General features: G+C 39.9%; 10 protein-coding genes (1 of these 10 running past the window's edge). All 10 read right to left on the reverse strand.

Annotated features, from left to right (window positions below):
• Nucleotides 1–10,298, reverse strand: a 10,298-nt coding sequence (locus tag C900_RS07460) for a hybrid non-ribosomal peptide synthetase/type I polyketide synthase (RefSeq protein WP_040496073.1), incomplete at its 3' end; no start/stop codon positions are given.
• Nucleotides 10,299–10,337: 39 nt separating this feature from the next.
• Nucleotides 10,338–15,359, reverse strand: coding sequence for a non-ribosomal peptide synthetase (locus tag C900_RS07465; RefSeq protein WP_009579113.1), 5,022 nt, complete (start codon nucleotides 15,357–15,359; stop codon nucleotides 10,338–10,340).
• Nucleotides 15,360–15,395: 36 nt separating this feature from the next.
• Nucleotides 15,396–17,279, reverse strand: a complete 1,884-nt coding sequence (gene asnB, locus C900_RS07470) for an asparagine synthase (glutamine-hydrolyzing) (RefSeq protein WP_040496074.1) — start codon at nucleotides 17,277–17,279, stop codon at nucleotides 15,396–15,398.
• Between the two features lie 91 nt (nucleotides 17,280–17,370).
• Nucleotides 17,371–18,273, reverse strand: a complete 903-nt coding sequence (locus tag C900_RS07475) for a TauD/TfdA family dioxygenase (RefSeq protein WP_157493935.1) — start codon at nucleotides 18,271–18,273, stop codon at nucleotides 17,371–17,373.
• Between the two features lie 122 nt (nucleotides 18,274–18,395).
• Complete coding sequence (locus tag C900_RS28200; protein WP_009579116.1) at nucleotides 18,396–27,740, reverse strand: non-ribosomal peptide synthetase; 9,345 nt, start codon at nucleotides 27,738–27,740, stop codon at nucleotides 18,396–18,398.
• A gap of 85 nt (nucleotides 27,741–27,825) precedes the next feature.
• Nucleotides 27,826–35,556 (reverse strand): hybrid non-ribosomal peptide synthetase/type I polyketide synthase, encoded by a 7,731-nt coding sequence (locus C900_RS07485; RefSeq protein WP_009579117.1) that lies wholly within the window; start codon nucleotides 35,554–35,556, stop codon nucleotides 27,826–27,828.
• 10 nt (nucleotides 35,557–35,566) lie between these two features.
• Complete coding sequence (locus C900_RS07490; protein ID WP_051052800.1) at nucleotides 35,567–43,240, reverse strand: hybrid non-ribosomal peptide synthetase/type I polyketide synthase; 7,674 nt, start codon at nucleotides 43,238–43,240, stop codon at nucleotides 35,567–35,569.
• 16 nt (nucleotides 43,241–43,256) lie between these two features.
• Nucleotides 43,257–51,050, reverse strand: a complete 7,794-nt coding sequence (locus tag C900_RS07495) for a hybrid non-ribosomal peptide synthetase/type I polyketide synthase (protein WP_040496076.1) — start codon at nucleotides 51,048–51,050, stop codon at nucleotides 43,257–43,259.
• Between the two features lie 41 nt (nucleotides 51,051–51,091).
• The gene (locus C900_RS28205; RefSeq protein WP_009579120.1) at nucleotides 51,092–56,653 is read right to left on the reverse strand and encodes a type I polyketide synthase; all 5,562 of its coding nucleotides are present in this window, start codon (nucleotides 56,651–56,653) and stop codon (nucleotides 51,092–51,094) included.
• 78 nt (nucleotides 56,654–56,731) lie between these two features.
• A protein-coding gene (locus C900_RS07505; protein ID WP_009579121.1) for a type I polyketide synthase crosses the window boundary here: on the reverse strand, nucleotides 56,732–57,671 show its end. Its footprint extends 2,003 nt past the window's final position; the window shows 940 of its 2,943 coding nt (coding positions 2,004–2,943); the start codon falls outside the window, past its right edge; it ends in the stop codon at nucleotides 56,732–56,734.

A 57,671-nucleotide genomic window follows, 5' to 3' on the forward strand; every position in this document is an offset into this window, starting at 1 on the left:
AGAAGTTGCTCACGCTCTTCAAAGGATAAAATATCAATCTCTGATACGCGTTGATTGTAATTTTCAATTTGTTCAATTACGGTAGCCAAGTGGTCTTTCATTCCCTCTATTGTCTCAGCACTAAACCTATTGGCATTGTAGTCGAAATTTATATTAATATTATCACCTGGCATTACAATAAGAGACAAATCATAACTTGTTTGCTCAAACACTTCTAAGTCGACAACTCTACCTGTTCCCTTCTCCAGATCCATTCCTTCTATTTCATCAGTAACCGGGTAGTTTTCAAAAACCAAAATGTGATCCACTAGAGCTGCTCCCCATCCACTGACCGCCTGTATGGTAGATAACGGCAAATAATGATACATCTCACCCTCTGTTGCATTCCTTTGTACTTTTTCCAATAAATCCTTGATCGTATCATCCTCATAACTGATTCTTACAGGTATGGTATTGATAAACAGTCCTACCATATTCTCAATGCCATCCAGTTCTGCAGGTCGGCCTGATACAACCGAGCCAAACACAACATCATTGGTGTTGTTATACTTGGCTAATAAAATTCCCCAGGCACACTGTATGATAGAGTTTATAGTAACACCGTGAGTAGCTGAAATCTGTTTTAAAGAATTTGTCTCTATTTCATCCAGAATCAATGACAATGTATCTAGCCTGAAATTTTTAGATTTTGGCTTATTATAAGGAGGAGATACCAGATTGCTGTATCCGGCCAAATAATTTTTCCAGTAATTGACTGAAGCTTCTTTATCCCTTTTTTCTAACCAGTTAATGTATCTTGAATAAGGCTGCACGGCCGGTAGGGAAATTTTTCCTCTATCAAGAAAATTCTGATAAAGCAAGTTGAATTCATTTACTATTATACTCACACACCATCCGTCCATAAGTATATGATGAAAACTCCAGATAAACTCATAATCCTCATCTCCGGTCTGATACACCTTCACCCGCATCAATACATCCTTACTCAACCTGAATTTCGCAGACCTGTCGAGTTCACGATATTTTTGTACTACAGTCTTTCTATCACTTTCTAATACTTCTTCTCGTATATCCTGAAAGGAAAAATCTCCTTTTCTGTTACTCAGCACTACCTGAATAGGACGGTCATATTCCTTGTGAAGAAATATTGTTCGAAGAATATCATAACGGCTCATAATTTCATTCAGGCTATGCTCAATGAAAGTGATGTTTATCTCTCCACAGAGGCGATAACTTAATTGATTAAAATAGTGTTCTGCCTGCTCGTCTAACAAAGCATGAAACAACAACCCTTCCTGCATTGGCGACAAGGGATAAACATCTGTAATTTTAAACTGATCCTGCAAATTGTCTAACTGAGCCATACTAAGATCATTAAAGGTAAGGTCTGATGGTGTAAGCACCTTTCTGTCGTAGTTTGAACAAAAGTCGATCAAGGACTCAAGCGTGCCTTCGTAGGTTGTCATGAACCCATGTATCGTGGCTTCCTTATATTGGTTATTACTATAAGATAGTTGCAGGTGCAACTGCCCTCCTGTTATCATACCTACTATATCCCAAACGTACACCCGTTCCTCTCTAACTGATACAGTATTTCCTGTCGCCTCTTCAGTCACCTTATAAATACGGTCTTCAGTATCACTATCAAACTGCCCCAGGTAGTTGAAGCTGATGATAGAACCTTCCGATGAAACTATGTCTGAACCCATGTATTGACCGATTAAGTAATCAATTCCATTATTTGGAATTTTCCTTAAACTCTCCTTAACCGTTTTAATTAGCGACAACAGTCCGTCCTCAGCGTGCTCTAATAGTACCGGATAGATACTGGTGAACCAACCAACTGTTCTACTCACATCTACTCCTTCTAAAATTTCTTCACGCCCATGCCCTTCCAGGTCAACACGTAATGCTCCTTGTCCGTAATGTTTCTGTACGCTCAACAAAAAAGCCGCAAGCAGGATATCATTGATTTGTGTGTTAAACGGTCTATTAACTTGACTCAATAACTTATTAGTTAATGCTTTGTCAAGTATAAAACCTTTAATAGCAATATCACTTGTAGTATTGGTTCCTTCAGGATAATCTTTTGTTATAGCTATCTGCGGTTTATCTAAAATTGTATTCCAATAGAAAACTGACTCACTATACCGGTCACTCTTCATGTAGTCTTGAAGTTTAGTTGCCCATAACAAAAAGGAATCAGTCTTTTGAGGAAGAGTGAGTTTCTCTCCACTCCTTATTTGTTTATACAATGTTTCAATGTCATCGAAAAGAATTCTCCAGGAAATACCATCAACGACTAAATGATGTATCACGATCAGCAACCGGCTACCACTAACCAGATCAAACAGACCCAGCTTCATCAGCGGACCTTGTTCCAGGTTGATACTCGATTGCAACTCGTTGCATACCGTCATGAACTGTTCTTCAGTAAATTCTTCATTTGTCAAATCCCATTGCATAATTGACAATGGATAATTTAGGCCATGATTATACTGACCGACTGTACCTTCCGAGATCTTATAGGTTATCCTAAGCGCATCATGGTGAGATTGTATTTTAGTGAAGATTTCTCTCACATCTGCTTCGGTGACCTTTTCAGGAAAGCTTAGTAACACTGCCTGATTGAAGTGATGCCTTGCCTTTAAGGGTCTCTCGAAGAACCAATGCTGAATCCCTGTCAATGGCACAGAGCCGGTAACTGTCTCTTGCTTCTTACCTTCACCTACCTGAGCTTTTAGCACCAAGGATAGAGACTGTATGTTTCGACATGTAATGATGTCTTTGACAGTGAGTCTGTATCCTTCACCCTTCATTCTTGAGCATATTTGTATTGATCTGATGGAATCCCCTCCTATTGTAAAAAAATCATCTGTAATGCTCAGCTTCTCCTTACCTAATACTTTAGCCCAAACATCACAAAGTATTTGTTCCTCTTTAGTTCTTGGCTCCACATAATCTTCCTTGGTTGCTGCTTCCGGTTCGGGTAATGCTTTGTGATCCACTTTGCCATTTGATGTCAATGGCATATTTTCCAGCCTTAGGTATTGATTAGGCACCATGTATTCCGGTAGTTGCAGTGCCAGATGCTCTTTGAGATCTTCTGAGTCCACTGGTTCTTTGGCTACATAGTAGCCAACAAGGAAACTGTCTTCTCCACCTTCTTTAGTAACCACCACTGCGTCCTGCACTTTCTCATGCATTGACAGTTGGCTCGCTATCTCTCCAAGTTCTATTCTGTAGCCTCGTATTTTTACCTGATCGTCCACTCTCCCCAAAAATTCTATGCTCCCATCAGAATGCCATCGAGCAAGATCACCCGTCTTATACATCAGTTCACCATTACTATACGGATTTTCGATCAAACTCATTCTTGTGAGTTCCTCTGAAAATATATAGCCTTTTGTAACTTGTGAACCTGCAATATATATTTCACCTGCCACTCCTTGTGGGCAAACCTGCAACTCGCTATCCAATATATAGATCCTGGTGTTTGGTGCTGGCTTACCTATTAACACACTGCTTCTTTTATTATCTTCCTTGCGATTAAACTTATGTAAAATACAGCCAATAGTAGCCTCAGTAGGTCCATATTCGTTATATATTTCCAGTGACTTACTTCCTCTATCCTGTATGGTCACCGCCAAATCAGTACTTAACTGCTCACCTCCCACTACAAAACGTTTGACATGAGTCAGATCCAAATCCATTTCCTTTATCATTCTTAAATGGGCTGGTGTAAGCTTTACTACATCAACACTCCTGTTGGAAATTACGCGCCTTATAAGTGCACTCTGTTCCTCTGCTTTGTATACATGCAAATGGTTACCACTCACCAATGGTAAGAACATGGAGGTTATAGTAAGATCAAATGAGATGGAACTAAACAGGGCCATTTGGCATTTCTCATTTCTAATATATGTATCCCTGGCCCAACTGAGGTAGTTAAACAAAGAACCATGAGTGATCATAACACCTTTCGGATGTCCGGTGGAACCTGAAGTATATAATACATAGGCCAGATCATCAGGTGTGACCTTCGGCAAATCTATTTTCTGCTCAATGGAATTCCATGTTAAAGCCTCTAGATCCAGGATATTTTCAGGAGGAAGATGCTCTGAAATATCTGTAACAGCTTTTAGTAGTTCTGATGTAGTAATAAGTGCCTTTAACCCACTGCTTTTTACCATATAATTAATACGAGCCGAGGGGTAACTCTTATCTATTGGCACAAAAGCAGCTCCTGCTTTAAATACGCCTAAAACGGAAACCAATAGCAACTCAGAAGGTTCCAGTAACACCCCCACAAGGTGATCAGAATTTATACCCATGGTCTTTAGTTGTACAGCCACTTGGGTGCATTTTTCATCCAGTTCCTGATAACTTAATGCTTTCGGAAAAAAGGAGACGGCTGTCTTATTTGTATTTATAGAAACCTGCTCAGTGAAGAGATCAATGATTGTTTTGTCTGAAGAATAGTCAAATGTAGTAGTATTAAATTCATAAAGCAGCTCATGATGCTGTTCCCTTGATAAGATCTTAATTTGAGAAATTTGCTGATCAGGATCTTCTATTATAACCTTCACAATACGCTGAAAATAAGATACAAATTTATCAATTGTACGCTCAGTAAATAAATCTGTGGCATACTCAAAATCGAGGTACAGCATCCCATTTAGCTCTCCCACGGTTAGTTCAATATCAAACTTGGAAACATCACGAGTGTAATCGTATGGCTGAAGCTTCAGTCCGGGAATAACCAGTTCTTCCTGTTCGAAATTTTGAAACGTAAGTGCTACATCAAAAAGTGGATTGCGGCTGGTGTCTCTTGGCAGGCTCAATTCTTCTATAAGTGCTTCATAAGGAAAGGATTGATTCTCCAAACAAGCCAACGTCTTCTTTTTTACTTCAGATAGAAACATTCTAAAAGTTTTGTTGCCTTTAGGAAAGTTTCGAATGGCTAAAGTATTTACAAACATGCCCATAATGTTTTCAAGATCAGCATGATCTCTCCCTGCAACGCCAGTGCCAACAGTCACATCGCTTTGATTGCTAAGTTTAGCAAGAAATACATTTAGGATCGAAAGCATTGTCATAAATAAAGTGGCTCCCTCTGCTTCACCAAGTGCCTTTATTTTCCTGGTATCTTCCTCCCCGATCAAAAAAGATTTGTTGCTGCCTTTATAAGATTTCGTGACAGGACGGGGATAGTCTGTAGGGAGTTCCAGAGCCGTTGCATATTCGGCAAATTCTTGTTTCCAAAAATCTCTTTGTCTGCCAAAATACTCCTGCTGTAGTAAGACCCATTCGGAAAAGTCTTTATAGTGCAGTTGAAGCGGTGGCAACTGTACATTACTATAGTAATCCATAAAATCACGAATGAGTACCCCTTGCGAAACACCATCCGTCACAATGTGATGCATATCCACCATTAGCAAATGATTTTCATCGGATAACCTAATCAGACCTGTGCGTAGCAATGGAGTTTGGCTAAGATCAAATGGTCTAATGAATTCTTGAATGATAGCCTCTGCTTTTTCTTCCAATGCCTCAAAGTACGCGATCTCAAAATGAACATTTTTTTCAACTGTTTGTACAGGCTGCCCGTCTATCATATGAAAAGATGTGCGTAAAATTTCGTGACGATCTATGAGCTTTTGGAAAGCACCGATCAACTTATCTTTATCTAGTTTTCCTTCCAGCCTAAGTACCTGATGTACATTATAAGCCCGTGAAGTATTATCCAATTCATAGAGAAAATAGAGTCGCTTCTGTGAAGGAGACAAGATATAGTGGTCTTTTTCCAAAGCAGGTTCAATCGGATCTTTTGATACTGATTCAAGCTCGTGTGATTGTGAAATGAACGCTGCCAGACTTCTTATAGTTGGTTGGTCAAAGAAATCGGAAAGAGATAGACTTATATTCATCTCTCTACTTATACGGGCATTTAATGTCAGCGCCTTAAGTGAATCCCCACCTATTTCGAAGAAATCATCATCTAATCCAAAGTCTGTCTTTCCAAAGAAATTCATCCATGTTTTTAACAGCTTTCTCTCTGTATCTGAAAGTTCCTGATCTTCTAACTCATCAACCTGTACATCTCCTAACGTCCGCCCCCCTTCACTCTGTGTTATCTTGCTGACCCAACCATCTAATCTCGTTTGAAGATCTTTAGTGGATACCACCAACTGAGGCAGGGCCTTTAACGAAATGAGACGTTCAACTACTGCGGGAAGCTCGTGCTCGTTGATCATTTCGCTCCACTCCTCTTCAAAATTTATACCATCAAAGTTTATAGAAATCCAATTCTTTAGTAATCCATGTCCTCTTAATATGCTGGTAAAAAAATCCATGAAGACACTAGCAGAAGCATACCCACCAAATCCAAGTCCTCCAAGAATAGCAGCCAGTGATGATGTTAGGAGGCAAAAGTCCAATTCCTTGTCTTTCAATACTTCATGCAATACAAACAATCCATCTACCTTAGAGTGAAATTGCGTTTCAAAATCAGCTTTTTCCAACTTGTCAAGTGAGTTTATCGAAGGGCCACTAGTAACACCGGCTGCATGAAAAACACCATTTAATTTACCAAACTTCACTCCCACTTCTCCTATAACCTCGGAAAAGCGATCTGCACAGGAAAGATCGCATTCAAAATACACCACTTCACCCCCTTCACTTTCAATTGAGCTAATCTTTCTTATTTTTTCTTTAATCCGTTCTGAAATTGTATTGCTTTTTAACAAATCTGGCCAATCAGGTCTCCGCGGCAGACGCTCTCTTCCCAGTAATACTAACTTTGCCTGATGGTTTCTTGCCAAGTATTTAGACATGGTATAACCAAATCCGCCTAATCCGCCTGTAATAAGGTAAATACCCTGTTTCCTGAATACCTGATTAGAAATTTTGTTTTCCACAGATAGCATGTCATAGTGCCGGGTCCATCGGCACCCACTTCTATAGGAAACTATTTTCCCCGGCACAGGATAATTGACCTCCGTAAATATTTCCTGCTTAAACGAAGCATTCGTTAGCTCTGATATAGAAATGTCTATCTGCCCGGTAGTGATTGTCGGATACTCCTGCCCTATTACTTTTAGCAACCCAATGATCGCAGAGTTAGGAATTGATGAGATTTCTCCCGGACAAGTAATGTTATACATCCCTGCCGTCAGTACTACAATCTCCTTCAGATCACTTCTGAATTGCTGTGCTAACTGAAAGGTGTGCATAAGACCAAAAAAATTCAAATCCCTGGGTCTCAATTTCTCAAGCGGGCTTGCTGTTTCCTCAGTAACACTCAAGCAATATACAATCCTATTTGGCAAAAGGTTAATAGTTGCTAAATGATCAAACAACTGAGCAAATGATTCCTTGTTTTCAGGGTCAACTTCATAAAAATCACCGGCCGTCTGACGATATTTTTTACCGGCCCTTATACTTATCACTTTCTCTCCACGCTGTCGGTAATTTTCAATAATTGATTCCCCAGCTCCGAATTTATCTTCAAAAACTATTGTACACCATCCAGCTTCCAAACCATTCTCCCAGGGAATGACTGATGAGAGCTTCCATGTAGGTGTATAGTACCAATTATCGATAGGATTGCGTACCAAAGATTTATCAGTGATCATCCCTTCAATCATACGTTCAGGATCTACGTCTGCAGCATAAACAGACCGATCAAAAGTATAGGTTGGAAGCGACTTGACATGACGCGTTTCATGTTGGTAAAAGCTTTCCCAATCCAGTATAACGCCATGTGACCACAGTTTACCCAGTCCAGTCAAAATACCCTGCAAACTGTTGTTTCTCTTCGATTGACCATTGATATTAATTACTACATGTCCTTCTTTTCTTAGGTTACTGGCCCCTACAAAAGATCCTAGAGCCCTTCCGGGACCAATCTCTACAAACAATACTTCTTCTTGCCTCATGATCTCACTTATACCATCTGAGAATCTTACGGTTTGGCGAAGGTGATCGACCCAATACTTTGGATTGCAAATTTGTTTATCTGATGCCTTTTTTCCGGTAAGATTGGATATAAAGGGTATTTCCTGGGGCTTTAGCTCTACCTGCTTTACTACCTGCTCAAAATTATCAAGAATATCATCCATCATGTGCGAGTGAAAGGCATGGGAGGTCTGAAGTTCCTTGCTAACGAAGCCCTCCCGTTCTATAGTTTCCTTAAATCTTTCCACGGCTGTAAAAGGACCGGAAATCACGCAGGACGAATGACTATTGACCGCAGCCAGCGACACCTGAGGGTGTTTTTCCAGGTAGAGGGCCAGTTTGTCTTCGTGAATCATAACACTTAACATGTTACCCTTTGACATCTGTTGCATTAGTTCCCCTCTCTTCACTACTAATTTCAGGGCATCTTCCAAGGAAAATACTCCTCCCAGACATGCTGCTACATATTCACCTATACTGTGCCCAATCATAATATCCGGTCTGACTCCCCAACTCATTAACAGACGGGCCAGTGAGTATTCGACTATAAACAGTATGGGTTGAGTATATTCAGTGTCATGAATCCGATTTTCTGACGCAGAAAAAAGCACTGATTGAAATTTTTTGGATGAAAACATCTGAACAATACTGAAACACTTGTCGACCTCCTCTCTAAAGGTAGGTTCACAGGCATATAGCTCTGCGTACATATTGTTGCTTTGAGCTCCTTGTCCAGGAAACATAAAGGCAATTGTATTTTTACCTTTTGATCCAACTTTGAAAGCTTTTTTCTCATCAAAAACTGAAAGTAATCTTATGGCTTCATCCCTGTTATCACAAACGAAAATCGCTTTTTTGTCAAATGTGGACCTGCATGCATTTAAGCTATAAGCCACATCAGCCAGCTTTTCTTCAGGATGTTCTTCCAGGTGTTTTTGCAACTTTTTTATATTACCTCTTAAGGAGGTAATTGTTTTAGCTGATAGGGTTAATAGCTGGTAAGGTCTGCCTTCTGAGGAAGGCTTTCTGTCTGGAGCCTCCTCTAGAATAACATGGACATTAGTACCTCCTATGCCCAAAGAACTTACACCAGCCCTTAAAGGATAAGATGATGATCTCCATGATCTCAACTGAGAATTGATAAAGAAAGGAGAGTTTTCAAGTTCAATATTGGGGTTTGGTTTTTCATAATGCAGTGTAGCCGGTAATTGACGGTTTTTTAAAGCCATTACAACCTTAATTAGCCCTACCACACCGGATGCAGCATCCAAATGTCCAACATTTGATTTTACCGAACCCAAAGCGCAGTATTGGTTATTTTTGCTACCGGAAAGTCGGAAAGCGTGACTTAGGGCCTCAATCTCTATAGGATCGCCAAGTTTAGTACCGGTACCATGTGCTTCAACATAACTAATGGAGTCTGGTTCTATTTTGGCATTTCGAATGGCTTTAGAAATAACTTCTACCTGGCCGCTAACACTTGGAGCCGTATAACCCACTTTTTTATTTCCGTCATTGTTAATAGCAGATCCTTTGATAACAGCGTAAATATTATCCTGATCTTTCAGAGCATCTCTGAGACGCTTCAACACTACTACTCCGGCTCCCTCACCAAATATAGTACCCGAGGCTTTATGATCGAAAGGACAACACTTACCATCAGCAGATTGTATATGACCGTCCTCATGTAAATAGCCCTTCTTAGAAAAATTATTAACCGTAACACCACCGGCCAAAGCTATCTTGCACTCACCAAGTAATATACTATTGCATGCTTGATGGATGGCAGCCAAAGAAGAAGAGCAGGCTGTCTGCAGAAACATAACCGGCCCTCCAAGATTCAGCTTGTAGGATATTAGCGAACTAAGAAATGTAATCCCGCTTAACTGTTGCGCAGACAGATCGTCTATGGCCTGATCCTCAGCACCCTTTAGTAGGGCATATAGTTTCCAGGGGAGTCTGGGTGACCCACTGGCAAAAAGGCCTATCTTCTCGTTTTTACTGTTATTTGAATAACCACTGTCCTCCAGGGCTTCCCAACAGCATTCGTGAAATAATCTAATCTGTGGGTCCATCACCTCTGCTTCAGCAGGCCTGTAGTCGAAGAAAGAAGAGTCGAAATACTTCTTATTCTTCAGGTAAGATCCAAACTTTACGTAGTGTGGGTTTTTGATCATCCTTTCACTCTCCCCTGCTTCGAGTAATTCTGCATCACTAAATTCTGCAATAGAGTTTTTACCATCTATCAAGTTATTCCAAAACTGCTGAACATTGTCCGCCTCTGGGAATCTGCCTGATAAGCCGATAACAGCTATTTCCAACCCTGTGTAGTTATCCATGTCTTTTAATTTATTGCTTTACCTCAAGTTTTTCTCTGGTTATCGCATTTTTAGTAACTCCAGGGTTTCATCCCTTATATCGGCTTCCTCTTTTGTACGGGTCTCCATGGCCTTTGTATTCTGCAAAGTGCCATCAAGCAGTTGTGCCAGAGATGATATAGTAGGGTTGTTAAAAATACCAACAATGGAAAATTTGATATGAAAATTCTTCTTCAGCTTATTAGCCATGTATATCACTTTGAGTGAATCTCCACCGAGATCGAAAAAATTGCGGTTGATGCCTATTTGTTCCTTGTCCACTTTCAATACTTCACTCCAAATCTCTACCAGAGCTTTTTCTGTTCCATTGGATGGTGCTATATATTCTCCCAAATTAATCTCAGGGTCAGGCAGTGCATTCCGATCCACTTTTCCATTGGATGTAAGCGGCATTTTCTTCAGATGAACATAGAAAGTGGGAAGCATGTACTTAGGCAGACTTTTTGACAAATGACTCTTGATATCCGTAATTGAAAGCTCTTCCTCTGAGACATAATAACCTATCAAATATTGGTCTTCTTCTCTTTCACTAGCCAGTACTACTGCATCTTTGATCGCTTCATGCGTGGTAAGCTGACTCTCAATCTCACCTAGTTCTATCCTGAAACCACGGATCTTTACCTGGTGGTCTATCCTGCCCAGGTATTCAATGCTGTTATCAGGCAGCCAGCGTGCCAAATCTCCGGTTCTATAAAGTCGCCCGCCTGTCTTATAAGGATTGGTTATAAATTTTTCTGAGGTCAACTCCGGCTTGTTCAAGTAGCCTCTGGCTACTCCAGCTCCTGCTACATACAGTTCTCCTTTAACACCATATGGCTGAACACGGAGGAAATCATCTAACACAAGAACAGCCAATGTAGGCAACGGTCTGCCTATAGATTTACTATTATTGATTATGTCACTATCTGTAAGTTCCTTATGAGTCACATGTACTGTCGTTTCAGTAATGCCGTACATATTTACAAGAGTTACTTCCGGGTGTCTTTCCCGCCACGCTCTTAGTTGAATTGGCTGTAATGCCTGTCCACCGAAAATGACGTATCGCAACGCCAAGGAGTTTTTTGGATGATGCTGCTCCTCTTCCAAAAGCTGATAAAAGGCCAATGGTGTTTGGTTTAACACGGTTACTCCCTCTGTTTGTAGCACATGAAGAAAAGCAGATGGATTTTTGGTTATATCTTCAGGAATAACTACTGCTTTACCCCCGTAAAGCAGGGCACCATAAAGTTCCCAAACTGCAAAATCAAAACTGTAAGAGTGAAATAAGGTCCAAACGTCTTTCGCAGTAAAATCAAAAGGAGTTTGTTCGTTGAATAGTAAACGAACAACATTTTCATGTTCTATCAGCGCCCCTTTAGGTTTGCCAGTGCTTCCCGATGTGTAAATGATATAGGCCAAGTTGTTAGACATGATCTTCCGACCTGGATTACTACTCTGTCTACTATAGCTTTCCGTGTCGTTTAGGGAAACTACACTTGTATTTGTTACCCGCTCCATTATCTCTTTTAAAGCCAGGGATTCCATATTGCTTAGGACTAACTTAGCACCACTATCCTGGAGCATATACTTAATTCTTTCATGCGGATAGCCAGGATCAATAGGTAAATAACAGCCCCCCGCCTTCAGTATTGCTAACATGGCTACCACCATCTCCGTACCCCGTTCTACGAGCAAAGCCACCGGTTCCTCCTGCTGAACACCTTGTGTTATCAGGTAATGGGCTAACTGATTTACCCGAGTATTCAAACCCCGATAACTCAATGATTGACCTCTAAAGACTAATGCCTCATTTTCAGGTGTTTTCTCCACCTGTTCTTCAAACAGACTTACAATCGTCTCTCCTTTTGGATAATCAATCTCGGTCTCATCGAAACTCATTAACAACTGTTGGCGCTCATCGGCAGATATAATATCAATCTCAAATAGCTTCTTATTGACATCTGAAACTACTTCCACCACTATTTTGTTGAAATAAGCAATAAACGAATCGATAGTATTGCCTTTAAATAAGTCAGTGCAATATTCAAAATCAAAATGCAATTGATCATCGTATTCAGAAGCTGTAAGAGTGAGGTCAAACTTGGACATGTTTTGTCCATTATCATAAGGTGTGATTTTAAGTCCCGGTATTATTAGCTCCTCCTGCTCATAATTAGCAAAATTAAACATAACATCGAATAAGGGGTTTCGACTCGTTTGCCGGGGGCCATGGATCTCGCCAACCAGTTTTTCGTAAGGATATGCCTGGTTTGCAAAGCACTTCAATGTCTTTGCTTTCACCTTTGAAAGAAAGTCGAGGAAGCTCAGATCTCCCTTTGGATGGTTACGCATCGCAAGGGTATTTACAAACATACCTATTACACCTTCCAAATCCCGATGATACCTTCCTGCTATAGAAGTCCCAATGGTAATATCCTCCTGCCCGCTTAATTTATTTAAAAGTATGTAATAGAAAGATAATACCACCATAAATATGCTAGTATCAGTTTGATCTGCCAATTTTTTTATGGCTTTGCTTTCACTCTTACCCAATGAAAAATATTTACTATTTCCATTATAGCTTTTAATTGCCGGCCTGGGAAAGTCTATAGGCAGATCCAGCGCGATTGCCTCCTCCTCAAATTCCTTTCTCCAGAACTTCCTTTGCCCCTCTAATAACTCTCTCTGCTCAATATCCTGCTGCCAATTTGCGTAGTCTTTGTATTGTAAACGTAATGGCGAGAGCTCTTCCCCTTGATATAAGGACATAAAATCTCTGATCAAAACTCCATGAGATATACCATCCGTAATAATGTGATGCATATCTATCATTAATAGATGCTCCTGATCCGCAAATTTGATCAAACCTACTCTGAATAAGGGTGCTTCACTCAAATCGAAAGGACGAACAAACTCATGAATTACTCTATCGGCATTATGCTCTTTGGCTACAGTGTAGTGAGCAATTGAAAATGAAAGCTCTTCATTAATTTTTTGAACGGCTTCCTCATCAATTATTTCTATGGACATTCGCAAGCTTTCATGCCGGGATATTAATTTCTCTAATGCCAGTTCCAATTTTTGGATATGAAGTTCTCCCTCAAGCTTTACCACCTGGGTAATGTTATAGGCCACAGAAGTATTGTCGAATTCACTCAAAAAGAATAATCGCCTTTGTGAGGAAGAAAGAGGATAATGAGAATTGGGATCTGCTTTTTTTATATCACTTAAAATGAACGGATTTTCATCAGTCGGGGCTTCAGGTTGTATATTAACACTATCTGACGCTCGAAGCTTCTTCTCTATCAGTCTTGCCTGCTTTTGAATGGTCAAATTCATAAAAAGCTCTGCTAACGCCACACGTATGCCGAATTCTGTAAACATACGGGGTATTAATCGCATCATGCTTAAGGAGTTTCCACCTGCGTGATGAAATTTTTTGTCTGTAGAAATAATATCTGCATTCAATATTTCTTTCCAAATGCCATGTATCTTTTTTTCAAACTCATCGGCAGGCTGTATTATATGTTCAGTCTTTTTGCTTTGAAGCAATTTCATATAGTCAATTTTCCCATTGCTCAATAGGGGAAATTTATCAACTATAGTGATGCTGGATGGAATCATATAAACCGGCAGGTGATCTTTTAAGTGCTGTTCTATCTTCTCGCCAACGTCAGCATGAGCCGCACCATTTTTTACAACAACGAATGATATAAGTAAGTCAGCTTTTTCATCATATCCGACCACTGCATTTTTTACCCATTTAGATTTTACAAGAGTACGTTCTATTTCGTCCAATTCTATCCGTATACCCCGGACTTTTACCATTCGGTCCTCCCTTCCCAAGAGATCTATACTACCATCAGGCAAGACACGAGCCCTGTCTCCGGTTTTGAAAGCTATTTTCTCGTTGGATGTTCCCTGGTTTAGCTTTATGAATTTTTCTGCAGTAAGCTGAGGTTTATTGAGATAACCTTTGGATAAATAGTTGGAGATCACGTACAGATCACCTGTGATAAGATGGCGGCAGGGCTCATTTTTTTTATCCAGTACGACCATTTCTGTGTCTGCAATAGGCTTACCAATAGAAATCTTAGCTTTCGATACATCGTAAGGTTGAATTGGATAATAAGAACTGATCATAGTTGCTTCAGTAGCACCATATAGATTGACCAATTGTACCCTGTCCTCAAAAGCTTCATACCACCGTCTCAATTCAGAAGGCACGATCTTTTCACCTGACATGAGCACATACTTCAAATCCATAAAATTCCTTTCCGACAAACCTTCTTCATTGAAAATCCGAAATACACTTGGTACACAATGGATAAAGTCAATCCGCTCTGAATCTATCCACTCCCGCAGCTTGTTTGAGGTAAAGAAATCATCCATTTTTGGGGGAACACAGATAGTTCCACCACTCATTAATGGCACAAAAACGTCTCTGAGAAACGCATCAAAATAAGGTGATATAAATTGACTAAAGCGATATCCACACGGAATCTTGAATGTATCTATTTCCCACTGTATGAAGTGCCATAAACTGCTATTTTTTCCTATTATACCCTTGGGCTCCCCTGTCGACCCTGATGTAAAGTAGATATAGAGATCGTCATCCTCGTGATAATCTATACCCTGTCTAACCTCACCTTGGTTTTCTTCTTTTAAAATATTCGCGAGCGAAGTGGTGAAAACAGCGTTGGGTATATTTACGGTTAGCCTTACTTCTGACGTTAGAATCGCATCCAACTTGGCATCACTTACAATATGAGAAAAGCGCTGCCGCGGTAGAGAAATATCCAATGGCACAAATACACATCTTGCCCTGACCACGCCAACCATGCACACTATCAAATCAATTATGTCCTTAGTGCAGATGCCAATTTTAGATTGAGCGGGTAATCCATACTTCAATAAATATGCAGTAATTTTATCTGCCCGCTCAAGAAGTTCTAAATAAGAAATCGATAGGTCATTTTCTTCAATGGCAACACGGTCTTTAAAATTACCTAATGTTTTCCCTAAATTTTGTTGTGTAAACATTTGTTGGTTGGTTCAGTATTAAGATACTTAACTTTATTACGATAATGCCGGGACCTTCTTTTCAAAAAACTGTTCTAAAAATATTCCAAAGGTTATAACGATGATCAGGAGATCAGTTTCGAACGGAACATTTAGGAAAAATCCATCCTGGCTATATTGCTTTTTAAGTCGTTCTATAAGATTTGGGTCAAAAAAACCCTGCCTTTTAATGGTTTCGTAAGAAAGAATATCGTTAATATATTCAATATTACGTTGTAATAAATATGGGCTTCCAGGAGCCACGAATCCGAACTTCTCCCTTTCCAGTATCTCTCTTGGCACACTCTTCTCAGCGAGTTTCCGAAGAATGTACTTCTCCGTGAAATTGTTCAGCTTAAACTTTGAAGGAATTGTGGTAGAAAATTCTACCAGATCTTTATCCAAAAAAGGATACCGTACCTCTACAGAGTTAGCCATGGCCATACGATCCCCGTGATCCGATATCAGATGATCTACCAACCGAAGTTTGTAATCCATGTAGGATCTTTTATGTAAAGTATCCCTTTGCAGGAGCTTTTCCTTCTTTATTATAGGATATTCCATACAATTAATATCTTCAAAAAAAGCCCTTAGCTGGTTAGAATACAGACTTTTTTTCAACGCTGTCAAATCCTGAAGGTTACTTTCATAAAAAAAATCACCATCACCCCACACGTGACGTCTAAGATTGTATTCTTCCTGCGATAGATTATTACTATCAGATAATCCCTCCTCCCTCATTTTGTCAAAACGATACCCAACATATCCGGCAAAAAACTCATCCGCTCCCTCACCTGATAGAATCACTTTTAACTGATTATCTCTCACTGCCTGAGAGAGGTGAAGCGAAGCGGTATTGTAGGTTTCCTTTATTGGGCACTCACAGTGATAAACGGCATCATGTAATCGTTCACTAATGTCACTATAGTAAAAAGTCTTCTGGTAGAGGCTGGCATGAGACTTTTCTGCTGCTAAATTTTGATATTTAGCTTCAGAAATTTGGGAATCCGGGAAGTCAATAGAGAACGCTCTTCTGATACCTTTACCTAAAAATTGGTCCACTTTCATAGCTATCATCGAGCTATCCAGTCCTCCGCTAAGGTAAAAACCTGTGGGGACGTCCGCTCTAAGACGCAGCTTAACTGCATTCTCAAAATGGTATCCAAGCTCCTCCACATATTCAGCTTCACTCTTAATCTTCACATCATGGTTATGCTGTTCGTAAGGAAGATCCCAATATTCCATGTCTGTAATTTTCGCCTGGTCATCTACAAGTAAAAAATGACCATTTTCCAAGCTATGAATATTTCGAAACATAGTCCTGGGGCTTATCAGTCCCGGAAAAGAAATTATTTGGTCAAGTCCTACTAAATCCACCTCGGCAGCAACCAAAGGATGCTCTAATATAGCCTTAATCTCCGACCCAAAAATAAAAGTATTTTTTACGAAAGTGTAAAAGAACGGTATTATACCCATTTGATCTCTGGCGCAAAACAGAACATTTCTCTTTTTGTCATAAAGAGCAAAAGCAAATTGTCCATTAAGATCATTTAAGAAATCTGTACCTTTTTCTTCGTACAAATGAATGATTACTTCTACGTCAGAATCTGTGGTAAATAGATGACCTCTTGACTTCAGGTTCTGTTTCAGTTCAATGTAATTAAAGATTTCCCCGTTGCAAATAAGCACAATGTCCTTACTCTCATTGTAGATAGGTTGCATGCCATTCTCTAAACCAATGATACTCAACCGTGTGAACCCAAAAGCAACATTATCAAACATCAATGTATTTTGAGCATCCGGCCCCCGATGAATAAGTTTACTATTCATTTTTTTCAGAACTAGATGATCTTCAAAGGACATTCTATTGCCGTATTTCACGAATCCACATATACCGCACATAATTTGATGGGTTTAAATTGAAATAGAGACGCTTTCTCTGGACCTTATTTTAGAATCTAAAGTTCATTTTGATCTTTAGACCTTTGTTCATTTATATTTGAAATTCGCAAGGTTGCGCCATAGCTGTAAGAATGGTTCTTTCCCCTTCGAATGGGTTTCTGCCATGAGAAAACATCATGTTATCCAAAAGTAAGAAATCATCTTGTTCCCATTTAAAAACAATTGAATTCTTTTCATAAAAATTTCGGAACTCTTGCACCACAGCATCTTCAATGTTGCTGCCATCACCATAGTACGTTACGAATGGTAGGTCTTCCTCATTAAAATAATCTAACACCTCTGGATCATAGTGGGCTTTAAAGCCAAAATACAAGTGGTTAAACCACATCTCTTCACCAGTAATTGGGTGATTCTGGACAGCCGGCAGAACCCAACGCACTCGCAAATGTTCATCACTAAGCCAATCATATTCAAATCCATTTTTTTCCAGATACTGATCAACGGCCTCGCGGTCATCCGTTTGATAGATGGTTCTCCAATCAAGGCCGACTCCTGGAATGCTATTTCGCAAATACTGAATTTTCTTTTCCCGAAACTTCTGAACGGTTTCTTCTTTTAGGTTTGTCAGTATCTTTCTCTCATCTGCAATAGGTGTTTCTCCATTAACTGCCGGAGGTATTAGGCAGTAAAAGGCAATGATCCTATTGAAAGCAAGTGAATAAGAATTTTCCGTATGCATATGGATGACTTGATCTTTAGGATGGCTAGTAGATGTATATACATTATTGTAAACTTGCTCTCGAGGAGATGTGCGGTTCTTATATTCCATAGGCTCCCCAAACAAACCCGAAAAAGCTTCATTAAATCCTTCAGCCCCTCCAATATCAAACCCTCGTAAAAGTACTGCACCTTGAGTTAGCAGGAGTTGATTTATTTGATCTTTGTGGTCTTTTATCCACTCACTACCTATTTTCCCGCTTCTGGGTTTTACCAAAAATGGTTGCTTTTTTGAAGGCATAAAGATCTCTACCTCTGTGCCCAAATTTACCATACTTTCATGATTGATGAATGTTTCCATTAGATATACTTTTAAAAGTCAATACTTTGTTTAATTGATTAAAGGCCTATTAAATCCTTTCCAGCCGGTTCAATATCTATCTTCTCAATTTCAATACTTCTATTTTCTAAAACAGCGCTCACAATGCTCTTGTATGAATCTTTAAAAATACCTACAGTATCTTCATTATATAATGCTGTATTGTAAATAAATGACACATGAAACTGGTTATTTTGTTCTTCAAAAACCTCAACCTGGAACTCATACTCACCAGTGGTTCTCTCTAGCAAGTTCACACTTTTAAATTGCAGGCTCTCAAGCTCACTATCACTATCTAAGGCATTGGAGAAAGCAAAGTGTACGTCTACAAGTTGGTTCGTATCAGTACTGAGCATCGAAACCATCTGATCGTACGGATAATCCTGATGTTCCAAAGCTTCCAATACGCATTCTTTAACTGCTTTTAAAAACTCTATGAAATCTTGATTGCTATCTATTTGCATTCTCAATGGTAGGATGTTAATAAAAGTCCCAACGATTTCTTGTAAATCTTTTGATGACCTCCCTTGTGCATCAGAACCCACGATAATATCTTCATCGCCCGTCACCTTGTGGAGCATGATATAATATACAGCCAGAAAGAACATAAAATCCGATACCCCAGCCTTTTCGATAAAAATCTTCACTTTGTTATACTGATCATTCTCAAGTTGAAATACGGTAGTGTTCCATATAGATTCCTGCACATTTTCCCGTTCCTGTAGGATGGGTAAATTCAGCCTATTTAAATTACCTGAGAGTTTTCTAGTCCAAAAATCCTTATGTACCTGCCGACCATCCGTTTGTTCTCTTACCCACACGGCAAAATCTTTGTATTCATACTCCAATTCATCCAAAACATTTTCATAATACAAGTCTTTTAAGTCCTTTATCAATATATTGATGGATGTACCATCGCAAATGATATGATGAATATCGAGAAACAGAAAGGTTTTATCCAACCCACAAACTATTGCTCCACGAATAAGCGGACACATGGATAAATCAAATGGTTTGATAAATTTGCGAAATGCGATCGCCAATTCCTTTGGACTACTACATGTAATGGATTCCAATGCAAAATCTGCTGTAGGAATTATTTTTTGCACAACACCTTCATCTGATAATTCAAAATAGGTTCTAAGTGCTGAGTGTCTGTTAATTAAAGCAATAAAAGCTTTTTCAAGTCGCGCTATATCGATATTCTCACCGAGCTCAAGAGCTTCATTAATATTGCGCGCCAGGCTATCCTGATTCAGCATATAAGTGTAATACATTCTTTCTTGAGCGGGAGAAGTCGGGTAGAATTCTCTGATCCCTATTTTTTGTAAAGGTGTTCCATGCTCTGGCTCTGCTTCCTCTATCAACCTGGCTATCGCAACAACCGTATTCTTTTCAAAGATTTTCTTAAGTTCCAATCTTACCGAAAAAGTCTTCTGTATCTTATTGATCAGTTGAAGTACCCGAATCGATTGACCACCGAGGTCAAAGAAGCTGGCATTTGTACTTATAGCTTCCTCAGACACCTTAAGTATTTCCGACCAAATGGTCACAAGCTTTTTCTCAATCTCAGTACCTGCTCCCACATAATCTTCACCGGCGCTAACTTCAGGGTCCGGAAGTTTCATTTTATTGATTTTCCCGTTGGGTAATAGAGGCAGGTTTTCCAGATATACAAAATGAGCAGGCACCATGTAGTCGGGCAGGTGAGACGATAAATGATCCTTCAACTCATTAGTATCTAATTCTTTTGCAGCAAGATAATACCCCACCAGGTAAGGGTCCTCGCCCAAAGATTTTGCTATTACAATGGCTTCGTTTACATCCTCATGGCTTAATAACTGACTTTCTACCTCCCCAAGTTCTACACGGTTTCCTCGAATTTTTACCTGATTATCTATTCTTCCCATAAACTCTATGTTACCATCTGGCAGCCACCTGGCTAAGTCACCGGTACAGTACAATCTCTCTCCTTCACCATAAGGGTTGGCGATAAATTTTTGACTGGTAAGTTCCCGGCTGTTAAAATATCCAAAAGCCAATGCTTTCCCTGCTACACATAGTTCACCAGCAACACCCACGGGTTGCAATTTTCTATTTCGGTCCAAGATCAGGATTTTGGTATTGGCTATGGGTTTACCGATAGGGATTTTTCTTGCCTCATGTTGAATTTCTCCTATAACCTGTTCTTGCTTGTCATCGGGTGTGCCTAATAAGTTGTCCTCTCCGTAAATTTCTTTGACTATTGCAAGTTGATCTTTTAATACGCATTCCAAATCCTGGTGAGTGGTTAACGGATTTGAGAGTACAGCTCTAAATACAACCAATTCGCTATTGTTTTTCGCGACTTTTGTTTTAGAGATAAATGTTTTTCCCCTTAGAAATTGTGCCTCCTGTACTCTGGCATTGATCGCATTGATTACATCATTTTCACCTTCAGAAAAATTAATTTTGTGACGATATTTCTTAGGTAAATATCGATAGTTGACGATATTAATGTGATTTGAAATAAACTCAAAGCAGTCTGTCACTTTGATCAGTTCCGAAAGTTTCTGTGCCAAATCAATACCCCGCTCCAACAATAGTCCGTACCCTTTTTTACCCAAAATTTTTAAAGAAGCGTGTAAACAAAGCGACAAGCCAGGCTTTGAACCTTCCAGTGTAACACGGCCAAAGTCATATGAATCAGCTCTGGCTTGATAGTTCGCCTCAGTGGAATTGTGATTGAGTTGATGGGGATCTTTAAATAAACAGATACTTATACCCTGCGGCAGGAAAAGTTGCTTATGACCACAGAATGTGATAGAATCAGCGTGTTCAATGCCATCTATCAGACGATAGTACTTTTCCGAAAATTTTAGCAATCCTCCCCAAGCCGCATCCACATGAAAATGAATGTTATTTTTCCGGGCTATCTCTGCCATTGCTTTTAAAGGGTCAATAGTTCCGGTCTCCGTGGCACCGGCTATACCTACCAAGCCCACAATCAGCAGGTTCTGTTCTTTACATATGTCTATTTTTTTCTGAAGATCATCCAGCCTCAATCTACCGCCAGTGTCGCTTTCCACATACAAAATATTCTTTCTACCGAAACCAAGAAATGATGCGGTTTTGCTAAAGGAATAATGCATCAATCTAGACCCCAATATCACCATATCTTCATATCCCTTTGATTTGAGTAGGTGATAGATACTTTTATCAGTAGCGTTATCATTTTGATCATAAAGGAGCTTATTTCTAGCACTCAATATAGCAGACATATTAGCAATGCTGCCCCCACTGGTAATAATGCCAAGGTTGGCGTTTAGCTGCTGGACATACTCGAGATAAAAATCGTCGGGAAAGTCGTAAAAAATACGATGAAGAATTGCAATGGCCTCTCGCTCCAAAAAGGTAAAGGATTTTGATGTTTCGATCTTCACCAGATTTTGATTAAGCTGAGAAACCAACTTACTAATGTCATGTACATAGTCTGGTAATACTGATGTCATATGCCCTATAAACCTTGGGGATGCGGTATTTACAGAGTAGGGCAGTACATTTGTTTTGAAAGATGCAAAGTATTCCTCTATACTAGTAGGATATTCTGAAACTCTGGTATTTCTGAAATTTCTGGCTACCTCTTCTAACTTTACATCCGGCAGCGTAATATTATTATCTTCTGACTTATACCCGATACGATGATTTGTAAATAAATTATTAGTCAAATAGCTATACTTTTTAAAATATTTCAAGACATCCTCCACATGATACCTTTCCACATTGTAATATGTGGCATCCGCGCTTACCTCTGTTGAACCATAAATATTTACAAGTGTAGCACCGCTAAACTCTCGGTAAAAGCGTTTGGCCAACTCAAAAGGCAGATACTCTCCGCTACAAAAAACATACTTCAATGAATGACTGGTAAGCTCTTCCTCGCTTTTTAAGTCAAGTAAGGCCTTAAGGTAGGTCGGCACCAGTGTAATCCTGGTGATTTGTTCCTTAACTATTAAAGAATACGTTTTCTCTACGTCCAGGATCTCGGTATCATCAAAGATCCTTAAGGTAATACCTGACAATAAGGGAGAAAACACTTCCACCACATGGTCTACAAAACTAATACTAGTCTTAAAACAAAAGACTTCATTATCAGAAGCTGGATATTGGTTCCAGCCCCAGTATAGTCTGTTTAGTAGCCCCTCGTGAGATCCTCTTACACCCTTTGGCACCCCTGTAGACCCTGATGTGTACATCATGTAGATATTCTTAATCAGACAACCCTTGGGGTTAGTTGTATCCAAATGCTCAATTTTCTCTTTTAATATATTATAGTCGTATACAGTACAATTTGCATTAAGCGATTTTTTGGACAGAATATTTTCCTTTGACAAAAGTACTTTTGCCTCACTGTCCCTTAAAATATGATTGATCCTCTCATTTGGATAGGCTATATCCAATGGCAAATAAGTAGCTCCACTCTTTACAACAGCGAGAATATTGATAATATAATCTATTGATCGCTGCATCATAACACCCACTACGTCACCATTACCAATCCTGCTTTGTAAAAGATGGTGTGCAAGCTGATTGGTCTTTGAATTTAGATCAGAATAACTAATAGACTCTTCCGCATCATATATAGCGATTTTTTGGGGTGTATTGGCCACCTGTAGCTCGAACAGGTCGACAATGCTGTGATTCCATGGAAAATCTACAGATGTATTGTTGAATGTGTGAAGCAGGTCATACCGCTCTTGCTCAGATATCATGTCTATTTCTGACAACTTCACATCATTATTATTTGCTACTACGGCCACTATTTGATGGAAATATGTTATAAACCGCTCAATAGTTTTACGCTCAAATAAATCAGTAGAATAGTTGAAACTTAAGTGTAATTCTTCTTCAACTTCTCCCGCTATGAGTGTGAGATCAAACATGGCGGTATGATGCACTTCCTTGTATGGCTTGAGCTTCAGTCCTGGAATAGTTAACTCGTCCTGGTCGAAGTTTTGGAATATAAACATCACATCAAATAATGGGTTCCTGCTCGTATCTCTTACAATATTTAGTTCTTCAACAAGTTGCTCATATGCAAATGACTGGTGGTCAAAGTAAGCTAAAGTACTATTTTTGACTTCTGTTAGGAAATCCTTGTAGCTCATCTCATCTCTTGGATAATTTCTCAGTACCAGGGTATTCACGAACATACCCACTATATGTTCCAGATCAACATGGTCTCTGCCAGCCACAGGTGTACCTACGGTAATATCCCGCTGGTTACTAAGTTTACTTAGCAAGATATTGAAAATGGAAAGTGTTGTCATGAACAAAGTCGCTCCTACCTTGTCAGCTATGGCCTTCATCTGGTTAGTTTCTTCCATACTAAGAGTAAAAGACACATGATTTCCTTCAAAACTTGGTGCCCTGGGCCTGGCGAAGTCTGTAGGCAGGTTCAGCACGCTTACCGCTTCAGAAAATTCCTTCATCCAGAACTCTCTATCATTTTTCAATTTATCTTGTTTCTCATTTTCTTGCTGCCATTCTACAAAATCTTTGTATTGTAGTTCAACCTTGGGCAGTTTCTCCCCGTTGTACAAGGCCATAAAGTCGTTGATCAGTATACTTTGCGACACCCCATCGGTAATGATATGGTGCATGTCGACTATCATAAGATGCGACCCTTTAGATTGTTTGACCAAACCAACCCTTATAAGAGGTGGTTTACTCAGATCAAAAGGTCTGACAAAAGATTTTATTATGGTGTCTAGATCATCATTCAGAGGCTCATGATATTCTATGAAAAAAGAAAACCCGTCTACTACCTGCTGCACCACCTTTTCATTTAATGCTAAAATAGCTGTGCGTAAACTTTCATGCCGCTTTATTAGCTTCTTAAAAGTTTCTTCTACCCTAGCCCTATTCACTTCGCCTTCAAGTGCCAGCACTTGGGGCATATTGTAAGCCAGTGAGTTCTTATCGAACTCATATAAAAAATAAAGTCGCTCCTGTACTGAAGAAAGATCATAAAAAGCCTTTTCAGAAGCTTTTTTGATTGGTTTATATTCTGATTCCCGGGACTGTTGTATGGCTCTGGCTAAGCTGGAGATTGTCTGATACTCTATCAACTGTGCCAGTGTAAATTCAGCGCTAAATCCCTGTTTAATTTTGTTGGCCAGAAAAACCAGTCGCAACGAATGCCCTCCCAATTCGAAGAACCTGCTATTTACGCTAATGGTATCCTTATCCAGTTTCAATACCTCCGACCATATTTGCACTAGTTTTTCTTCAATGTCATTGGATGGAGCGACATATCTACCCTCCTGATTGACATCAATGGTCGGCAGCGCCTTTTTATCAACCTTGCCATTTACCGTTAGTGGCATTTTTTCCAGGTGAACAAAATATGAGGGTATCATATATTCCGGTAAAATTTCGGCCATGTGTTGCCTGAGTTCGGAAATATCAAGTACTACATCGGACACATAGTATCCAACTATAAACTTTTCTTCCGCTAGCTCTTCAAATAGCACAACCGCGTTTTTTACCAAATGATGAGCGTTAAGCTGCCTTTCGATTTCTGCCACCTCCACACGGTATCCTCTGATCTTTACCTGATGGTCTATGCGTCCTTTGTACTCAATATTACCATCAGGTAGCCACTTGGCCAGATCTCCTGTACGGTAAACACGCCGCTCACCCTTAACCCAATCTTCCGGAAATTTGTCAGAAGTTAAGTCAGCGTCACCCATGTATCTCTGTGCCAAGCCATCCCCTGCAATACAGAGTTCGCCGGTAACCCCGACAGGAACTAAGTTACCATATGCATCGGTAATGTAAATACGCTCATTAGGCAGTGGCTTACCAATAGGTATAGTGGTATAATCATTCAATTTTTCAGGATCCACCTTATAGCCAGTTGAATCTACACATGTCTCTGTAGGCCCGTAGAAGTTATACAGTTGTACTTTAGCATTGTTATTTTTTTCATAAAATTCACTAACCAATTCCTTAGGTAAAAATTCTCCGGCTAGTATCCAACTACCCAGAGTTCTCAGGGAATTGTTAGTAGTCAAAGCGCTGGTCAGCAAACGCAAATGGGTAGGAGTACCATCAGAGACATCAATTTTATTTCTGTTGTAAAAATCTATAAGCCTGTTACCATCTTTACGATCCAAGTCATCACTAATGTAAAGGCTGTGTCCTTGTAATAAAGCCCCTGAAATCTGTTGCATGGAAGCATCAAAGGCATAAGAAGCAAGTAGGGCTACGCGCAGCGGCCTGTGAGAATGATTTTTATATACGTTTTGCTCCAGGCCCTTCACCAAATTGATCACACTTCTATGCCCAATCATGACTCCTTTCGGCAAGCCTGTGGAACCGGAAGTAAATATGCAGTAAGCCAAATCCGTAGCTTTTATATTTACCCCTACATTTTCTCTTTCTCCTGCATACAAATCTTCTGAACATATATCTTTCACCGGCAGATACGCCGAATGTTGTTCCATATAGCACTGATTGGAAAGAAGCAGTGTGGCTCTGCTTTGATCAAGCATGTACTGTACCCGTTGTTCGGGCAGATTGGGATCGATAGGCAAATAACCTGCTCCGGCTTTTAAAGTTCCTATTATGCCCACCATCATCTCCAAAGATCGATCCAGCAGTAATCCCACCACACTGCCTGGCACAACACCATACGAAAGCAGATACCGTGCAAGCTGATTGGATCTTTCATTCAATTCTTTATATGTCATCTGCCGCTCATTATGGATAACGGCAAGACAATCCGGCTGACTCTTTACTTGTTCTTCAAAAAGATCAACAATAGTTTTTTTTCGGGGGTATTCCAGCTCAGTAGCATTAAAATCGTTCAAAATTCTGCTACGTTCAGCGTCCGGTAATATGTCTATTTGTGATATCCTCTTGTTAGTATCGGTAATAATTTCATGGATAATGCCCTTAAAATAAGTCACGAATCGTTCAATAGTATTTTCTTTAAATAACGCAGTGGAATAATTAAAGGCAAGGTGTAATTTTCCATGTAACTCCCCTGCCGTAAGGGTTAAATCAAATTTTGTAAAATCGTGGCCATAGTTAAGGGATTTTAGCGAAACCTGAGGGATGAAAAATGCTTCATCAACATTTGGATTTTCATACATGAACATTACATCAAATAATGGATGACGGCTGCTATTTCGTCCGATCCTAAGCTCTTTGATTAATTCTTCAAAGGAATATGCCTGATTTTCAAAGTATGAAAGTGTCCTTCTCTTCACGTCCTCCAAAAAATCGTTAAAACTAAGATCACCCTTCGGGTAATTGCGAAGGGCGAGCGCATTAATGAACACACCCATAACGCCTTCTGTGTCTGCGTGATTTCTCCCGGTCACTTGAGTGCCCACAGTTATATCTTCCTGGCTGCTCAGCTTACTCAGCAGCACATTGAAGAGGGAGAGTACTGTCATGAACATTGTGGCTCCAGCCTTCTCGCTTATTTGCCTTATTCTCTTAGTTTCCTCTTTTCCAATTGTAAAGGTTGTTGTACTCCCTTTGTAACTCTTTACTTGTGGACGCGGATAATCTGTTGGAAGATCCAACAGACTTACCTCCTCTGAAAACTGCTCCTTCCAAAACTTCTGCTGGCTGGCTAACCGCGCCTGCTGGTCGGCACTTTGCTGCCATTCCGCATAGTCCTTATATTGAATTGGCAATGGTGAAAGTTGCTCATCATTGTACAAAGACATGAAATCTTTGATCATTATAGTTTGGGATATACCATCAGTAATGATGTGATGCATATCTATCATTAGTATATGCGACCTTTCTGATAATTTTATCAGACCGACACGTATTAGAGGCCCCTCACTTAAGTTGAAGGGTCTGATAAATGCTTGAATCAAAGGAACTATATCCGATTGGTTTGTTTCGATGTATTCGATAAAGAAATTAACATTATCTAATACCTGCTGAAATTGTTCATTTTCTACGGTTATTATCCTCGTTCGCAGGCTTTCATGACGATCTATGAGTTTTATAAATGTCTCTTCTACCTTTTCTTTGTTCACTTCCCCTTCCAACTCCACCACTTCCGGAATGTTGTAGGCAAGTGATGATTTATCCAACTCATACTGATAATACATTCTTCGCTGTGCGGAGGATAGTGTATAATAGCTTTTTTCAAGCGCCTTATCAATAGCAAATGAGCCATTCAACAGGACCTTTCTTTCATGGATATAAGCTATCAATGCCTCCTTGTTTGCTTTAACCTCTTCTATAATGTCGTTACTTGCAATACCCTTGGGCACTTCAAGTTTCAGGTTATTATCATCATCTATCCTGATGCTTACCTTGTTCTCTTTCAACCTGGCTAGTAGTTTTTCCATTTTTTATAACGTCAATAGTTCCATTCTGAGAATATCCGCAGAATGGGAAATATATTTGAATGGCTATGAAAACAGCTTTTTAGTATTAAATTGTTATTCCAATTGTATCATCACTGGTCATTTCTGATTTAAACAACCAGCTATTGAGTTCTATAAATGCGGCTTGCATTTTAATGTCTTGCCTTGTGAATATATCTGTAAGTTTAAATTCCATCTCAAAGCGTTTTGATATCTTGTTTACCAGAGTAGTAGCTACTAAGGAATGGCCACCGAGTTCGAAAAAGTTGGCTGAAACACTAATAACCTCTTTTTCTATATTCAGCACTTCACTCCAAATCTCAACTAGTACCTTTTCTATGTCACTAGATGGGGCCACATAATCTTCTCCTGCGACAATTTCCGGGTCCGGTAATTTTTTACGGTCCACCTTTCCATTTTGGGTTAATGGCAACTCCTCCATATGAACAAAGTATGAAGGCAACATGTATTCGGGTAACTTACCCAGCAGGAAGTTTCGAAGTTCTTCCACAGAAATACTTATCTCTGATACGAAGTACGCTACCATGTATTGCGCTCCTGTATGATATTTTGTGAGAACAACAGCCTCAGTGATTTCCTCTTTTTCGGTCAGACAATTCTCTATTTCTCCAAGTTCAATACGGTGTCCGTTTATTTTTACCTGATGGTCCTTTCTTCCGAAAAATTCGATATTGCCATCAGGCAACCATCGGCCAACATCTCCAGTACGATACATTCTCACCGCTTCACCAGGTGCAAACGGATCATCTAAAAAGACCTCCGCTGTTTTTCCCGGCTGATTAAGATAACCGCGCCCTACACCTATTCCGGACACCACTATCTCTCCTTTTACGCCAACAGGACAAAGCTTCATGTATTCATCTATAATATATATGTGTAAATTGGGCAGTACCCTTCCTATGGGTACTGTAGTTGTCTGTGGCACCTCTTCTATTATACAATGTGTAATATCATCTGAAGCCTCAGTAGGTCCATAAGCGTTGACCATTTTGATGTGAGGATACAACTTTAACCACCTTTCTACCTGTTTCTTCTGTAATGTTTCTCCCGTTACTAGCAAATAAGATAAATGGGTAAACAGGTTACCTGCCTCAAGCTCTTCAAGATGCCCCAGCAGAACCGATAGATAAGACGGAACAACTTCAAGTATTGTGATCTGATCCTCATGTAATTGGTGTAAGAATTTCTCTGGCTCTAATATTCTCTCCCTTGAGTAGATTATGGTTTTACCCCCCACTATCAGTGCAGATAGAAATTGCCATATAGATATATCAAAGGTCTCCGAAGCATTTTGCGATACAATACTATCTGCAGACAAACGCAAATCGTCCCTCTTCGCCAGCAGATGGTTGAGCATTCCTCTATGTTCGATCATCACTCCTTTGGGTACGCCAGTTGAGCCGGATGTGTATAGGATATAAGCCAAATTTGCCGGCTGTACGCCAACTAATGGATTCTTTGAAATGTTTTGTTGCCACTCTTCCCTGCTAGTGACGGATACCGTAAATTGATCTAGTTGGACTGAATTTCCTTGCCCATCCCACTTATCCATGCATATTATCTGAAGGCCCGGTACTACTCTGCTTAGTGTTGCTAACACTTCTTTATTTAAAATGGAGGAAGTAGTCATTAAAAACTTTGGGCGGGCATCTTCTAATACCTGTTCAATGCGAGCAACTGGGTACTCTACTGATAAAGGTATATAAGTTCCTCCAGATTTAAATATTCCTAATATACCTGCCAACATATCTACTGAGCGTTCACAAAGAACAACTACCGGCATCTCCACCGTCAGACCTTTTGACAACAAGGTATTAGCCAGTTTATTTGCTTGCTCATTTAGTTCCAAATAGCTGAGCTCCTTATCGTGATCAAAAGCCGCTATAGAGGAAGAATATTGTCGTACCTGCTCTTCAAATAGCTCTATAAAAGTCTTATCCAAAGGGTAACTAACATCTGTATTGTTAAAATCATCAAAGATCTGCTTGCGCTCCTCTGCTGATAAAATGTCAATTGCAGACAGAGGTCTATCCGGGGCTGAGGTCACTTCGATAACAATACGATGAAAATAACCGAAAAACTGTTCAATCCTTTCTCGCTCAAATAAATCCGTGGAGTATTCAAAATAAAGTTGTAGTTCGTTGTCAGACTCCACAACAGATAATTCCAGGTCTACTTTAGCCGAATAATGGCTAAAGTCATAAGGTTGCAATCTAAGACCTGGAATGACCAATGCATCCTGCGTAAAATTCTGATAAGTAAACATTACATCGAAAAGTGGATTTCTTCCGGTATCTCTCGATATGCTCAGTTCTTCTATCAATTCTTCGTATTGGAAAGATTGGTGACTGAAACAGGCCAGTGTTTTTTGCTTCACTTCTAGCAGGAATGTCATAAAATCCCGTTCCAGATCTACTTTATTTCGTATAGCCAATGTATTGACGAAGACACCCATTATCTCTTCCAAATCGGCATGATCCCGCCCGGCTACAGGAGTACCTACCGTAATATCATTCTGACCGCTGAGCTTACTCAGAAGAATATTAAAAACTGAAAAGACGGTCATAAACATTGTGGCTCCGACTTCATCCCCCATTTTTCTGAGGTTTTCAGTTTCTTCCTTATTTAAGGTGAAGAGTACATTATGACCTTTATCACTCTTAACCAGAGGTCTTGAATGATCGGCCGGAAGATCCAGTATACTCACCTCTTCGGCAAACTCCTTTTTCCAAAACTCGCGTTGTCCGGCCAATAAAGCCCGCTGCTCAGCACTCTGCTGCCACTCAGCGTAGTCTTTATACTGAAGTCTCAAGGCTGAAAGTTTCTCTTTTTTATACAACGCCATGAAATCTTTAATCAAGATTCCCTGCGACACTCCATCGCTAATGATGTGGTGTAGGTCTATCATCAAAAGATGTACATCAGTTGATAGCTTAATTAAGCCTCCACGAATGAATGGCGGCTTGCTTAAATTAAACGGTTTAATAAATCTTTTTATGATAGATGTAAAACCTGACGCTTCAGACTCATAATACTCCAGCGAAAAGGGCGCCTCATCCATCACCTGCTGAAAGGGTGCGTCATCTACTGTAACAATGGAGGTGCGTAAGCTTTCATGTCGAGCTATGAGCTTCTTAAATGTATCTTCTACTTTCTCCCGATCCACATGTCCTTCCAACTTCACTACCTGTGGTATGTTATAGGCCAATGAGTCTCTGTCTAGCTCATAAAGGATGTATAACCGGCGTTGAGCGGAGGATAAAGTGTAATAGTTTTTTTCCGGAGCCTTTTTTATGTCTGAATGACCTGTAATATCCGCACCTTCAATAAAGGCACTCAAATTCCTTAAAACTGCTTGTTCAAAAAATTCTACTAAAGAGACATCAACATGAAACTCCTTGCTGATTAGCGCTATCATGGTCAATGCCTTTAGAGAATCTCCACCAATTTCAAAGAAGTCGTCATCCAAGTCAATATTCGGTCTGCCAAAAAACTTTTGCCATAATTTTTTTAAACGACTCTCGATTACTGAATGTCCTTTCTCAGGTATAAACTTTTCAAGTTGCTCAATATCACTTGAAGCTTCCTCTTCTTCTAACTTTTCATAAAAACTGCTTTTATTAATCCATTGATCAAGTCTAGTTTGGAGTTCCCTTGTTGATACAACCAATTGATGTAATTCCTTCTTCGATAAAACATAATTAATAACATCTGGTAATTCATCTATATTTACAGCATCATTTATCTCATGGTCGAAACTCAAACTATCAAAATTTACACAGATCCAATTTTTTAGTAAATCATCTTGTTTATGAGATTGCACAAAATAATCCATAAACGTATTTGCAGAAGCATAGGCACCAAACCTTAGCCCGCCGAGTACTGAAGCCAAGGATGAAGTCAAAAGACAAAAATCGAGCGCCTGATTACTAAGAGCTTTCTGCAGTGTCATCAATCCTTCTACCTTAGAGGAGAACTGAATTTCGAAATCTTCCTTGTCCAAATCGTCAAGTGCACTAATCGAATGACCGTTTGTCACCCCTGCTGCATGGAAAACTCCATTAAGTTTTCCATATTTTTTTTCAGAAATTTCCAACACTTTAGAAAATTCTTCACTGGAAGAGATATCGCAAGACAAATAAAGCACCTCTCCTCCCTGATCTTCAATGGATAATATCTTTTTTATTTTCTCCTTCGTACCTTCCGGGGAAGCTCTGTCGTTCAGGTAAGCATTCCATACTTCTTTCTCAGGTAATGCCTCCCTACCAATCAAGATAAGCTTTGCCGAAAAACCTTTACTGAGATACTTTGATATGGTATACCCAAACTTTCCTAACCCACCAGTAATGAGGTAAACGCCTTGATCTCTGAAGTTTTCAGGAGAATTATTTGGCTTCACTTTTACTGATTCATATACTTGAGTCCATCTGCAAGAAGCCCTGTATGACACCACTTTGCCGGAGTTGCTGTGTAATATTTCAGAATAGAGTTTAGACAACAATGATTGGTCATCCTTAAATTCACTCAATGAAATATCAATGTGACCTGTAGATATTTCCGGGTTTTCCTGACCAATAACTTTTAATAACCCAAGAAAGGGCGATTTAGACGGTGCCGAGGGATCTTGTTGTCCTAATACGTTGTGTATGCCGTTGGTGAGTACTGTAACTTCTTTCAATGTTCCGGAACGTTGTAATGCCTTAGTTACATTTAATAGGCTATAGAGCGTAATGTATTCCAATCGCGATGTAGCCTGCAACATTCGTTTGTCATTGTCATCCTGAATACCCCAGCTATGCAATATTTGGTCCGGTAGTCGATTGGAGCGGGACAGACTTTTGAATAATTTTTTATAATCCCCTGTAGTTTCCGGATTAATGACATAAACATCAGGCTTTACCTGGTCAAATTCATCTCCTATTTGTACCTGGATCACCTGCCCACCCGCTTGCTTCAATTTCGATATAAAGCCATCGCTAACTCCACAGTTATCTGAAAATACCAATATACGTACTTCTGGTTCTAAGCCAGAGCTTGCTGGTATTTCTTTCGAAATTTTCCAGGTGGGAGTATAGAACCAATTGGTTATGTCATTCCTTATCAAGGATCTATCTGAGACCATTTCTGAGACCATCTTGGCTGCATCCACATTCACCGGATACATGATCTTATCAAATGAATAAGTGGGAAGCGAGACTTTTCTGCGATCTTGCCCGGTATAAAATCTCTGCCAGTCAGGCCGTTTCCCATTTAGCCATAGTTTTCCCAACCCCGAGAGTATAGTGGAAGTGTCATTTTTTGTTTCGTTGGCATGTCTTATAAGATTAATAATTTTATGCCCGTCCCCAAAGCTTTCATTAGCTCTTACAAAGGAGCCCAATGTCTTTCCAGGACCGGCCTCCACAAATAAGACATGCTTATCAAGCATGACCTCTTCTATACCTTTGGAAAACTTTACGGTATAACGAAGATGGTCCAACCAATATTTGGGATCAGATAACTGACTGTCTGCCGCTCTTTTCCCAGTAAGATTTGATATAAAAGGTAACTGCTGGGGGTATATTCTGGTTTTCTTGATAGTGTCTTCAAAATCGGCTAACATTCCATCCATCATATGGGAGTGAAATGCGTGAGATGTATGGATTTCTTTACTCAAAAAACCTGCCTTTTCGATTTTCGATTTGAAGCTGTTAATAGACTCCCTGGACCCTGACACGACACAAGATGAGGAACTGTTAACCGCCGCCAGCGAGATAGATTTGTGCTTTTTCAAAAAAGGCGCTATTTCTGCTTCTGAAATAGAGACACTTAGCATACTACCTGTGGACATTTGCTGCATTAACTCTCCCCGCTTTACAACTAAACTCAGAGTGTCTTCAAGTGTAAAAACTCCACTCAAACAAGCCGCTACATACTCACCTATACTGTGCCCTATCATTATATCAGGTTTTATCCCCCAATGCATCAGCAAGCGAGCTATCCCATATTCTATTACAAAGAGAATGGGTTGAGCATATTCTGTCTCATTTATCAAACCTTTATCTTTCGAGAAAAGAATTTTTTTTAGGTCCTTTCCCGATTTTCGTTTAACTATATCAAAACATGTATCTATCTCAGACCGGAAGGCTTCCTCACTATTGTATAAATCCGCACACATATTTATATATTGAGATCCTTGACCCGGAAACATAAATACTACTTCTGACTTGGTATTATCCTCCAATGGCTTTAGCGATTCATCAATATTTATGGATGAAAGCTGTTTAATAGCGTCTTCATGGTCTTTACAGACGATGGTTTTCCTATAGGCAAATGAACCTCTGCCGACTTTTAAGGTATAAGCTATATCCGCCAGATTTTTGTCTTTGTTCCTATCTAAAAAATTTTTTAGATTTTCGATATTGCGTCTAAGTGCATTGAGAGTTTTTGCAGATACGCTCAATAATTGATGTGATCTACCAGAAGGTGAAGAAGTCTCTGGAGGTGCTTCTTCTAATATTACATGGGCATTTGTCCCTCCCTGACCAAAGGAGCTTACTCCGGCTCTTAATGGATATTTGTCACTCTTCCATTCTGCTAGTTCCGTGTTCACATAGAATGGTGATTCAAAAAAGTTTATCTCCGGGTTGGGACTTTTGTAATTTAAACTAGGAGGTATCTGCCTGTGTTTAATGGCCAACACAGTTTTTATAAACCCTGCAACACCTGCAGCAGCATCTAAATGTCCAATATTTGTTTTTACAGAACCCAGTGCACAATATTTCTTCTTACTCTTGCCAAATGCAAAATTCAACGCTTCTACCTCTATTGGATCACCTAAAGCAGTACCTGTTCCATGAGCTTCTAAATAACTTATGCTTTCCGGCTCTACCTTTGCCATTTTTCTGGCTTTTATGATAGCGCGAGACTGCCCGGAAACACTTGGAGCAGCAAAGGACATTTTTTCAGCTCCGTCATTATTGACACTACTCCCCTTTACTATGGCATAAATATGATCTTTGTCTTTTATTGCCTCCGTCAGCTTCTTCAAAACAACCACACCAGCGCCTTCTCCTCCGATGGTTCCACTGGCATCTTTGTCAAATGTACGACAGTGACCGTCTTTTGAATTAATCATTCCTTCCTGGTAAAGATATCCTTTTTTCGAATGGGCGGTAACACTCACCCCACCGGCAACAGCAATTTTACACTCTTGCAATAAAAGGCTCATACAGGCCTTTTGAATAGCCACCAAAGATGTTGAGCAGGTGGTATCTATATAAATTGATGGGCCGCGCAAATTCAATGAGTATGCTACCCGGGCACACAAGTAATTAATGCTCATTAATTGATTTACCGTGAACCCATCGACCAGGTCCGCGTTACTGGAGATCATAACATAGTTCATCCAATTTAAATTAGATGATCCTCCGGCAAATAGTCCAATATTTTCATCGTATTCCTGAACATTACAACCCGCATCTTCCAGAGCGTTCCAGACACACTCATGAAAAATTCGCATCTGGGGGTCCATTAATTTGGCTTCATCCGGACGATAGTTGAAAAAGGCTGAATCAAAAAATTCCTTATCTTTTAAGTAGCTATTGGCCTTAACATACAGTGGATGATTAATCAAACCTTTATCCTCGCCATTAGCAATTAATTCCTCATCACTAAAAAACTCAATGGATTCTATTCCTTCTTTCAGGTTTTTCCAAAAAACATCTATGTCGTTTGACCCTGAAAAACGGCCTGACATTCCAATAACTGCTATTTCAAGCCCGTTATATTCTTTCATATTTCTTTACTTAAAAATAGTTCTTGATTAGATGGTCCATTCCTGTTATCTCCTGATCCATTTTCTTCTCAACCTCTTGATTGATTAATTCTCCATTAACAATAAATTCTGTCAATGATGAGATAGTAGTATAATTGAACAAGTCAGGCACTGAAATTTTAATATCCGCCTTCCTTTTCAGCAAGGATTTCAAATGTAAAATCTTAATAGAATTTCCACCCAGTTCAAAAAAACTCTTGTTCACACTTATCACTCCTTTTTCAATAGATAGCACTTCACTCCAGATTTCTGCAAGCTTCTCTTCTGTTTCATTGCAAGGTGCCACATAATCTTCACCTACCTTTATTTCCGGATTCGGTAAGGCTTTGCGGTCTACCTTACCGTTAGTTGTAAGAGGCATCCTATCTAATTGAACATAATAGACAGGAATCATATACTCTGGCAATGTTTGAGATAGATGATTTCTAAGATCTGATGATGGAATTTCTTTTCGCGCAACATAGTATCCCACGAGGAACTTATTATCCTCTCTTTCCCTAACCAGCACCACCGCCTCTTTGATACCTTGGTGAGCGACAAGCTGACTCTCTATTTCTCCCAATTCTATCCTTAGCCCACGGATCTTTACCTGGTAGTCCTTCCTGCCTATATATTCGATGTTGCCATCCGGAAGCCAGCACGCCAGATCACCAGTCTTGTAAAGGCGTTCGCCTGGCTCAAATGGGTTTGGAACAAACCTTTCAGCAGTCAGTTGATCGGCATGAATATACCCTCGCGCAAGTCCAGATCCCGAGATACATAATTCCCCACGCACTCCTATTGCACACAGTCTACCATCCTTGTCGAGTATGTACAGCTTGGTATTGTCGATCGGCTTGCCAATGGGAATCGAAGCTGGTATCTCGTTGAATCCACAATTATAATACGAAACATCTACTGTGGCTTCTGTAGGACCGTATAGATTGATCAACTGGGTAGCATATCTCTTGTATAGTGTCCTTCCAAAGAATTTTACCTGAGTTGATCCTAATGCCTCTCCACTACAAAACACATGGCTCAAACTGCTTAATGAGGCCTCTTCTTCTCCATCCAGTTCCTGTAAAAATAATGTTAACATTGAGGGCACAAAATGTACTACTGAAACCTTGTACTTATCTATGGCCTCTATTACTTTGCTGGGATCTTTCTCTTCTTCAGGAGCCAATACACTCACACTCGCACCTACCATAGACCACCAAAACAGCTCCCATATAGATACATCAAAGCTTAAAGGTGTCTTTTGTAGTAGTACATCGTTTGACCCGATAGGGTATGCCTTTTGCATCCATAGCAGGCGGTTCACCACCGAATGATGTTCGATCATCACTCCCTTAGGTGTGCCTGTAGAGCCTGAGGTATAAATCACATAAGCCAAATCATCACCCTTCGGCTTATTCACTAACTCAGCAGGCGGTTGACCATCAATCATTTCGCTCGCCTCATCAAGATCTATCAATTGTGCTGATGTTTCTACTCCTATGGTACCCAAATGGTGACCACGACTAATTAAAGCTTTCAAGTCTGCATCCGAAATAATACCGTTAACTCTTGCTGAAGGATGGCTGGGAGAAAGTGGTACATAAGCTGCGCCAGACTTCAAGATACCAAAAATACTGGGCATTAAGTCTGCATCCCTTTCCAACAGAAGACCTACTCTATCACCTACCTGAACTCCTATCTCTTGTTGAAGATAAATCGCTATCCGGTCTGACTTTTCCATCAACTCCCTGTATGTCAATGAATCTTCCTTATACCATACAGCAATATTGTCTGGCGTACGATGCACCTGGTCTTCAAATAGGTCGATGATCGTATGCTCTCGAGGATAATCCGTCTCCGTCTCATTGAAAGTGACCAACAATTGATGCTGTTCATCAGATGATAGAATGTCAATCTCAGACAGTTTCCTATCAAAATCCACGGTTACCACTTCCACTATTCTTTGAAAATAAGCTACAAAACGTGCTATTGTTTCATGCTTAAATAATTCCGTAGAATACTCAAAATTAAGGTGTAGTTTTTCATCAACCTCAGCTACCCATAATTCTATATCAAACTTCGATACATTTCTTGTTTCTTCATATGGTCTTAATGTAATGCCTGGGATCGCCAGCTCTTCATAATCAAAATTTTGAAAAGTAAGGCCTACATCAAACAATGGATTTCTACTGGTATCTCGGCGTACCTTTAATTCATCAATCAATATTTCGTAAGGGTAAAACTGATTATCCAGACAAGCAAACGTCTTTTGTTTTACCTGTGATAAAAAATCCCTGAAGCTCAATTCAGATTTGGGGAAATTTCGCAATGCCAGAGTATTTACAAACATTCCGATAATACCCTCCAGATCAGGGTGATACCTTCCCGCAACGCTTGTACCAACGACAATATCCTCCTGATTGCTTAACTTACTCAAGAGTACATTGAGAACGGACAATATCATCATAAACATAGTAGCCCCCGATTCTTCACCCAATTTTCTCAACTTACGAGTAGTGTCCTGATCCAATACAAATGACAGGTGATCCCCGTGATAACCTTTCATCTGAGGCCGGGGAAAATCAGTTGGAAGATTGAGTACACTCACCTCATCTGAAAACTCGTGTTTCCAAAAATCCCTCTGATCAGAAATCTGTACCTGTTGTTCATCACTGAGCTGCCATTCGGAATAGTCCTTATACTGAAGCTGTAGCTCAGGAAGCTCTTCCTCATTGTAGAGAGCCATAAAATCTTTTATTAAAATAGCCTGAGATACACCATCAGCAACAATGTGGTGCTTGTCGACCATAAGCAGATACTTTTCTTGGGTAAGCATAACAAGCCTTACCCGCAGTAGAGGCGCTTTGCTTAAATCAAAAGGCCTGACAAAACTCCTCTGTAGTTCGTCCACATCTTCGCTATTTGCTTGTATTACCTCTACGTCAAAGTCAGCATCATGCTCTATCTTCTGCATAGTGCAGCCATATACATCATGAAAAGCGGTTCGCAAACTTTCATGTCGATTGATTAGCTTATTGAAGGCATTTGACAGACGCTCCACATCAAGCTTACCTTCCAGCAACACAGTCTGCGGCATGTTGTAGGCCAGGGACGTTTTATCTAATTCATATAGAAAATATAGTCGCTGTTGCGCTGGAGACAACTCATAGTGATCTTTTTCCCGGGCTGGTGTAATGAACTGCGACCTTGCTGAAGAACCTCTATCGTATACCTCAGCGATATAGTCACACAATTCTCTAACTGAAGACCTTTCAATAAAATGGGACAGCGGTATTTCCAGATGTAATTCTCTATTGATTCTGGAGACTAGTGTTAAGGCTTTAAGAGAATCTCCTCCCGATTCAAAGAAATCATCATTTAAACCAATGTCAGCTCTACCAAAGAAATCATGCCAAACTTTAATGACTTTACTTTCCAGGTTTCCACTATCTTCTTCAGTAATAACGTCAGCGTCCAATCCTGGCACTTCATGATTACTTTCAAATTCATTATAAACTGTGGGATCTGTATTAGATATGTAGATTGTGTGTAGATCACTTTCTGTACACTTTAGTAATAGTTTATACCCCTCTTCCGGTGATATACTATTTTCAAGATATGTCTGCCCATTTTTTATTATTTCTGCTGCGGCCATACCCACTGTACGCCATTGATTCCAACCTATGCAAATTACCCGAGAACCACCAAATGCATAACTCTCCGTAAAAGATTCCATAAATAAATTGGCTGCAACATACCCAACCTGCCCCACCGGAGCTATCTGGGATGATAGAGAAGAGCAAAAAACCAAAAATTCTGGCTCCCTATGCTTAAATACTTCACATAAAGCTATTGTGCCATAAATTTTAGGAGAGAAAACTTTCTCATTGTTTTCTTTCTCCCGTTTCTGAATGAATCCGGCATAATCCCCCAGACCTGCGGCATGTATTATTCCATTAATTTTTCCAAGCTCGGACTCTAAATCGTCTACAACCTTGCGTAGGCCGTCAACGTCCGAAACATCCATACTTATATATGTTACATTGCTCCCGTTCTCTTCTATTTTAAGAAGCTCAGAAATAATTGTATAAAGTGTATCTTTTTGATCATGGTTATTCAACCACCAGCTCCATCTATCTTTTGCAGGTAGGTCTTTTCGGCCCAATAAGATCAAATTAACTCCTTTTATATTCTCTGATATATGACGGGAAAGGGTTAGCCCGATTCCTCCAAGTCCGCCGGTAATCAGATAGTTGCCTCCGGATACGAATGGGATATCAGAATTTTCTCTGGCTACCTTTGCAGGCTTAATGGTCTGCACGAATTTTGTGCCTCGTCTCAATGCGACTATCTGGTGCTCACACTTTGAAAATACCTCCCTAATTACAACCGGGACTACTGACGTATCCTGTTCATTATCTGTGTAGGTAATATCAATATTCCGACAACTTATATTTTCGTATTCTTTCGGTATGACTTTTACCGCTGCTAGTATAGGCGACTTTTCAGGAGAAACTATATCGCCATGAAGAACATGGTGTAAATTACTTGTAATAGATACAATTTGTATTGCCTTTGTAATGTATGCTTTGCCCAGCCCCTTGGCAATATTTAATAGTGCATAATACCCTTCGTCAAGTTCATTTTTAGCCCTTTCAATTGTTAGGGCTTTATCACTTTTATTTACTCCCCAGGCAAAAACTATGCGCATAGGCTCAACGACTGATTTCAACTCCTTGAACAATCTGACATAGCCATCATGATCTAAGGGATCCAGATGGTAGAGTCTGGCATTTTCATTACCAAATGATACTCCTTTCTTTACAAAAACAAAATCCTCTTCCAGCTCGCCAAATTTTTCCCTGAATAGCTCCGCCAGGGAGCTATCTTCAATAAAAAGCACATTGAATTTTTTCTTTTCAGTAAGACCTTCTTGGGGCTGTATTTCCCAGCGAGGTGTATAAAACCAGTCGCCAATATCTTTTCTCACACCAGATCTTTCTGAAAACATTTCTCTGATCATTTGATTAGCATCAACATCTACAGGATATGCAATCCTATCAAAAGAATAAGAAGGAAGTGATACTTTATGTCGAGCTTCTTCTGAATAATACCCGGACCAATTGGGTTCTAATCCATTCATCCAGAGTTTACCAAGCCCTTTTAAAAGTTGATATAATGTATCGACTCCTTCCTTCGATTTTCCTAGGAGGTTCACTGTTTTATGTCCCACGCCCCTATGTTCATTACTTCCCACAAATGAGCTCAATGCATTCCCTGGACCAACTTCAAGAAAAACTACATTTGCATTTTCATTTATTACATGTGCTATTCCTTCGGAAAACCTGATTGTTTGACGAAGTTGATCCACCCAATAGTTGTGATTCAAAATTTCCTTGCCTGCTATTTTCCCAGTAACATTCGATACAAAAGGTACACCGGGAGAGCTGATTTTTACCTTACCGACACATTGCTTAAAATCCGTCAAAACAGAATCCATCATATGCGAGTGGAATGCATGAGATGTGAGCACCTCTTTGCATTTGAATCCCTCATGCTCAATATTCGCTTTGAATGTATTAATTGCAGACGTAGGTCCCGAAACTACGCATGATGAAAAGCTATTGACAGCAGCCAGTGATACTTCCTTATGTCTACTAAGATAAGGGTTAAGTTCTTGCTCGGTAATTAGTATACTAAGCATGGCGCCTTTTGGTGCTCTTTGCATCAGTTCACCTCGCTTAATTACCAGGAATAAAGCATCCTCCAACGAGAAAACGCCACTCAAACATGCGGCAACATATTCGCCAATACTGTGTCCGATCATTATGTCAGGACTAATACCCCAACTCATCAGCAGACGAGCCAGCGCATATTCTACTATAAACAATGCAGGCTGTGTAAACTCGGTTTCATTTATCATCCCTTTTTCATCCAAAAAAAGAACAGACTGGATATCCTTGCCTGACTGGGACTGAATAATTCGGAAACACTTTTCTACCTCTTCTTTAAATACCCGTTCATACTGAAATAGGTCAGTACACATTTTCACATACTGCATACCTTGCCCAGGAAACATGAAGACGTTACTTATCCTTTCTTCGCTTGGGGAAGTAGTAGGCTGATTACTTTCCTCTTCAAAATCAAGCTGCTCGATCATTTCATCACGGGTTCGGCATACCAACACTTTTTTGTATTTAAAGGAAGCTCGGCACGTGTTCAACGTATATGCAATATCAGCAGTATTGATATTTTTGTTATCTACCAGATACTCCTTAAGCCTGCCCGTGTTACTTTTTAGTGCAGTAGCAGTTTTAGCTGATATGGTTAGCAACTGATATGGGCGACTTAGCGATGAGGTTTTTTTGGCAGGGGCTTCTTCCAGTATTATGTGAGCATTGGTACCTCCAATTCCAAATGAACTTACTCCAGCTCTTAACGGATACTTATCATTTTCCCAGTTTCTAAGTTTTGTGTTTACGTAAAATGGTGAGTTGTTAAAATCAATTTTCGGATTGGGTTTCTCAAAGTGCAAACTAGCCGGGATTTGTTTGTACTTCAGAGCAAGTACCGTTTTAATAAAACCTGCTACTCCAGCGGCCGCGTCTAAATGACCAATATTTGATTTTACTGAGCCCAAAGCACAATAAGGAACAGTGCTCTTGCCAAATGCCAGATTAAGAGCTTCTACTTCAATAGGATCTCCCAGCACCGTACCAGTGCCATGAGCTTCTATATAGCCAATACTTTCTTTCTCCACTTTAGCCATTTTTTGGGCTTTTAATATAGCTTCACATTGCCCTTCTATACTTGGCGCTGTATAACCTACTTTGTTATAGCCATCGTTATTTATACCTGCTCCTTTAATAACGGCATGGATATTATCGCCATCACGAAGAGCATCTTTTAATCTCTTTAGCACTACAACGCCCACACCTTCCCCGCCAACAGTACCAGTGGCATTTGCGTCAAATGTGCGGCAATGTCCATCCCTGGAAAAAATCATTCCCTCCTGGTACAGATGCCCTTTTTTAGAATAATTGTTTATAGTAACTCCCCCGGCAATGGCCATACTACACTCCTGTAAAAGTAAACTTACAGTAGCCCGCTGAATAGCTACCAGCGAAGTGGAGCATGCAGTGTTTATATAAATAGAGGGGCCCCTGAGGTTAAATAAGTATGAGGTACTGGTACATAAAAACTGTATGTCGCTAAGTAAATTAACTGTAAAGTCATCCAGCAATTTGCGTTGATTGGCTATCAAAGCATAATTCATCCAGTTAATATTGGACGTACCCCCGGCAAACAATCCTATCTTAGCATCATAGTCATACACATTGTAACCAGCATCTTCCATCGCCTGCCAGAGACACTGTTGAAAGACCCTAATCTGGGGTTCCATCAGACTCGCTTCGTCTGGTAGCTTATCGAAGAAGACTGAATCATAATATTCTTTGTCCTGTAAGTAAGCATTTGCTCTTACGTACCTCGGGTCATCAAGCAGGCTCTTATCTACCCCTTCGGCTAATAATTCCTCTTCATTGAAAAAGCTGATCGACTCAACACCGTCTCTTACATTTTTCCAAAACTCATATATATTATTAGCTCCCGGAAAGCGTCCCGCCATGCCAATAACAGCGACTTCCATACCGTTATAGTTACTCATAAGATCAAATGATTATCTAATCCAGATTCCTGATCAAACCTTCCATTTCAGAGACTTCAGAATCCAGTTCGCTAAAGAGCTCTTGTTTTTTACCATTACGCTTATTAATGTGCTTTACCAAGGATGAAATGGATGTATATCTGAACAGCTCCATTACAGTGATGTCCAGATCGGTTTGTTTATCTATTTGTGATTTTAATTGTATTATTTTTCTTGAATTTCCTCCCAATTCGAAAAAATTCTTATTTACACTGATAATTTCCCTGTTCAACCCTAAAACTTCACCCCAGGCATCCACTAAGATGCTCTCTATTTCACTTGATGGTGGCGAGTAATCATCTTCAGTTGTGAACTCAGGGACAGGCAAGCACCCACGATCAATCTTCCCGTTAGCATTCAGTGGCCATTGATCCACACGTACATAAAAAGTGGGCAGCATATAATCTGGTAGTAATTCAGACAAGTAATGACGCAATGTTTGAGGTGTTGATTCCTCATTTTTGGATATATAGTAGGCAGTCAGGTACACTTCGTCATTGCTTTTTGTTACCATAACCAAGGCATCTTCCACTTCGGAATTTGCCATCATAAGGTTTTCTATTTCTCCCAGTTCTATCCTGTACCCTCTGATCTTTACCTGATCGTCTTTTCTCCCAAGGAACTCAATATTTCCATCGGGCAGACGTCTTGCCAAATCGCCTGTTTTATAGATCCTACTTCCTTCCCTGTATGGGTTTTCAATAAATTTTTGCCTTGTCAGCACATCATTATTCAGGTAGCGACTGGCTAATCCCACCCCCGAAATACATAGTTCCCCTGTAACACCTATTGGCTGCAAATTGTGGGCCTCATCCATAATATAGATCTGCTTGTTGGCAATCGGCTTACCTATAATGTATTGCGTTTGTCCACTGCCTGGCGCTACCTCTGCGTAAGTAGAGACAATAGAATCCTCAGTAGGCCCGTACAGATTGTATATCTTAAATGGCATTTTCTTTTTAGGAAAGTATGTAAGCCTGTCCCCTCCAATGGCCATACCACCAAGCAAACAGTGTGACCCATGCCATTCCTGCCTTAGCAAATACTCGGCAATAGCGGGCACCTGAAATGTGACTTCTATGGCATTGGCAAGTAACCAGTTATACATAGCCGCAGGATCCAACCTTACCTCGGAAGGTGCGATGTACAATGTAGCACCATGTAAAATGCACGGCCATACTTCCAGGGCAGCCGCATCAAAACTGACATTAGCTACCTGACTCATTTTTGTGTTTGCTTTTACCTCAAACAGTTCTTTATAAAAGATAGCCGTATTCAATACACCAGAATGTGGAATTTCCACTCCTTTGGGCAAGCCAGTAGAACCCGAAGTATAAATGATATACAAAGTATCCTCATTGGCATTTTTCCTATCCGGGTTGTCATAGACCGTTTTAGGATTGTCCCAGGAGTTAATTTCCAAAAGCTCCGTTGTGAGCTCAGTTGAAGTTTTTTCTCCTAAATTGTCTGAATCCGTAATTAGAAGCCGGGCATCACTGTCAGCCAAAATATGTCGAAGTCTCTCAGGAGGAGAGTCTATCGATAGCGGGACATAGATTCCCCCGCATTTCAAAATACCAAGAATAGATGCTACCCAGTCGATGGAAGGTGGTAGTAATAAAGCGATCTTCTGATTGACCCCATTGATCTTTTCAGCAATCTTTTTCGCAATCCAGTTAGCCCTGTTATTTAATTCTTTATAAGTAATCTCCTGCTCACCTTGCACCAGCGCCAAATTGCTGGGATAGAGGTGGACCTGTTCCTCAAATACTTCTATAAGAGATCTATCAATAGCATAACTGGCAGCAGTCTTGTTAAACTCATTCGCCAACTGGTGGTACTCATCTGCCGATAGTATAGTGATACTATTAAGTTTCTTATTGGCATCAAGTACAACTTCACTCACAATATTTTTGAAATAGGCAACAAATCTTTCAATTGTTTGCTGCTCAAAAAGATCTGTGGAGTATTCAAATTGGATATTTAACTGATTATCTGCCTCTATTGCGATAAGCGTAAGATCAAATTTTGAAATATGATTAACGTTGCCCTCAGGAGTAAGTTTAAGACCTGGGATACTTAGCTCTTCCAGTCCAAAATTTTGAAATACAAGCATTACATCAGTTAGGGGATTTCGACCGGTATCTCTTGGAATGTTCAAATCTTCCACCAAGTCCTCATATGAATAGGATTGATTATCAAAGCAGGACAATGTTCTCCTCTTCACTTCTGCTAAAAATTCTTTGAAGCTCAGTTCTCCTTTAGGGAAATTTCGTAAGGCAAGGGTATTAACAAACATGCCTAATACATCCTCGAGATCAGTATGGTTTCTACCAGCTACTCCTGTACCAATAGTAATATCTACCTGGTTGCTGAGTTTACTCAGGAATACATTGAATACAGCCAGCAGCGTCATGAACATTGTGGCCCCGAGTTGTTCTCCTACGGCTTTTAATTTTTTTGTTTCAGCTTCTTCGATTGTAAATGAAATGCTACTTCCCGCATAGCTCTTTACCTGAGGTCTTGCAAAATCTGTTGGTAGGTCCAACACACTTGCTTCTTCGGCAAACTCCTTTTTCCAGAAATCCCGCTGATCCGCCAAAAGTTTTAGTTGTGTAGCTGACTGCTGCCATTCCGAATAATCTCTATACTGAAGGCCCAGCTCAGGAAGGTCCTCTTCATCGTACAGCGCCATGAAATCTCGTATTAATATGCCCTGGGACACGCCATCGGTGATTATGTGATGGACATCAATCAACAACAAATGTTCCTTTCTCGACTGGTGTATAAGACCAACACGCAACAATGGTGGAGCACTTAAATCAAAGGGCCGGACAAAGTTCTTGATGATTTCATCCAAACCTGCCTTGGCATTAATTTCCTCAATATCAAATGATACATTTTTTATGATTTTTTGTACCGGCCTACCATCTGTTTGCTGAAACGATGTTCGCAACATTTCGTGGCGTGCTATCAATTTCCTAAAAGCGGCAGAAAGCCGTTCTTTTTTCAAGTCGCCCCGGAGACTGATGAGTTGAGGTAAATTGTAGGCTAGTGACCTTTCGTCTAGTTTATTCAGAAAATAAATTCTTCTTTGTGAAGAAGATAGTTCATAAAATTCCTTTTCCACGGCACGCTCAATAGCGTCATAACCAATAGGGGCTTCTTCGCTGACTTCTGAGCTGTGATCGACAAGATTCTTAATAGTCGGTTTTTTGAAAAAATCGGAGATAGTTAGATCCATATTGAACCTTTTATTCAATCGCCCGATAAGAGTAAGTGCTTTCAATGAATCTCCCCCGAGCTCAAAGAAATTATCATTCAGGCCAACCTTTGCATACCCTAATACTACTTCCCAAATTTTACAGAAATCACTTTCCAAAGGCGTGGCCGGTGACACATAAGGCACCGACAAATCAGGCCGAACACGCAATGAGTTGGAAAAGATTTTTTCATCCTGGGGATGCCCATCGACATTCTGAGCCTCAATGATGTTTCTTATCTGTGCGGGATCATTCCTGGATATGATCACCTGAGGAGCATACTCATTCAACAGTCTGTCAAATATTTTTCTTCCTTCCTCATCTGTAATACCATCCTTTAAGAATTGCAGATGTGCCCTGCTATTTTCCTGCTCTTCTTTGGTAACCGCACCTATTTCATCCTCTGTCAACTTGAAAATGTCCCAATTTACCGCTATGGTTCGAATGCTACTTATCGATTTAAGGTAGGCTGCGAAGCCATCAAGGAAAAGGTTAGCTCCAGAATAAGTAGTGAAATGCTTAAGAGGAACAATAGCACTCAATGAGGAGTGAAACATAAAAAAGTCCAGTTTCTTGCTTTTAATGCTATTGTACAGTGAGATGGTCCCATGTACCTTGGGTTGAAGAATGGCATTCATTGAATCGTAAGTAGCCGTGTCTAAGGGAGTATAATGATAAAAGCCAGCCCCGTGAATTACGCCATTTATTGGACCAAGTTCCTTCTCTATTCTTTTGACACAGCTTCGCATGTTTACCTCGTCTGCCAGGTCTACCTGATATACATTAACTTCAGCCCCTGATGCCTCCAGTTCTACCAGCTTAATGACCTTATTGTGTATATCCCTACATTTTTCTGGTAGCACCTTGGCCTCACCCATACCCAATTCTACCGGGTATATCTCTTGTGAAAGCAGCAGATCCAGTGAACAATCCCTCCAATTTTTCCAGCTTTCTTTTCCTGGAAAAACAGATCGTGTCAGCAAAGCAAGTTTTATGTTATTATGTTTTCGAAGATATTCTGAAAATTTGAACCCAAAAATCCCCAAACCACCGGTTATCATATAAACACCCTTGTCCCTGACCTGTATACTTTTTATATTCCGGGTACGGGGAGGTCGTTGTATAAGTATCTGCTCCCACCGAATATTATTTCTATAAGCAATTATATTTTTTTTATTATCAGCAAAAACCTCTTTTACTATTTGTCCCGTGATTCGATCCAAATGAGCGATATTATCAGCAGTAAACTCCAAATCCACTAGCTTACATAATATATTGGGGTATTCAGCAGGTATGACTTTAAAAGTACTTATAGCTAATGAGTGGAAAGGATTTATTTGTTCATTTCCTGTGATTTCATACGCACTGTTAGTCAAAGTCAAAAGCTTAAGTTCCTTCTCTGCTGAGACCCTGGAATGAGCTCTTACTAAATGAATATTGCTATAAAAGCATTGAAATACTCTACCGTTTATATCTAGATCAGTAGTCACCTCGAAAGGATTGCTATCTAGCGACAGACCATTAACTACTATGTCAAAGTGTTTACCTCGATCATGCTCGTTCTTGAACACTTTAATAAAGTGGTCTTCGTTGGTGATGTCTATAGTATATTCACCTTTTTCTTGAGAATACTTATCTGACTTGTATACTACAACTACTTCGTGGCCTGCCTGGCTAAGCCTGCGGATAAAACAGTCCTCAAACTGTTCATTATCCAATAGTACAAGCCACTTAGCCTGTATGGTATTGATATCTTCCACCAGTTCTATTGACGACTTTTGCCAGGATATCTCATAGAACCAATCGTCCACATTTTTGGAATAAGTTTTACCATGCCGGGGGGATGAATACGTGCCGTTCAAATTAATGTCAATTTTATTGGCATTAGCTTTAGGCCAGTATCTTTCCCTTTGAAAGGGGTAAAGTGGTAGCTTGATTTTGGAGGGAGTATGGTCTCCATATAACTCACTGAAATCAACCGCAACACCGCTTTTCCATACTTCCCCGAGTACCTCCAGGAATTTCTGTTGATCATTAATTACTTCCTTAGGTTTGCGCACCGTATCTATTACCACATGGTCCGGACTGTACTGATTATGTTTTTTTACAAAGGTGGACAGTACACTGCCAGGTCCTATTTCAATAAAAATGTTAAAGGATTTGTTGATCAATGTAGTTATACCCGACTCGAAGTTCACACATTGCCTTAGGTGCTTACCATAATACTCAGGATCCATAGCTTGGGCCGCTGTAATCCAGACTCCTGTAAGATTAGATATATAGGGAATTGCAGGAGCGCTCAATTTGGCTTTCCTTACCTCACCTACAAACTCTTCTACCATAGGAGTCACAAGATCTGAATGAAATGCATGTGAGGTCCTTAATCTTGAAAAGTGAATCTTATTTTGTTCGAGTTCTATACATAAATCATCTATGTCTTCAGTTTTCCCAGAGAGGGTGACCAATTCAGAACTATTGAGACAGGCCACTGATATCTCCTCTCTTAGAAATGGCTTAATGGCATCGGGGCTTACCATTACACTTATCATGCTTCCGCGTTCCATTGACTGCATTAGCCTTCCTCTTACTTCTACCAATTTAAGGGCATTTTCCAGGTCAAACACTCCTGAAATAGTTGCGGCTACGTATTCCCCTATGCTGTGACCAATAAGGGCTGTTGGTTTTATCCCAAATGATATGAAGAGCTTTGCAAGGGCATACTCCACTGCAAATATGGCTAACTGGGTATAATATGTTTCATCGATAGATTCTTCACCCTCACCTGAATCAAATATCAGCTTGTAAATATCTATATTAAAGGATTTTACAACTGCGTTGCATCGGTCAAACTCAGCTTTGAATACTCTGTAGGATCCATATAGATTCCGGCACATCCCACGATACTGTGCCCCCTGTCCGGGAAACATAAATACTGTATGTGGAATGGTTTTTAAACGGGATATTTCTCCGTAGCTATGGTTCAATTTTTTAACCAGATCACTTCTTGAATCAAAATGAATGCCCATTCTATACTCAAGGAATTTACGAGTGGTTTGGGCAGAGAAGGCAAGATCTTTTAAATCGATCTTCTCATTTGCTGCCAGGCGTAGGTATCTAGAAATCAGTTCTTCAAGAGCGTTTTGAGACCGAGCAGACAATAAAAGTACATTTTTCTGATCCATTCCGGTGCTAGTGTGTTTGGTATTGGGGATATATTCTTCCAATATCAGATGAGCATTTGTGCCTCCAATACCGAAAGAGCTAACCGCCGCTCTTCTGGCCCTATGCTGCGTATCCCATTCCTTCAGCTCACTCACAACATAGAATGGGCTGCTTTCAAAGTCGATCTTTGAACTGGGACTTTCATAGTTAATGCTCGGTGGGATCTGTTTGTTCTCCAGAGCCAGCACCGTCTTAATAAAGCTGGCTACTCCAGCTGCCGCCACCAAATGTCCTATGTTTGATTTTACCGAACCAATTCCACAAAACTGTCTTTTGCTGGTATCAAAACATCGTTTAAGCGCTTCTATCTCTATGGGATCCCCCAAAGAAGTCCCCGTGCCGTGAGCCTCGACATATTCAATGGTCTCGGGGTTAACCTCAGCAAACTGCTGTGCCATCTTTATAACATTGGCCTGACCAACAACACTGGGGGATGTATAGGTGGTTTTAATTTTTCCATCATTATTTATCGCTGATCCCTTGATAATCGCATGTATATGATCACCGTCTCGGACAGCCGTTTGTAGTCTCTTTAAGGCTACCACACCTACCCCATCGCCCCATATAGTACCATTTGCTTTTTGATCAAAAGGCCTACAGCGACCATCAGGGCTTATTATAAAGCCCTCCATATACTCAAATCCAGTTTTTGGAGGTAGTACAAAGGATACACCTCCTGCTAATGCCATGTCGCACTCTCCTGATATAAGCGCATTGCCTGCCAAATGTATAGCCACTAATGACGTGGAGCATAGGGTATTCAAGGTAAAGCTTGGCCCCGTCAATCCAAGATTGTATGATATTCTGGTGGTAAGCATATCTTTGCTACTAATCAAATCTGTAGCAAAGTCCATTCTACCACCCGATGAACGTAATATATCCTGCCACTGTCTGCTACTGAAGCCTCCAGCATAAAGGCCTATTTGCCCTCGATACTTCTCGGGATAATAACCCGCACTCTCCAATGCATGCCATACGCACTCATGAAAAACACGTATCTGTGGATCCATCTTCATTGCTTCTTCTGCTGTATACCCAAAAAAATGAGCATCGAACATATCAGTATCTTCCATGTATCCCTTCGCCTTGACGTAATTTGGGTCTTTCAAAGATTCCTCTTCTACATCATGCTCTCTCAATTCATCGTCACTAAAAAATCTGATGCTCTCCTTGCCCTCTATTAGGTTCTCCCAAAATTCATCCAGATTTTTAGCTCCGGGAAATCTTCCCGACATACCTACCACAGCTATTTCGAATCCAGTTTCGTCTTGTATTATTTTCTCCATTTCGCAAGAATTATAACTTTATTTGATTAGCAGGCGCTATTTTAGTCACTGGTTAAGAGTCGCCTTTGCAATAACTTTCGACCCTCATTAACCTGATCAGTACGATCAATTATTTCTTCTTTCTTTTCATCTTCCCCTAGTTCCTGAGCAATGAAATTGGCCAGCGCTTTTATATTGGGATTTTCAAAGATCACTGCTACAGGAAGTTCAATTTGGAACCCTTCCTCTATTCCAATCTTTATCTCAGCCACATCCAGAGAGGAAATACCTAGCTCGAAGAAGTTGTCATTAACCCCTACCTTGTCTATTCTTAAGTAATTTTGAAAAAATTCACATAATTTTTCCTGTCTGTCATTTATGGGTGCTTCGTATAATTCAGACAGCTCAGGCCTACCTGTAAATGGCTGGTCATTATCGGATTTATTGGACTTAAAGTAAGAATATGCATCCGTATCCTCACCACTTTCTAGAATAGCTCTCAAATCGTTGTTAGAAACTACAACTTGTGAGTAATCAGAGCTACCTGTAAGTAAGTAGTTGGAAAGAATCGTATCAAATATTTTAGTGCCTTCTTCACTTTTAATTCCTTCTTCGAGAAGCGCATCCTTACTATCTTCCCTCTTTTGGTCATACAGCTTTCCTATTCCTCCACCCCCTTTAACCGTATCGCTATACACTTTTTTCAAAATGTACTCCTCAATGGAAATGATAAGTTCTCCAAATTCATCAACAAGGTTGACATTGAATGAGATAGTTTCTTTCAGTCCCTGCAGATTACCATTCTGCTTTACATAGCTGTACAATTTTTGTGGTATCGCCTTATACACCTTCATGTTTTTAAAAGAGAAAGGTAAATATTCGTTCTGTCCGATCTTCCATGCTGCGAAATAGTTAAAAGCAATATCGAGCATTGCCGGGTGATAATTATAATCTGTAAAGTCATCGCTATACTCGTCAGGCATCTCTATCGCAGCTACTCCCTCCTCCTCGCCCAGGTGGATCGATTTTAGACAGGTCCATCTCTTTCCCAATTCCAGGAAAGAGGTATCTTTATTCAATTCGTTTTTAGCATTATCAATAGTTTGTGCATTACAGCGTTGAAGTATCTGAGCTATATTAACCGTATCACGTTTCTCAAGCCCTAAGGCCTCTAAAGTACCTTTAGCACAAAGCCCGTCTTTCTCTGAGTTATATTTTTGCCTAATAGAAAAATGATAGACGCCCGATTCTTCCTTAAGAACTGTGTACAGTGACTTCTCTGTATTTTCATCAACCACGAATGGTGTATATAAATTTAAGTTGTGTATTTTAAATTGTTTAGTTGCAAATTCATTAGAGGCAATAAAACCCAACATCTCCACATAAGTAGCACCTGGTAATACCGGTTGATTTAATATTCTGTGTTCGTCTATCATCCAGTGAAGCTGGGGGCTAAGATGAGACAGATACACTCTCTTTTGCTCCATATTGGCCTGCCCTACAAAAAGAGGATGCTCCAATAAATCTCCAGGTTCAACCCTGATATCATCCTCTCTGTTGAGCTCCTTCATGGCTTTGGTTGCCATCCCTACTTCCTGCCAGATATCCCAGTTAAAACAAATGACATTCCTTTTGCCCTGAGCATTTTTATAGTGTGTATATGCATCAAGAAATGAGTTAGAGGCTGTGTAACTCATCTGGCCAAACGTGCCGGTGATACTACTAATTGACGAACAAAGTACCATAAAATCGAGATTATTGTTACCTTGTTGCAATAATTCATCTAGTATAAGTGTACCAAAAACCTTTGAATTCATGGTATCGTAAATAAGGTTTGGTTCCAGTGTTGGAATAATGTTTCCCCCCGCTACACCTGCACAATGTAAAACACCATTGACAGGACCAAACTTTGCCTGTACCTGGTTTACACAAGACTCCATGCTACTTTTGTCAGCCACGTCAGCTTTTACCAACATCACCTCAGCGCCATTACTTTCTATTTCCTGAATTCTTCTGATTCTATCGGCAATGTTGCCTCCCGATTTCACTAGTTTATCCCATTTGTTTCTGTCAGGAAATTCACTTCTGCCAGTAAGCGCAAGTTTTACTTTGGCTGTTTTGGATAAATAAGTTGCAAGTTCCACTCCTATACCTCCCAATCCTCCAGTGACCAAGTAAACTCCATTATCCTTTATGATATTTTGAAGTTCAAGCTCATATTTAAAGGGCATACTCTCGAAGGTTCTGGTAAAAAGCTTGTCGTTTCTTAATGCCAATATTTTATCGTTGCTGTTATGGGTAATCATTGCATTTATAGCATCATTAGCCAAAACCGGTCTTTCCAGATGCTTTAAGTCCAGATCCAATCCCCACAGGTCGATGTTTTTATACTCTAACGGCACCGTGGTGATGGCACCCAGTACAGTGGCATTAAGTGGGTTCAGTATATCTTTGTAGCTTATATGGTGAATATTATTGGTGAAGATTTTAATATTTACTTTGTTTTTTGGGAAAATAGCACTAATCGTCTGCACAATAAATAGGATACTTATCAGTCCTTTAGCCTGAAATTCTCTGGACTTACTCGAATGAATATCTAATTCACTATCAAAATTCAATGACCAAAAGTGCAGAATATTGATCTCCTTATCATTGATACCTGCCTTCAACTCGTTGAAAAGTTGCTTATAGTCATGTTTGTTTTCATGGTTAATCACATATCCGTTCTTGAGGCGTTTATACTCATCACCATTGTTTACAATTAGGGCGTATTTAGATAGTTCTTTGGTTTGCGTTAAGATATGCTGTGAAACAAGATCGCCATCCTCAGCAAAAACTATCCAAGACTTACTATTGGTATCAAGTGTTTGCGGTTCTAATGCTGTCTCTACCCAAGTAGGTCTGTATAATCTCCTGTTATAGAGCATCTCGGAATCCTTGTATTTTACCGTTCCATCTGCCGCTCCCTGAGCTATTTGATAAACATTTCCTTTCACCCAATGCTTTTTCCGCTCAAAGGGATATACGGGCACAGATACCTTTCTACGCGCACTATTGTCGAAAACTTTGTTCCAGTTTACAGCTAATCCTTTTTGCCAGATTTTTCCAAGAACGTTGTAGAAAACTTCTGTATCAGATACTTTTTCCTGGGGATGCCTAATGGTATTGTAAATTGCATAGTTTCTGGATTCGGATGAAAATCGTTTCACGAATGAAGAAAGCACATTTCCCGGACCTACTTCAATGAAAATGGAATTTCCCTTATCAGGAAGGTTTTCGATATTATCTTTAAACAGGACAGTATTTCGAAGATGTGCTGACCAATAAGATGGCTTTTTAATTTCCTCACCTTGTATGGGTTTCCCTGTCAGGTTAGACATATAGCCTATCTGTGGCTCATTAATATCTACCTCCTTGAACATTTGTTCGAATTTATCAATAGCAGGATCCATCATATGAGAATGGAAAGCGTGAGATGTATGAAGTTTTCTACCCTCAACACCTTGCCGTTTCAGTGTTGTATCCAGTTCGTCTATGGCTTTATCTTCACCTGAAACAACAGTAATTCCAGTAGAGTTAATTGCCGCTATACTGATATCCCGAGATAGTATTGGTTTTAAATCCTCCGGCTCCATCATTATGGCCATCATACTGCCCTTTGGTAAAGACTGTATGAGTTCTCCACGTTTGATGACGAGCTTCATCGCATCTTGCAGGCTTAGTACTCCACTAATACAAGCCGCAGTATATTCTCCTATGCTATGCCCGATCATGTAGTCAGGTTTTATTCCAGCTTCCATGAGTACCCTGGCCAGTGCAAATTCAAATGAAAATATCAATGGTTGTACATTTTTAGTTTCATTGATTGTGCTTCCTTCTTCACGCAAATCACCAAAAACTATTTCTCGTAGGTCTTCATTTGTTATTTGCGCGTAAATTTCGAAGCACTGATCCAATGCTCTTCGGAATGGTTTGCATTGCTCATACAGCCCTCTGCCCATATTGACATATTGGGCACCTTGTCCCGGAAATAAAAAAATTGTCCTGATGTCCTCAGTCTTCTTAGCTGAAGATGGCGTTGCAACCTTCAATTTTTTCAATACCTCGTCCTCAGAATTACCAAGAATAACATGTCTATAACTAAGATCCCTTCTACCTGTTTGAAGGGTATAAGCTATATCAGACAAACTACCTGGGTATCCTTCCAAATATCTTTGAAGATTTGCCTTCAATGCGTTAAAGGAATATTCACTTTTTGCGGAAAATGGAATGAGGTACAGTCCATCATTGTTAACCTCTACCTGATCTTGAGAAATGTATTCTTCTAACAGTACGTGAGCATTTGTACCCCCTACACCATAGCTACTTACTCCCGCCCTTCTGGGATAGCTCTGGTTCTCTTCCCAATCAACCAACTGTGTATTCACTACAAATGGGGTTTCTTCGAATTTTATTTTTGGATTCGGCTTATTATAATTAACACTGGGAGGTATTTGTTTATTTTTTATAGCCAGAGTGGCTTTAATGACGTTACCGATACCTGCCGCATTATCCATATGTCCAACGTTTGGCTTTAATGACCCTATGCGGCAATACCCTCTTTTATTAGTATTAAAAGCTCGTGTAAGCGCCTCTATTTCTATCGGATCTCCTATAGCTGTGCCCGTGCCATGTGTTTCTATGTAGGTAATTGTTTCAGGGTTCACACCCGCTTTTTCATAAGCATGTGTTATAACCTTCTTTTGGCCGCTAACGCTTGGAGCAGTAAAACCAGCTTTTTCAAGTCCATCATTGTTTACTGCCGACCCTTTTACTATGGCGTAAATATTATCACCATCTGCAATTGCCTTCCTGGCATTCTTAACAACTACCAACCCTGCTCCATCGCTAAAAACCGTACCATTTGCATTTTCATCAAAAGCGCGACAGACCCCATCTTTGGAATGAATAGATCCTTCCTGATAAATATATCCAGCTTTATTGGGCAGGTTAATGCTCGCCCCTCCTGCTATAGCCATATCACACTCTCCATTGATGATCCCCTGACATGCCAAATGAAAGGCTACCAATGAAGTAGAACATTGGGTTTCAACTGTAAAGCTAGGTCCAGTGAGGTTTAGTTTATACGAAATTCTCGTACTGACATGATCCTTTTCACTATATATCGCAACAGAAAGTGTTTCATTGTTAGTAATTTTTCCGCTAGCTATCATTTTTAGCTGCCAATACAGATTGTTAGTAACACCAGTATATACTCCTATATTTCCATTGTATTTTTCAGGCACATATCCGGCATCTTCCAAAGCATGCCAGGAAAGCTCGGTTAATAACCTTATCTGAGGGTCCAAGATTTCAGCTTCTCTGCCAGTATAATCAAAGAATTCTCCATCAAAATATTCTATATCGCTAAGTGTACCTTTTGCTCTAATATAATTAGGATGCTGAAGGTCTTGTTTGTTGACTTCGTTTTCGATAAGGTCTTCATCAGAAAAGCGCTTAATCGAAATAACTCCCTGCTTCAGGTTATCCCAAAATTGATCCAGATTATCAGCACCGGGAAATTTTCCTGCCATGCCGATAATGGCAATGTCTGTATCCTTAATATTTTGCTTAGTGGTTTCCAAAGTTTTAATTCTTTTTGATGATGTTAAAAACTAATTAGAGGTGATACCCAAAACATGAAATCGTTTTGAAATATGAAATCATAAATCCACATTTTGTGGTGTTAACTCATTTTGTATTCCAAAAAGGTAAGCTGCATATGATTTGATTGTTGGATGTTCAAACATGATTGTGATTTCCAATTCAACACCGATGTGCATTTTAATAAGCCGGTTTGCGTTAATCGCATCCAGTGATGTAATCCCTGATTCAAATAGATTTTTTTCAGGATTTATATCAGTTTCATTTATCACTTGCCCCCAAATTTTACACAACTGTTCTTCTATTTCTCTTTTAGTGAAATTTCCTCTTATGGCATCCTTTCTATCGTCACTGTCAGTGTAAAAGCTGTTAATGGCACTTACACCCAGATGCTCCTTTTCTACCCAAAGGAATTTTCTATCAAATTGATAGGTTGGGATAGATGTTCTTTTACCCTTGTTGCAATGCTCCAACTGGTTAAATTGAACAGCAAGTCCTTTTTTCCAGAGTTCTGTCAGCACTTCATTCAGTTTGGACAGGTCAGAAACACGATCATGTTTATTTCTGATAACACTAATAGCCATCTGACTTGACAGTTTTAGCTTATTCCTGTTGATCCAGGAGCTGATAACCATAGATGGGCTCAATTCTAAGAATACTGTATTTTCATATTTTAGGAGTTCGTTGATCCCAAGATCAAACCGGATGGGATTCAACATTAAATCCATCCAGTACCCTATATTCTTTACCGCTAGAGCATCTACTTTTTCCCCGGTAATACATGAAATGTATGGAATCTCAGGCTCGTTAATACAGATAGTGCTAAACAGTTCGGCAAAACCATCAATCTCAATCTTTGACGCATTAAATACCTGTGTATTTGGCACTGCCACACTACGTATTTTCATTGCATCAAGCTCCTCTTTAAACTCCTGAATATTACTCTGATCACCTGACACTATCGTACTGAATTCAGAATTACAAGCAGCTACGGAGAGT

The sequence above is a fragment of the Fulvivirga imtechensis AK7 genome, from assembly GCF_000331535.1.
GTDB classification, from domain to species: Bacteria; Bacteroidota; Bacteroidia; order Cytophagales; family Cyclobacteriaceae; genus Fulvivirga; species Fulvivirga imtechensis.

Bases quoted from the DNA above. Each gene is read 5' to 3' on its own strand.
- C900_RS07465 (WP_009579113.1), bottom strand. From the start codon at position 15,359: ATGTTTACACAACAAAATTTAGGGAAAACATTAGGTAATTTTAAAGAC.
- asnB (WP_040496074.1), bottom strand. From the start codon at position 17,279: ATGTGCGGTATATGTGGATTCGTGAAATACGGCAATAGAATGTCCTTT.
- C900_RS28200 (WP_009579116.1), bottom strand. From the start codon at position 27,740: ATGGAAAAACTACTAGCCAGGTTGAAAGAGAACAAGGTAAGCATCAGG.
- C900_RS07485 (WP_009579117.1), bottom strand. From the start codon at position 35,556: ATGAAAGAATATAACGGGCTTGAAATAGCAGTTATTGGAATGTCAGGC.
- C900_RS07490 (WP_051052800.1), bottom strand. From the start codon at position 43,240: ATGAGTAACTATAACGGTATGGAAGTCGCTGTTATTGGCATGGCGGGA.
- C900_RS07495 (WP_040496076.1), bottom strand. From the start codon at position 51,050: ATGGAGAAAATAATACAAGACGAAACTGGATTCGAAATAGCTGTGGTA.